The sequence below is a fragment of the Paracoccus sp. J39 genome (genome assembly GCF_000518925.1).
Lineage (GTDB): Bacteria > Pseudomonadota > Alphaproteobacteria > Rhodobacterales > Rhodobacteraceae > Paracoccus.
On sequence record NZ_JAEN01000001.1, the window covers coordinates 277,602 to 332,033 of the forward strand.

General features: G+C 67.8%; 57 protein-coding genes and 1 tRNA gene (2 of these 58 running past the window's edge). 36 read left to right on the top strand and 22 right to left on the bottom strand.

The features are described from left to right. On the bottom strand, positions 1 to 886 hold the 5' portion of the coding sequence (locus L632_RS0101380; protein ID WP_028716211.1) for a GMC family oxidoreductase. The gene continues 728 nt to the left of window position 1, outside the view; the window shows 886 of its 1,614 coding nt (coding positions 1–886); the start codon lies at positions 884 to 886; its stop codon lies off the left edge, out of view. Positions 887 to 1,322: 436 nt separating this feature from the next. On the opposite strand from L632_RS0101380, the gene rpoN reads away from it, so the two are divergent. From rpoN to L632_RS0101395, 3 genes are all read left to right on the top strand, one after another. After that, entirely contained in the window at positions 1,323 to 2,711 is a 1,389-nt protein-coding gene (rpoN, locus tag L632_RS0101385) for an RNA polymerase factor sigma-54 (protein ID WP_028716212.1), read from the top strand. Between the two features lie 196 nt (positions 2,712 to 2,907). Next, entirely contained in the window at positions 2,908 to 3,306 is a 399-nt protein-coding gene (locus tag L632_RS0101390; protein WP_028716213.1) for a Zn-ribbon domain-containing OB-fold protein, read from the top strand. A gap of 40 nt (positions 3,307 to 3,346) precedes the next feature. Further along, positions 3,347 to 3,811 carry a MaoC/PaaZ C-terminal domain-containing protein gene (locus L632_RS0101395; protein ID WP_028716214.1) on the top strand — a complete coding sequence of 155 codons (465 nt, stop codon included), beginning with the start codon at positions 3,347 to 3,349 and terminating at the stop codon, positions 3,809 to 3,811. Positions 3,812 to 4,007: 196 nt separating this feature from the next. Here L632_RS0101395 and L632_RS0101400 read toward each other — a convergent pair whose 3' ends face one another. Genes L632_RS0101400 through L632_RS0101415 form a run of 4 tightly spaced genes read right to left on the bottom strand, consistent with a single transcriptional unit; the run spans position 4,008 to position 7,712 of the window. Continuing rightward, complete coding sequence (locus L632_RS0101400; protein ID WP_028716215.1) at positions 4,008 to 4,778, bottom strand: SDR family NAD(P)-dependent oxidoreductase; 771 nt, start codon at positions 4,776 to 4,778, stop codon at positions 4,008 to 4,010. 22 nt (positions 4,779 to 4,800) lie between these two features. Further along, positions 4,801 to 5,259 carry a MaoC/PaaZ C-terminal domain-containing protein gene (locus L632_RS23390; protein ID WP_051476344.1) on the bottom strand — a complete coding sequence of 153 codons (459 nt, stop codon included), beginning with the start codon at positions 5,257 to 5,259 and terminating at the stop codon, positions 4,801 to 4,803. Positions 5,260 to 5,267: 8 nt separating this feature from the next. Beyond that, positions 5,268 to 6,449: an acyl-CoA dehydrogenase family protein gene (locus L632_RS0101410; protein ID WP_051476345.1), complete on the bottom strand. Its 1,182-nt coding sequence runs from the start codon at positions 6,447 to 6,449 to the stop codon at positions 5,268 to 5,270. Between the two features lie 27 nt (positions 6,450 to 6,476). After that, positions 6,477 to 7,712 carry a CaiB/BaiF CoA-transferase family protein gene (locus tag L632_RS0101415; protein WP_028716217.1) on the bottom strand — a complete coding sequence of 412 codons (1,236 nt, stop codon included), beginning with the start codon at positions 7,710 to 7,712 and terminating at the stop codon, positions 6,477 to 6,479. Between the two features lie 384 nt (positions 7,713 to 8,096). Here L632_RS0101415 and L632_RS21845 point away from each other — a divergent pair, with 384 nt between their 5' ends. From L632_RS21845 to L632_RS0101455, 8 genes are all read left to right on the top strand, one after another. Further along, on the top strand, positions 8,097 to 9,731 hold the full coding sequence (locus tag L632_RS21845) for a sigma-54-dependent Fis family transcriptional regulator (protein ID WP_051476346.1): 1,635 nt from the start codon (positions 8,097 to 8,099) through the stop codon (positions 9,729 to 9,731). Positions 9,732 to 9,853: 122 nt separating this feature from the next. After that, positions 9,854 to 11,080, top strand: a complete 1,227-nt coding sequence (locus tag L632_RS21850) for a CaiB/BaiF CoA-transferase family protein (protein WP_198021786.1) — start codon at positions 9,854 to 9,856, stop codon at positions 11,078 to 11,080. Between the two features lie 31 nt (positions 11,081 to 11,111). Beyond that, positions 11,112 to 11,891: an enoyl-CoA hydratase-related protein gene (locus L632_RS0101430; protein WP_028716218.1), complete on the top strand. Its 780-nt coding sequence runs from the start codon at positions 11,112 to 11,114 to the stop codon at positions 11,889 to 11,891. A gap of 13 nt (positions 11,892 to 11,904) precedes the next feature. Next, complete coding sequence (locus L632_RS0101435; RefSeq protein WP_028716219.1) at positions 11,905 to 13,530, top strand: class I adenylate-forming enzyme family protein; 1,626 nt, start codon at positions 11,905 to 11,907, stop codon at positions 13,528 to 13,530. Further along, on the top strand, positions 13,527 to 14,297 hold the full coding sequence (locus L632_RS0101440; protein WP_028716220.1) for an enoyl-CoA hydratase/isomerase family protein: 771 nt from the start codon (positions 13,527 to 13,529) through the stop codon (positions 14,295 to 14,297). Before L632_RS0101435 ends, L632_RS0101440 begins: the two co-directional genes overlap by 4 nt. Next, positions 14,290 to 14,994: an SDR family NAD(P)-dependent oxidoreductase gene (locus L632_RS0101445; RefSeq protein WP_028716221.1), complete on the top strand. Its 705-nt coding sequence runs from the start codon at positions 14,290 to 14,292 to the stop codon at positions 14,992 to 14,994. The genes L632_RS0101440 and L632_RS0101445 overlap by 8 nt, the downstream gene beginning before the upstream one ends. 32 nt (positions 14,995 to 15,026) lie before the next feature. Further along, positions 15,027 to 16,454: a 3-hydroxyacyl-CoA dehydrogenase NAD-binding domain-containing protein gene (locus L632_RS0101450; RefSeq protein ID WP_028716222.1), complete on the top strand. Its 1,428-nt coding sequence runs from the start codon at positions 15,027 to 15,029 to the stop codon at positions 16,452 to 16,454. Positions 16,455 to 16,518: 64 nt separating this feature from the next. Next, entirely contained in the window at positions 16,519 to 17,445 is a 927-nt protein-coding gene (locus L632_RS0101455) for a LysR substrate-binding domain-containing protein (protein ID WP_028716223.1), read from the top strand. Positions 17,446 to 17,615: 170 nt separating this feature from the next. On the opposite strand, the gene L632_RS0101460 is transcribed toward L632_RS0101455, so the two are convergent. From L632_RS0101460 to L632_RS21855, 3 genes are all read right to left on the bottom strand, one after another. Continuing rightward, positions 17,616 to 19,262: an electron transfer flavoprotein-ubiquinone oxidoreductase gene (locus L632_RS0101460; protein ID WP_028716224.1), complete on the bottom strand. Its 1,647-nt coding sequence runs from the start codon at positions 19,260 to 19,262 to the stop codon at positions 17,616 to 17,618. Positions 19,263 to 19,362: 100 nt separating this feature from the next. Beyond that, positions 19,363 to 20,292, bottom strand: coding sequence for an electron transfer flavoprotein subunit alpha/FixB family protein (locus tag L632_RS0101465; RefSeq protein WP_028716225.1), 930 nt, complete (start codon positions 20,290 to 20,292; stop codon positions 19,363 to 19,365). Further along, positions 20,292 to 21,905: an electron transfer flavoprotein-ubiquinone oxidoreductase gene (locus L632_RS21855; protein WP_051476348.1), complete on the bottom strand. Its 1,614-nt coding sequence runs from the start codon at positions 21,903 to 21,905 to the stop codon at positions 20,292 to 20,294. The genes L632_RS0101465 and L632_RS21855 overlap by 1 nt, the downstream gene beginning before the upstream one ends. A 274-nt stretch (positions 21,906 to 22,179) precedes the next feature. Here L632_RS21855 and greA point away from each other — a divergent pair, with 274 nt between their 5' ends. Together greA and L632_RS0101480 are read left to right on the top strand one after the other, a co-directional pair. Continuing rightward, positions 22,180 to 22,650, top strand: a complete 471-nt coding sequence (gene greA / locus L632_RS0101475; RefSeq protein ID WP_024845767.1) for a transcription elongation factor GreA — start codon at positions 22,180 to 22,182, stop codon at positions 22,648 to 22,650. 17 nt (positions 22,651 to 22,667) lie between these two features. Further along, the gene (locus L632_RS0101480) at positions 22,668 to 23,615 is read left to right on the top strand and encodes a hypothetical protein (protein ID WP_028713351.1); all 948 of its coding nucleotides are present in this window, start codon (positions 22,668 to 22,670) and stop codon (positions 23,613 to 23,615) included. A 48-nt stretch (positions 23,616 to 23,663) separates the two neighbouring features. On the opposite strand, the gene L632_RS0101485 is transcribed toward L632_RS0101480, so the two are convergent. Continuing rightward, positions 23,664 to 24,251, bottom strand: a complete 588-nt coding sequence (locus L632_RS0101485) for an N-acetyltransferase (protein WP_028713352.1) — start codon at positions 24,249 to 24,251, stop codon at positions 23,664 to 23,666. A gap of 98 nt (positions 24,252 to 24,349) precedes the next feature. On the opposite strand from L632_RS0101485, the gene L632_RS0101490 reads away from it, so the two are divergent. After that, positions 24,350 to 25,126 carry an AzlC family ABC transporter permease gene (locus L632_RS0101490; RefSeq protein ID WP_156929476.1) on the top strand — a complete coding sequence of 259 codons (777 nt, stop codon included), beginning with the start codon at positions 24,350 to 24,352 and terminating at the stop codon, positions 25,124 to 25,126. After that, complete coding sequence (locus L632_RS0101495; RefSeq protein WP_028713354.1) at positions 25,123 to 25,455, top strand: AzlD domain-containing protein; 333 nt, start codon at positions 25,123 to 25,125, stop codon at positions 25,453 to 25,455. The genes L632_RS0101490 and L632_RS0101495 overlap by 4 nt, the downstream gene beginning before the upstream one ends. Here L632_RS0101495 and L632_RS0101500 read toward each other — a convergent pair. The 4 genes from L632_RS0101500 to L632_RS0101515 are packed head-to-tail and all read right to left on the bottom strand — an operon-like array spanning position 25,440 to position 29,034. Continuing rightward, positions 25,440 to 26,087: a hypothetical protein gene (locus tag L632_RS0101500; protein ID WP_028713355.1), complete on the bottom strand. Its 648-nt coding sequence runs from the start codon at positions 26,085 to 26,087 to the stop codon at positions 25,440 to 25,442. The two genes, L632_RS0101495 and L632_RS0101500, sit on opposite strands and share 16 nt — an antisense overlap. A 23-nt stretch (positions 26,088 to 26,110) precedes the next feature. Beyond that, positions 26,111 to 26,263, bottom strand: coding sequence for an aa3-type cytochrome c oxidase subunit IV (locus L632_RS0101505; protein WP_028713356.1), 153 nt, complete (start codon positions 26,261 to 26,263; stop codon positions 26,111 to 26,113). A 60-nt stretch (positions 26,264 to 26,323) separates the two neighbouring features. Beyond that, positions 26,324 to 27,346 carry an MBL fold metallo-hydrolase gene (locus L632_RS0101510; RefSeq protein ID WP_028713357.1) on the bottom strand — a complete coding sequence of 341 codons (1,023 nt, stop codon included), beginning with the start codon at positions 27,344 to 27,346 and terminating at the stop codon, positions 26,324 to 26,326. After that, positions 27,343 to 29,034, bottom strand: a complete 1,692-nt coding sequence (locus tag L632_RS0101515; protein ID WP_028713358.1) for an acyl-CoA dehydrogenase — start codon at positions 29,032 to 29,034, stop codon at positions 27,343 to 27,345. The genes L632_RS0101510 and L632_RS0101515 overlap by 4 nt, the downstream gene beginning before the upstream one ends. 113 nt (positions 29,035 to 29,147) lie before the next feature. Between L632_RS0101515 and L632_RS0101520 the strand changes: the two genes are divergently transcribed. Next, positions 29,148 to 30,098, top strand: a complete 951-nt coding sequence (locus tag L632_RS0101520; RefSeq protein ID WP_028716226.1) for an L-threonylcarbamoyladenylate synthase — start codon at positions 29,148 to 29,150, stop codon at positions 30,096 to 30,098. A gap of 3 nt (positions 30,099 to 30,101) precedes the next feature. On the opposite strand, the gene L632_RS0101525 is transcribed toward L632_RS0101520, so the two are convergent. After that, on the bottom strand, positions 30,102 to 30,674 hold the full coding sequence (locus L632_RS0101525; RefSeq protein WP_028713360.1) for a YqgE/AlgH family protein: 573 nt from the start codon (positions 30,672 to 30,674) through the stop codon (positions 30,102 to 30,104). 108 nt (positions 30,675 to 30,782) lie between these two features. Between L632_RS0101525 and L632_RS0101530 the strand changes: the two genes are divergently transcribed. Further along, a complete protein-coding gene (locus L632_RS0101530; RefSeq protein WP_028716227.1) occupies positions 30,783 to 31,565 on the top strand; it encodes a protein-disulfide reductase DsbD domain-containing protein in 783 nt (260 codons plus the stop codon). Here L632_RS0101530 and L632_RS0101535 read toward each other — a convergent pair. Beyond that, on the bottom strand, positions 31,562 to 32,371 hold the full coding sequence (locus tag L632_RS0101535; RefSeq protein ID WP_051476349.1) for a uracil-DNA glycosylase family protein: 810 nt from the start codon (positions 32,369 to 32,371) through the stop codon (positions 31,562 to 31,564). The genes L632_RS0101530 and L632_RS0101535 overlap by 4 nt on opposite strands. A gap of 69 nt (positions 32,372 to 32,440) precedes the next feature. After that, positions 32,441 to 32,842 carry a hypothetical protein gene (locus L632_RS0101540; RefSeq protein WP_028713363.1) on the bottom strand — a complete coding sequence of 134 codons (402 nt, stop codon included), beginning with the start codon at positions 32,840 to 32,842 and terminating at the stop codon, positions 32,441 to 32,443. Positions 32,843 to 32,996: 154 nt separating this feature from the next. On the opposite strand from L632_RS0101540, the gene leuB reads away from it, so the two are divergent. The 13 genes from leuB (at position 32,997) to L632_RS0101610 (ending at position 45,005) form a co-directional block, all read left to right on the top strand. Beyond that, positions 32,997 to 34,115 (top strand): 3-isopropylmalate dehydrogenase, encoded by a 1,119-nt coding sequence (leuB, locus tag L632_RS0101545; RefSeq protein ID WP_028713364.1) that lies wholly within the window; start codon positions 32,997 to 32,999, stop codon positions 34,113 to 34,115. Between the two features lie 60 nt (positions 34,116 to 34,175). Continuing rightward, a complete protein-coding gene (locus tag L632_RS0101550; RefSeq protein WP_028713365.1) occupies positions 34,176 to 35,129 on the top strand; it encodes a DMT family transporter in 954 nt (317 codons plus the stop codon). Positions 35,130 to 35,205: 76 nt separating this feature from the next. Then, positions 35,206 to 35,282: transfer RNA gene (locus tag L632_RS0101555), tRNA-Pro, on the top strand. Positions 35,283 to 36,026: 744 nt separating this feature from the next. Next, positions 36,027 to 36,767: an N-formylglutamate amidohydrolase gene (locus tag L632_RS0101565; RefSeq protein ID WP_028713366.1), complete on the top strand. Its 741-nt coding sequence runs from the start codon at positions 36,027 to 36,029 to the stop codon at positions 36,765 to 36,767. Between the two features lie 232 nt (positions 36,768 to 36,999). Beyond that, positions 37,000 to 38,445 (top strand): pyruvate kinase, encoded by a 1,446-nt coding sequence (gene pyk, locus L632_RS0101570; RefSeq protein ID WP_028713367.1) that lies wholly within the window; start codon positions 37,000 to 37,002, stop codon positions 38,443 to 38,445. Between the two features lie 40 nt (positions 38,446 to 38,485). Beyond that, positions 38,486 to 38,986, top strand: coding sequence for a hypothetical protein (locus L632_RS0101575; protein WP_028713368.1), 501 nt, complete (start codon positions 38,486 to 38,488; stop codon positions 38,984 to 38,986). Between the two features lie 108 nt (positions 38,987 to 39,094). Further along, positions 39,095 to 39,295, top strand: a complete 201-nt coding sequence (gene rpmI / locus L632_RS0101580; protein WP_028713369.1) for a 50S ribosomal protein L35 — start codon at positions 39,095 to 39,097, stop codon at positions 39,293 to 39,295. Positions 39,296 to 39,307: 12 nt separating this feature from the next. Beyond that, complete coding sequence (rplT, locus tag L632_RS0101585) at positions 39,308 to 39,667, top strand: 50S ribosomal protein L20 (RefSeq protein ID WP_011748559.1); 360 nt, start codon at positions 39,308 to 39,310, stop codon at positions 39,665 to 39,667. 211 nt (positions 39,668 to 39,878) lie between these two features. Next, complete coding sequence (locus L632_RS21860; RefSeq protein ID WP_232220942.1) at positions 39,879 to 41,300, top strand: cytochrome P450; 1,422 nt, start codon at positions 39,879 to 39,881, stop codon at positions 41,298 to 41,300. Further along, the gene (locus L632_RS0101595) at positions 41,297 to 42,706 is read left to right on the top strand and encodes a sodium:alanine symporter family protein (RefSeq protein ID WP_028713370.1); all 1,410 of its coding nucleotides are present in this window, start codon (positions 41,297 to 41,299) and stop codon (positions 42,704 to 42,706) included. Before L632_RS21860 ends, L632_RS0101595 begins: the two co-directional genes overlap by 4 nt. A 3-nt stretch (positions 42,707 to 42,709) precedes the next feature. Continuing rightward, positions 42,710 to 43,054 (top strand): arsenate reductase family protein, encoded by a 345-nt coding sequence (locus tag L632_RS0101600; protein ID WP_028713371.1) that lies wholly within the window; start codon positions 42,710 to 42,712, stop codon positions 43,052 to 43,054. A gap of 71 nt (positions 43,055 to 43,125) precedes the next feature. After that, the gene (gene pheS, locus L632_RS0101605) at positions 43,126 to 44,217 is read left to right on the top strand and encodes a phenylalanine--tRNA ligase subunit alpha (RefSeq protein ID WP_028713372.1); all 1,092 of its coding nucleotides are present in this window, start codon (positions 43,126 to 43,128) and stop codon (positions 44,215 to 44,217) included. 305 nt (positions 44,218 to 44,522) lie between these two features. Further along, complete coding sequence (locus tag L632_RS0101610) at positions 44,523 to 45,005, top strand: hypothetical protein (RefSeq protein WP_028713373.1); 483 nt, start codon at positions 44,523 to 44,525, stop codon at positions 45,003 to 45,005. A 4-nt stretch (positions 45,006 to 45,009) separates the two neighbouring features. Here the strand turns inward: L632_RS0101610 and L632_RS0101615 are convergent, their stop codons facing one another. Beyond that, positions 45,010 to 45,321, bottom strand: a complete 312-nt coding sequence (locus tag L632_RS0101615; RefSeq protein WP_028713374.1) for a TM2 domain-containing protein — start codon at positions 45,319 to 45,321, stop codon at positions 45,010 to 45,012. A gap of 202 nt (positions 45,322 to 45,523) precedes the next feature. Here L632_RS0101615 and pheT point away from each other — a divergent pair, with 202 nt between their 5' ends. Next, positions 45,524 to 47,911, top strand: a complete 2,388-nt coding sequence (gene pheT / locus L632_RS0101620; protein WP_028713375.1) for a phenylalanine--tRNA ligase subunit beta — start codon at positions 45,524 to 45,526, stop codon at positions 47,909 to 47,911. 62 nt (positions 47,912 to 47,973) lie between these two features. Here pheT and L632_RS24165 read toward each other — a convergent pair whose 3' ends face one another. Both L632_RS24165 and L632_RS0101630 read right to left on the bottom strand, forming a co-directional pair. Further along, positions 47,974 to 48,282, bottom strand: a complete 309-nt coding sequence (locus L632_RS24165; protein WP_156933614.1) for a hypothetical protein — start codon at positions 48,280 to 48,282, stop codon at positions 47,974 to 47,976. 130 nt (positions 48,283 to 48,412) lie between these two features. Then, the gene (locus L632_RS0101630; RefSeq protein ID WP_028716229.1) at positions 48,413 to 49,114 is read right to left on the bottom strand and encodes a glutathione S-transferase C-terminal domain-containing protein; all 702 of its coding nucleotides are present in this window, start codon (positions 49,112 to 49,114) and stop codon (positions 48,413 to 48,415) included. A gap of 91 nt (positions 49,115 to 49,205) precedes the next feature. Here L632_RS0101630 and mscL point away from each other — a divergent pair, with 91 nt between their 5' ends. Further along, a complete protein-coding gene (gene mscL, locus L632_RS0101635) occupies positions 49,206 to 49,640 on the top strand; it encodes a large conductance mechanosensitive channel protein MscL (RefSeq protein WP_028713378.1) in 435 nt (144 codons plus the stop codon). Positions 49,641 to 49,796: 156 nt separating this feature from the next. After that, complete coding sequence (locus L632_RS0101640; protein WP_028713379.1) at positions 49,797 to 50,255, top strand: Lrp/AsnC family transcriptional regulator; 459 nt, start codon at positions 49,797 to 49,799, stop codon at positions 50,253 to 50,255. A 57-nt stretch (positions 50,256 to 50,312) separates the two neighbouring features. Here the strand turns inward: L632_RS0101640 and rpsU are convergent, their stop codons facing one another. Continuing rightward, on the bottom strand, positions 50,313 to 50,519 hold the full coding sequence (gene rpsU, locus L632_RS0101645) for a 30S ribosomal protein S21 (RefSeq protein ID WP_011748553.1): 207 nt from the start codon (positions 50,517 to 50,519) through the stop codon (positions 50,313 to 50,315). Positions 50,520 to 50,643: 124 nt separating this feature from the next. Here rpsU and L632_RS0101650 point away from each other — a divergent pair, with 124 nt between their 5' ends. Continuing rightward, positions 50,644 to 51,330, top strand: coding sequence for a COQ9 family protein (locus L632_RS0101650; protein ID WP_028716230.1), 687 nt, complete (start codon positions 50,644 to 50,646; stop codon positions 51,328 to 51,330). Positions 51,331 to 51,341: 11 nt separating this feature from the next. Beyond that, positions 51,342 to 52,319 carry an NAD(P)H-quinone oxidoreductase gene (locus L632_RS0101655; protein WP_036696982.1) on the top strand — a complete coding sequence of 326 codons (978 nt, stop codon included), beginning with the start codon at positions 51,342 to 51,344 and terminating at the stop codon, positions 52,317 to 52,319. A gap of 230 nt (positions 52,320 to 52,549) precedes the next feature. Here L632_RS0101655 and L632_RS0101660 read toward each other — a convergent pair whose 3' ends face one another. After that, positions 52,550 to 53,179, bottom strand: coding sequence for a ribonuclease T2 (locus tag L632_RS0101660; RefSeq protein WP_028716232.1), 630 nt, complete (start codon positions 53,177 to 53,179; stop codon positions 52,550 to 52,552). 160 nt (positions 53,180 to 53,339) lie between these two features. Here L632_RS0101660 and L632_RS0101665 point away from each other — a divergent pair, with 160 nt between their 5' ends. Then, complete coding sequence (locus tag L632_RS0101665; protein WP_028713383.1) at positions 53,340 to 54,092, top strand: DUF1013 domain-containing protein; 753 nt, start codon at positions 53,340 to 53,342, stop codon at positions 54,090 to 54,092. Between the two features lie 45 nt (positions 54,093 to 54,137). Here L632_RS0101665 and L632_RS0101670 read toward each other — a convergent pair whose 3' ends face one another. Continuing rightward, on the bottom strand, positions 54,138 to 54,432 hold the final stretch of the coding sequence (locus L632_RS0101670) for an NAD-dependent succinate-semialdehyde dehydrogenase (RefSeq protein ID WP_028713384.1). It continues 1,178 nt past the right edge of the window; the window shows 295 of its 1,473 coding nt (coding positions 1,179–1,473); the start codon falls outside the window, past its right edge; it ends in the stop codon at positions 54,138 to 54,140.

Genomic DNA, 54,432 nt, shown 5'->3' on the forward strand with positions numbered 1-54,432 from the left:
GGTCGCGCAGGTTCTCGCCCACGCCGGGCAGGTCGTGGATCGGCTTGATGCCATGCTGGCGCAGGATCTCGGGATTGCCGATGCCGGACAGTTCCAGCAGCTTCGGGGAATTGGCCGCGCCGCAGGAGACGATCACTTCGCGACGGGCCCGCACGGTTTCCACCTTGCCGTTGCGGCGGTATTTGACGCCCACGCAGCGCTTGCCCTCCATGACCAGCGACATGGCCTCGGCGCCGGTCAGGATGGTCATGTTCGGCCGCTTCCTGGCCGGGACCAGGAATTGCGTCGCCGTGCTTTCGCGGCGGCCGCCATGGATGCAATGCTGCGCCATGGCGACGCCGAATTGCCTTTCGCCGCTATAATCGGGGTTCGACGGGATGCCGGTGGCGTTGGCGGACTGGATGAACAGGTCGTAGAAGGGCGAAAGCTTGGACGCCTGCCCGATCTTCATCGGACCCGAGCGGCCATGATAGCGGTCCTCGCCGAAGCTGGCATTTTCCAGCTTCTTCATGAAGGGCAGCATATCCTCATAGCCCCAGCCATGGCAGCCCAGTTGCGCCCAGGTGTCGTAGTCGATGCGCTGGCCGCGGTTGTAGACCATGCCGTTAAGCGAACTGGAGCCGCCCAGCATCTTGCCGCGCGGCACATAGATCGGGCGGTTGCCGTGGCTTTCATGCGGTTCCGAGCGGTAGCACCAGTTGACCGCCGGATTGGCGACCATGAAGACGTTACCGGAGGGCGGGATCGACCAGATGTAGTCGGGGCCCTTGATTCCGGCCTCAAGACACAGGACCTTGTATTTCCCGTTCTCCGTCAACCGTCCGGCGATCACGCCGCCGGCCGAGCCCGATCCGACGACGATGTAGTCGTAACTGGATGCGTTCATCTGCAATCCTCCCCTGTTTCCCCTCGCAGTGGCTTGTCCTGCATTGCCTTGGGCGATCGACCCTCCCAAGGCAGCACATGCGCTGGCACGCCCCGACCCGAGCAAGTTTCATGCCAGCCTTTGGGGGGACGCGGGCCCGGCATGCCTGCCCGTCCTTGGGACGAGTGGCGCCGCCGCGTACATCGGCGACGGGCAAGCGGCAGGACTGTCCGCGACAAGGACGGCCGGCAGCCGGTGACGCTACAACCTGGGAATTCTAACCGGTCGGTTGCTTGATTTTGGCACGGCTCCGGGAAAAGATGAGGGCAGGGAGAATCTCATCATTTTCGAAGGGCTGCGGGCCCAGCCAGGGATCGGATGCAACGCCGTTGCCCAGCCGTTTCATGTGCGCTGATGCGTGCCGTGCGGAACGGGATGGCGAACCGGGGGAGGGGAAATGAAACTCGAACCGAATATCGGTGCGTATCAGAAACAGGCGATCGTCGTTTCGGCGCAGGCTCTCCAGTCGCTCAGCGTGCTGCAATTCAGCCAGGACGAGTTGCAGGACTATCTGCGCGAGCAGGCCGAAAGGAACCCGTTCATCGAATTGTCCGAGCCTTTACCGGCCACGCCCGAGGCTGCGCAAGCGCGGTCCGGCGCCCTTGGCCCGTCGCCCCGCGATGCAGGTTCTGCCGGTGGCGGGTCTGCGCGCGGCGGCATGGACATCGACAGCGTCGCCCTGCTGCGCGAGGCGCAGATCTCGCTGCGCGACCATTTGCGGGCCCAGGCCGGGATGACCTTCCGAGACCCGAAGGACATGGCCGTCGCCATCGAGATCGTGGAATCCCTGGACGCCGACGGCTATTTCCGCCGCGACCCGGACGAGATCGCCGAGATGCTGGGCGCCAGCCAGGCGCGGATCGAGGCTGTGCTGTGCGCCGTCCAGCGCTTCGACCCCGCCGGTATCGCCGCCCGCGATCTTGCCGAATGCCTGCGGTTGCAGCTCGAGGACAAGGGGCGGCCTGGCCCCGCGATGCGGCGGCTGCTCGACAACCTGCCGCTGCTGGCCGAGTTCAACTATGCCCGGTTGGCCCGGCTTTGCGGCGTGAACCTTGACGAGATCAGCGTCCTGGTCAGAGAGATCCGCGACCTTGATCCGCGCCCCGGCCGCCGGATGGAGGCCGAGCCGACATTGCCGGCGCTGCCCGACATCGTGGTCAACCGGCAAGAGGACGGTTCCTTCGCCATCGAGCTCAGCAACCAGTTCCTGCCGCGGGTGCTGGTGAACCGCGAATATTACGCCGAGGTCAAGGCCAGAAGCCGGGACAAGGATGAAAAGCGTTTCGTCATGGACTGCATGCAGAATGCCGGCTGGCTGGTGAAGAACCTCGACCAGCGGGCGCAGACCATCCTGCGCGTCGCCGCCGAGATCGTGGCGCGGCAGGAGCAGTTCCTGCTGCATGGCGTGGAGCATCTGCGGCCGCTGAACCTCAGGGACGTGGCCGATGCGGTGGGGATCCATGAATCGACGGTCAGCCGCGCCATCGCCAACAAGTTCATGATGACCAGCCGCGGCATGTTCGAGCTGAAATATTTCTTCGCAAATTCCATCTCGGCAAGCGAGGGCGGCGAGGACTTCTCGGCCGAGACTGTCCGGCACCGCATCCGGCAGATCGTCGACGCCGAGACGGCGGCCGCGGTGCTGTCCGATGACGCCATCGTGGACGCGTTGCGCGCCGCGGGCATCGACATCGCCCGGCGCACCGTGGCGAAATATCGCGAGATGATGCGCATCCCCTCGTCCCTGCAGCGCCGCAAGATGAAGCTGGCAGCTCAGCTTATCTGACGCCTTGGCACGCATCTTGCTTGGTCTGGGCCAAGGAGGATGCAGGCGATGGACCATCGGCATGACGACAGGATCTGTAAGCGCGGCGGATGCGCGCCGGCTGTCGGAAGCCGCCTTGCGCAGCATCCCGGAAACGAACCGCAGCAAGGCCCGACCGCCTTTCTGGAAAAGCGCGATGCTTCAAGGAGATGACCGAATGACTGAAATGTCCCGCCACGCCAATGGCGATTCCGATCCCTATTGGGAAGGCGCCCGCCAGCGCCGCCTGCTGTTCCAGAAATGCAAGGGCTGCGGCTCGGTCCAGTTCCCGCCGCGCCATCACTGCGCCGCCTGCTGGGAGGCCGACCTGGACTGGAGCGAAAGCAGCGGCAAGGGCGTGGTCGAAAGCTTCACCATCGTCCACCGCGCGCCGCTGGCCGAGTTCCGCGACCGCGTGCCCTATGTCGTCGCCTCGGTGATCGTCGAGGAAGGGCCGCGCATGCTGACCAATATCGTCGGCGAGGGCGCGCTTGAGGTCCAGGTCGGCGCCAGGGTCAAGGCGAGCTTCGTCAGCGGTGCGGATGGCGAGACCCTGCCGCAATTCGTGCTGGCCTGAGGCCGGCGAAGCAAACTTTCAAGACGTCAAGGAGAACGACATGAACGCACAGGTGCGTGGCAAATACTGGGACGATTTCGAGGTTGGCGAGGTGATCGTGACGCCGAAGCGGACGGTGACCTCGACCGACATCGTGAACTTCGCCTGCCTGTCGGGCGATTTCAACGAGGTCCATACCAACTGGGAATATTGCAAGCAGACCCAGTTCGGCGAGCCGATCGCCCATGGCCCGCTGGTCTATTCCATCGTCGGCGGTCTGCAATACGCCGCGGGGATCAACGACGGCACGCTGATCGCGCTGTTGCAGATCGACGGCTGGCGGATGCTGAAGCCGGTCTTCCACGGCGACACCATCCATGCCGAGATGACCGTGCTGGACAAGACCGAGACCAGCAAGGGCGACAAGGGCGTCGTGCAGATGAAGCGCGAGTTCAAGAACCAGAAGGGCGAGACCGTGCAGGAGATGATGGTCAAGATGCTCTACAAGCGCCGTCCGGCCGCCTGAACAGCGGCCGTCAGACCGCGCGAGCCTCCGGGATGGAATACGCGGCAAGGGGGAATGGGCGGCTCGTCAGGGGCCGCCCATTTTCCATGGCGCCTTCGGCAAGCGGCAGGCGGCACGAAAAAGCCCCGCCGCGGGATCGCCGCAGGCGGGGCCAGGCTGCGCCGAGAGGCGCGAGGGAGGTGTTTAGGGCGGCCGTTCAGCCCAGCCCGCCGGTGGCGCTGATCGTGGCGCCGGTGACGAAACCCGACTCGTCCGAGACCAGGAAAGCGGCGACATTGGCCACGTCCTCGGGATGGGCGATGCCGAAGGGCGCCTTGGCGGTGATCTTGCTGAACATCTTCTGCCGTTGCTCGGTCATCTCGCCGCCCGAGAACCGCTCCCAGGTGGGCGTATCCTCGACGATGGTCACGCAGAGCGTATTCACCCTGATGCGATGTCGAGAGAATTCCTTGGCCAGCACGCGCGCGGCATGGATCAGGCCGCCTGAATGCAGCGCCACAGTGGTCTGGCCGGAGGTGGGGAAGCGTCCACCTTCGGAGGTGACGAACAGGATCGAGCCTGATCCGCGTTCGGTCATGTGCGGCAGGCAGGACTGCACCGGATTCAGCTTGACCTGGATGGTGCGGCTGACCTGCAAGCCGGCCTCCGCCACCTCGAAGGTTCCGAAGAAGCCCTGTGCGGCAGGGTGCAGTCCGGCGCTGGCCACGACGATGTCGATCCCGCCAAACCGCTCCACGGCCGCTAGGGCCAGTGCGTCCGTATCGGTTGGGTTCTCCAGATCGGTAGGCACGAAGATCGCCTCGCCGCCAGCAGCGGTGATCGCCTCGACTACCTCGCGCCCGGCTTCCGGATCGCGGCCCGAGGCGACGATGCTGACGCCGCGCTGGCCCAGTTCAAGCGCGATGGCCCGGCCCAAGCCGCGGGTGGCGCCGGTGACGACCGCGACCTTGGTCTCGTTCTTTTCCATAGGGTCAATTCTTTCGCTGAGGTCAATCCGCCTCGACGTAGGCGCTCGTGCGGATCATCCGCGTCGAAAGGTAACGGATCGCCACCTCGCCTTTCTGTGTCTTCACCTCGTGGCTGGTGATGACCACGCCGCGGTCGGGCTTGCTGGTCAGCCGCTTGGAATGCAGCCTAACGGAATTGGTGATCGTGTCGCCGGCAAAGACGGGTTTCAGGAATTTCGGCGCCAGCTCCATCAGGAAGATGCCGCGCCGGCGGGTCAGGCCGGCATTCAGCACCTGGCCCTCGGCCAGCGACAGGACGAAAAGCCCGGGCGACATGCGCCCGGAATAGTTCTTGTTGACATAGGCCTTGTCGGTAAAGGTCGGCGAGGTGAACTTGCAGAGATCGACGTAGGCGCCGATCATCTCGTCGGTGACCTCCAGCCCTTCGCTGACGAAGGACCAGTCCTCGGTGTATTCCTCGAAGTAAAGCCCTTCGTTCATGATCGGCCTCAGTAGGAACGCGGCATGCCGAGAACGTGCTGACCGATGTAGTTCAGCACCATGTTGGTCGAGATCGGGGCGATCTGGAACACGCGGTTCTCGCGCACCTTGCGCTCGATGTCGTATTCGACCGCCAGGCCGAAGCCGCCATGCGTCTGCTGGCAGTGAAAGCCCAGATCCCAGGCGGCTTCCGAGGCCAGCATCTTGGCCATGTTGGCGTTGGCTCCGGTGGCGCTGGCATCTGCGCCGGTGTCGAACTGCTCGGCCGCCTTCCAGCGCAGCGCGTCGGCCGCCATCAGGTTGGCATAGCCGCGTGCGATCGGGAACTGCACGCCCTGGTTCTGGCCGATGGGCCGGCCGAAGATCACCCGCTCGTTGGCGTAGTTCACCGCCTTTTCGATGAACCACTTGCCATCGCCGATGCATTCGGCGGCGATCATCACCCGCTCGGCATTCAGCCCGTCCAGCAGGTAGTAGAAACCCTTGCCCTCTTCGCCGATCAGCGAATCCTCGGGAATCTCCATGTCATCATACCAGACCTCATAGGTATGGTGGTTGAACATGGCGGGGATCTTGCGGGTTGTCAGCTGCTTGGGATCGATCTCGCGCTTGTCCACCAGGAAGCAGGAGAGGCCACGGAACGGCTTGCCTTCCGGGGCTTCGCTGGTGCGGGCGAAGACGATGAAGAAGTCCGTATGGTCCATGCGCGAGGTCCAGACCTTCTGCCCCTTGATAATCCAGCCCTTGCCGCCGCGCCGGGCGCGGGTCTGGATCTTGGACGTGTCGGTGCCGGCGTTCGGCTCGGTGACCGAGAAGGATTGCAGGCGGATGCTGCCATCGGCCACCTTGGGCAGGATGTTGCGCTTCTGCTCTTCCGAGCCGTGGCGCGCCAGGATGCCCATCATGAACAGCTGGCCGTGGATCATCGAGCCGGTGCCGCCCGAGCGGTGGATCTCTTCCACCACGACCGAGGCTTCGCGCGCTCCAAGGCCCATGCCGCCATATTCGGCCGGCACCATCACCGCGCCAAGGCCGGCTTCCATCGCCGCTTTGATGAATTCATGCGGGTAGCCGTCGGTGCGGTCCAGCTCGCGGTAATATTCCTCGGGGAAGCGCTTGGTGACGTTCTTGGTCGCCTGCAGGACGTCGGCAAGGGTGCCCTCGAGGGGCGGATCGAGTGCGGGATGCATTTTGGTCTCCAGTTGTGTTTTTAGGGGTCAGGCGGTTGCGACATCCGGCGCCCCGAAGGCGCCTTCCTCGGCCAGGCGGGCCATCTCGGCCTCGCCATAGCCGTATTGCCGAAGGATTTCCTCGCGGTGCTGGTCCAGCCGCGGCAGGACCGGGCGGGTGTCTGGGTCGTAGAAATGCGTCGGGTCGATCGGCAGCTTCAGCTCGCCCCCCAGCCCGTCATCGACCATGCGGAAGGACTTGCGCAGCGCGAAATAGTCGTTGTCTAGCGCCTCCTGGATGCTGAGGATCGGCGCGACCGGGATGTCGGCCTGCTCGAAGATCCGGGTCAGCTCCGCGCGTGTGTGGGCCGTGGTGAAATCCTCGGTGATCTTCAGCACCTCGGCCATGTTGGCGGCGCGGTCCATGTAGAGCGCATAGCGCGGATCGTCGCCCAGTTCCGGCCGGCCGATGGCCTCGCAGAACTGCCGCCACATCTTGTCGTTGTTCACGCCCAGGTTGATGTAGCCATCCTTGGCCCGGAACGAACCATAGGGCACGCCGTGATAGTTGTTCGGCCCGGCCGCCTTCTTCGCGTCCTCGTCGGCGATCTGCACGCGGGCCATGGCCGAGATGACCATGGGCAGCATGCTTTCGGCCAGCGTCACGTCGATGACCTTGCCCTTGCCGGTCCGCTCCTGCTGGCGCAGCGCAAGCAGGATGGCGGCATGCGCCGTCATGCCCGCCGCCACGTCGCCCAGGGCGAAGCCGCACCAGACCGGGTTGCCCTGATGGTCGCGGGTCAGGCTGGTCGAGCCCGACAGCGCCTCGCCGATCATCGCAAGCCCGGCGCGACCTTCGTATTCGCCGGCATTCCTGTAGCCGAAGCCGGTGATGATCACGACGATCAGATGGGGGAATTCCTGGTGCAGCGTGTCGGGATGCAGGCCCAGACGCGCCAGAGCGCCGGGGCGCACATTGGTGATAAAGGCATTGGCCTCGGACAAGAGCTTGCGCATCACCTCGCGCCCGCCCTCGGCCTTGAGGTTCAGCGCGATGCTGCGCTTGCCCCGGTTATGGCCGCCGAAATGGCCGGAGACGCGATGCGGCCCCAGCTTGCGGGTGGGTTCGCGCGACCGTGCCAGCTCGCCTTGCGGCGGCTCGACCTTGATCACCTCGGCCCCTTCGTCGGCCATCAGCATCCCGGCATAGGGCGCCGCGATCAGATGCGACAGCTCCACCACCTTGATACCTTCGAGAGGCAGCGCCTCGGACGGCTGCGGCATGTCATTCCTCCCATGCAATATCATTCGGACCAGCAAATCCTGTGCCACGGCCCTCTCAGACGGCCCGGATCGATCGTTTCCCGGGGGCTGCTCCTCCGCTTTAATGTGTGGCCGCCAGTGTTAATGTAAAGTAATATAATCTGCCCAGTTGTTCAGATATTCTTACCAAGCAAGGGCGGGTTTCTCTTTGGTAGTCTCGTCTATGCGGCAACAGATTGCCGTACCGATTCGATCTTGGTGCGGCACACAATCAGGGCGGCAGATTGTGTTAGAAAAACTGACGCTAGGGTTCATTGACCTTATGTCCGCGCTGGCGACATTATCGCGGAAAGTGACCGACTGGCAGACACCAGCGCACTTCAAAGCCGAAAATAGAGGATAGCCATGACGGATGGATCCGCATTGAAGGGGCTCGCGATCGCGGACCCCAAGGGGAAGCTGATTTTCAAATCCGGCCTCGACGAGGACAAGCGTCTCGCGCTTCTGCTCGGTGATCCTGACTGGCTGACCGAGGCGGCGCAAGCACGGCTGAAACCGATCCTATTCACCGATGCGCGCTATACCGCGCTGGTGACGCGGATCGAGGCCGGCACGCTGGTGCTGCTGTTCAAGGGCGTGTCGGACACCGTCCTGACCTTCTTCACCAATGTCGATTTCGCCTTTGACATTATCGAGCATATCCTGACTGATCCCTTCGATGCCATGGCGGTGGTGGATGCGCGCGACCGGCTGGTCTATATCTCGCCCGTCCACGAGAAATTTTTCGGCCTGCGTCCGGGCGAGGGCACCGGGCGGCCGGTCAAGCAGGTGATCGAGAACACCCGCCTGCCGCATGTCATCCGCTCGGGCGTGGCCGAGATTGGGCAGATCCAGCGGATGGGCGAGAGGGAGCGCGTGGTCTCGCGCCATCCGATCCGCCATGACGGCAAGGTCGTCGGCGCCATCGGCCGGGTGATGTTCAAGGGGCCGCAGCAGGTCGAGGCCCTGTCCAAGCGCATCAACGTGCTGGAAAAGCAGATCGCCAGCTACAAGTCCGAAAGCGACGAGCAGCGCAAGGGCGAGACGTTCCTCAGTGCTATCATCGGCAAGAGCGCCGCCATCGAACGGGTCCGCGACCTGATCCGCAAGGTCGCGCCGCTGGACGTGCCAGTGCTGGTGCAGGGCGAAAGCGGCACCGGCAAGGAATTGGTGGCGCAGGCGCTGCACATGCTCAGCCCGCGCCACAAGTCCCGGCTGGTCACGGTGAACGCGGCGGCGCTGCCTCTTACCCTGGTCGAGGCCGAGTTGTTCGGCTATGCGGCGGGCTCGTTCACCGGCGCCGATCGCAATGGCCGCGCCGGCAAGTTCGAGCAGGCCGACAAGGGCACGATCTTCCTGGACGAGATCGGCGATATGCCGCTGGAGGTGCAGTCGAAACTGCTGCGCGTGCTGCAGGACCGCGTGGTCGAGCGCGTCGGCGGCGACAAGCCCAGCCAGGTGGATTTCCGGCTGGTCAGCGCCACCAACCGCGACCTCGAGGACTTCGTCGAACGGGACCGTTTCCGGCTGGACCTCTATTACCGGATCAGCCCGATCTGCATCCCGATGCCGAGCCTGTCCGAACGGCTCGAGGACATTCCGCTGCTGGTCGAGCATTTCCTGACCGACCTGTCCGCGCGCTACCAGCGGCCGAAACCCGAGGCGGACGAGGTGCTGTTCGATTTCCTGATGGATCGCCCCTGGCCGGGCAACATCCGCGAATTGCGGCACATGATCGAACGCGCCTTCGTCTTCTGCGAGGGGGACAGGCTGCGACCCGACGATTTCCGCGGCCTGCCGGTCCAGCAATCCCCCGCGTCCCCCGTGTCGTCCCCCGAGCCGGGGGCGCAAAGGGGTATGGGCACGCTGCGCGACACGCTGGAGCAGGTCGAGCGCAACCTGATCGCGGAAACGCTGAACCTTTTCGGCGGCAACAAGAAGCGCGCGGCGGAACATCTCGGCATCTCGCGCTCCTATCTCTACAAGAAGATCGAAGCCTGACCGCCGAAAATCCACGTCCTTCCCGCAAGCGGCCTCTTCGGAGGCCGCTTTTTCCGTGTGCCGACCGGTTTGGCACGGGGCTTGCGATGTTTTCCCCGAAACCACGGATGAAGGAGGAAGCGGTGGACAGACCCAGTTCCGAGGCGGATGGCCGTCGTGACAGCTTGCCATGTGATCGCTTGCCTCTGGTTCAGGCCGGGTGGGGCTTTCGTCACCTCGAAGGCATTCGCGTCGTCGATCTGACGGGTTCCATTGCCGGGCCCTATGCAACCATGCTGCTGGCCGATTTCGGCGCCGAGGTGATTAAGGTCGAGCGTCCGCAGGGCGACGACGCGCGCCATTGGGGCCCCCCCTTCCTGAACGGCGAGGCGCTGTGGTTCGCGGCGGTCAATCGCAACAAGAAAAGCGTGGTCCTGGACCTGAGCCGCCCGGACGCACGCGCCGATCTGGATGCGCTGATCCGCACCGCGGATGTCGTGGTGACGAATCAGACACCGGACGTGCAGGCCAAGCTGGGCATGGATTACCAGACGCTGCGGCAATTGCGCGAGGATCTAGTCTTTGTCTCGATCACCGGCTTCGGGTTGACCGGCGAACGCGCCGACCTGACCTGCTACGACCTGATCGCTGAGGGCTATTCCGGCATCATGGACATCACCGGCCCCACCGGCGCCGAGCCGCAGAAGATCGGCGCCCCGGCCGCCGACATGCTGGCCGGGCAGGACGCCGCCATGGCCACCATGGCCGTGCTGTTCGAGCGGCAAAAGACCGGCCAGGGCGCGCAGATCGACATCAGCCTGGTCGAAAGCATGACGCGGTTTCTGGCCTGCCGCATCTCGTCCTATCTGGGTTCGGGCGAGGTGCCGGTGCGCAGTGGCGGCACGGACAGCGTGATCGCGATCTACCAGCCCTTCGAGACCGCGGACCTGCCGCTGAACCTGGGCCTGGGCTCGGACGCGATCTGGCGGCGGTTCTGGACCGCCCTCGGCGACCCCGATTTCGCAGCGCGGCCGGAATACGGCAGCAACATCCTGCGCCGCGAAAAGCGGGCCGAGATCGTCGAGCGCATCCAGCAGATCCTGCGCCAGCAGCCGCGGGCGCGTTGGCTGGCGCTGTTCGCCTCGGCGCGCATTCCGGCCGGGCCGATCAACCGCGTGGACGAGGTCGCCATGGATGCCGCGCTGCATGACCGCGGCCTGTTCTTCGCCCTGCAGGACGGGCCGGGGCGAATCGTGCCGCAGATCGGCCTGGGCATCCGCATCGACGACCGGCCGGCCACGCCGCGCGCCGCGCCGCCGCTGCTGGGCCAGCATACCGACGACATTCTCGCAGAAATCGGCCGCCGCTGACGGCGCCGTCCAGATCAAGGAAGACCAGACCATGAGCTTCAGCGAAATCATCTACGAAGAAGACGGCCCCATCGGGACCATCACCCTGAACCGTCCCGACAATGGCAACATGTTCACCGAGACCATGTGCCACGAGATCCGCGACTGCATCGAGGCCATCCGGCGCGAGACCCGGACCCGCGTCATCGTGCTGACCGGTGCGGGGGACAAGTTCTTCTGCATCGGCGGGCAAAAGGACGGGATGCCGGACACCCATCTCTATGCCGGCGTGCTGCCGACGCTGGAGATGTACGAGGCCATCGACCGCCTGCAAAAGCCGGTGATCGCCAGCGTCAACGGTTTCGCGGTCGGAGGCGGCAACGTGCTGCAGATGGTCTGCGACGTCACCATCGCCAAGGAAAGCGCGACCTTCCGCCAGGTCGGACCGATGGTGGGCTCGTTCGACGCCGGCTATGGCACCTGGTATCTGGAGGATCTGGTCGGCAAGAAGCGGGCCAAGGAAATCTGGTATGCCAATCCGCGGATGACCGCCGCCTATGCCAAGGAGATCGGGCTGATCAACCGCGTGGTGCCGGACGACCAGTTGAAGGAAAAGACCCGAGAGTTCGCACTGGAAATCGCCGATCGCGGCGCTTTCGCCCTGGCCTCGATCAAGGGCGCGTTCAACGCCCGTCATGGCGGCGTCAGCGGGTTGTCGCGGGTGACGCATGACCTGCTGTTGCGCCCCTATCTCGAGACCGACGAACATCACGAGCTGGCCGCGAGCTTCAACGAGCGCCGCAAGCCCGATCCCTCCAAGTTCGGCCATTGAGGGAGGGGTTGAAATGCGGCCCTACCTGACCCTGCACGACCCCGGCACGGCGCGCGGCTATTACGACAGCGGGCTATGGACCGAGGACACCTTCTATTCCCTGTTGGCCCGAAACGCCCGCCGGTCACCCGACGCCTCCGCCTTGCGCGACGGCCGCGAGGTGCTGGACTGGCGCAAGCTCAAGGCGCGGGTCGATGCCTTTGCCGACAACCTGGTCGATCATGGCATCGGGGCGGGGGATCGCGTCTCGATCTGGATGTCGAACCGCGCCGAAGCGATCATCGCCTTCCTGGCCTGCGCCCGCGAAGGCGTCGCCTGCAACCCCTCGCTGCATCGCAGCTATACCTGCGCCGAGATCGTCGATCTGCTGACCGAGTTGCAGGCCAGCGCGCTGGTGACCGAGCCGGGATGGGGCGCGGATCGCGCGGTGCGGGATTTCGACGCCATGCTGGCGCGGCTGCCCTTCCTGAAAAAGGTCTATACGCCGGCCAATTTTCCCATGCACATCACCCAGATCGCGCATGAGCCCCATGCCAATCCCGACAGCGTGGTCTATCTGGCCTTCACCTCGGGGACGACGGGGCGGCCGAAATGCGTGATGCATTCCTCGAACACGCTTCTGGCCAATGCCCGCGATCTGGTCCGCGACTGGAAGCTGACGGCCGAGGACCGCATCCTGACCCTCTCGCCGCTGTCGCATCACATCGCCTGGGTGGCGGTCGGGGAATGGCTGATCTGCGGCGGCCAGCTGATCACCGACGACGCGCCGGCCGGGCAATCCAAGCTCGACTGGATCATCGAGACCGGCGCGACCTATGTGATGGGCGTGCCGACCCATGCCATGGACATCCTGGCCGAGCAGAAGGCGCGGGGCCTGCCGCGCATCGGCAATGTGCGGATCTTCTACATGGCCGGTGCGCCGATCCCCGATGTCGTGGCGCGCGATTTCGTCGATCAGGGCATTGCGCCGCAGAATGTCTACGGCATGACGGAATGTTCCTCGCATCAATACACCCATCCCGACGATCCGAAGGATGTCTGGATCTCGACCTGCGGGCGCGGCGGCCGGGCCTATGAGGTGCGGATCTGGGACCCCGAGAACCCCGACCGGGAACTGCCGCAGGGCCAGACCGGCGAGATCGGCGGGCGCGGGGCCTGCATGATGCTGGGCTATTACGCCAACCAGGCCGCGAACGACAAGACCTTCAACCGACACGGTTATCTGATGTCGGGCGACCTGGGCTCGATCGACGCGCAGGGCAATCTGCGCATCGAGGGGCGGGCCAAGGACCTGATCATCCGCGGTGGTCACAACATCTATCCCTCGCGGATCGAGGCGCTGGCCATGACCCACAAGGCGGTGGCCAAGGCCGCGGCCTTCCCGATCCCGGACGAGCGGCTGGGCGAGAAGGTCTGCCTTGGCGTGATCGGCGAGATCGGCGCCGAGGAGATGCTGGCGCATCTGGCTGCCGAGGGGCTGTCGAAATTCGACATGCCGGAATGGTTCCTGACGGTGGAATCCTTCCCGCTGACCCCCAGCGGCAAGATCCTCAAGCGCGAGCTGACCGAGATGGTCAAGGCGGGGGCGCTGGCCCCGGACCCCGTCCGCTACGTCCCCCGCAAGGAGAAGATTGCATGACCGTCTCGCTGACCCGCAAGGACGAATTCGCGCTGCTGACCCTGAACCGGCCCGAGGCGCTGAACGCGCTGTCCTTCGACATCCTGCGCCGGATCGGTGCGGCCTTCGACGAGGTGGCAAGCTGGCGCGACGTGCGCGGCTTGCTGATCACCGGCGCCGGCGACAAGGCGTTTTGCGCCGGCGCCGACATCAAGGAGCTGCGGCAGCGCGAACTGATGAACCAGAAGCGCGGCGCGGAACTGGGCCAGGCGGTCTTCGCCCGGCTCGACCGGTTGCGGGTGCCCTCGCTGGCGCTGGTCAACGGCTATGCCTTTGGCGGCGGGGCCGAGTTGGCGCTGGCCTGCACCTTCCGGCTGGCGTCGCCGAACGCGGTCTTCGGCCTGCCCGAAATCAAGCTGGGCCTGATTCCCGGTTACGGCGGCACGCAGCGCCTGCCGCGCCTGATCGGCGAGGGCAGGGCGCTGGAGATGATCCTGACCGCCCGCAGCGTCAAGGCAGAAGAGGCCGAGCGTATCGGCTTGGTCAACGCCGTGGCCGAGGGCGACCTGCTGGAGGCCGGGCTGGCCTTTGCCCGCCGGTTCTCGGGCTACAGCCTGCCGGCGCTGGAATTTGCCCGCCGCGCCGTGCAGCGGGCCGGCGACACCACGCTGGTCGAGGGGCTTCAGGTCGAGGCCGACCTGTCCACCCTGGCCTATCGCACCCGCGATGCCGAGGAAGGCATGGCGGCCTTCGAGGAAAGGCGCAAACCGGAGTTCACCGATGGCTGAAGGGCAAGTGATCGTCACCGGCGGCTCGAAGGGCATCGGCGCCGAAATCGCCGGCGAGCTGGAGCGGCGGGGCTTCACCCCGGTCTGCCTGTCGCGCTCGGGCCAGGGCGATGTCGGCCAGCAGGTGGTCTGCGACATGACCGACGAGGCCGATGTGAAGCGGGTCTTCGCCGAGATCGCCGCGCGCGGCCCGGTCGAGGGGCTGGTGAACAATGCCGGCGTCCATATCCTCGGCTCGGCCTCGACGCTGGACACCGCGGATTTCGAGCGCACCATGCGGCTGAACGCCACCGCCGTCATGGTGGCGGCGCGCGAGATCCATCCGCATCTACGCGCGGCTGGCGGCACCATCGTCAATATCGGCTCGTTCTTCGACAAGCTGGGCGTGCCGGACAACCTGGCCTATTGCGCCTCGAAGGCGGCGGTGGCGGCAATGACGCGCTGCATGGCGGTCGAATGGGCGCGCGAGGGCATCCGGGTGCTGAACGTCGCGCCGGGCTATATCGAGACCGACCTGAACCGCGACTATCTGGCGCGCGAAAAGGTCCGCGCCTGGATGAAAAGCCGCATCCCGGTCGGCGCCCCCGGCAGCGCCGCCGAGGTCGCGCGGCTGGTCGGCGCGATCTTTGCCGAGAAGATCGGCTTCCTGACCGGCGAGACCATCTATATCGACGGCGGGCAGGGGATGAACCACTGACCTTGGCCCGGAAATCGAAAGGAAACAGGATCATGGCAGGATTGGCCAAGGATCGCACCGTCGCCGTGATCGGCGCGGGCACGATGGGGGCAGGGATCGCGCAGGTGGCCGCCGCCGCCGGGCACCCCGTCCTGCTTTACGACGCCGCCGCGGGCGCTGCCGCGGCCGGTCGCGAAAGATTGGCGCGCGGGCTGGCGGGGCTGGTCGCCAAGGGCAAGATACCGGCCGAGGCCGCCGATGCGCTGATCGGCCGGATCGGGGTCGCGGCTGCGCTGGCGGATCTGGCCCCGGCGGCGCTGGTGATCGAGGCGATCGTCGAGCGGCTGGACATCAAGCAGGGGCTGTTCTCGCAGTTGGAAGACATCGTCGCGGCGGATGCGGTTCTGGCAACGAATACCTCGTCGCTGTCGATCACGGCGATTGCCGCGCCCTTGCAGCATCCGGGCCGGATGGTCGGAATGCATTTCTTCAACCCCGCGCCGGTGATGAAACTGGTCGAGGTCGTCTCGGGCCTGGCGACGGCGCCCGAGGTGGCGGCGTTGGTGTCGGCGACCGCGACGGATTGGGGCAAGGTCGCGGTGCCGACGCGCTCGACCCCCGGCTTCATCGTCAACCGCGTCGCCCGCGCCTATTACGGCGAGGCCCTGCGGCTGGCCGAGGAGGGCGTCGCCGATCCCGCGACGCTGGATGCGCTGCTGACCCACGGCGGTGGCTTCCGCATGGGGCCTTTCGCACTCATGGACCTGATCGGCCATGACGTGAACTATGCCGTCAGCCAGTCGGTGTTCAAGGCCTATCATTACGAGCCGCGCTTCCGGCCCTCGATCCTGCAAAGGGAACTGGTCGATGCTGGACGGCTGGGCCGGAAAACCGGGCGCGGCTTCTTCGACTATGCCGAGGGGGCAGCCATGCCCGAGCCGGCGACGGTGGCGGCGGGCGACACGGCGCCGCTCGATCCGCCCCCCACCCTTGCCGGCGAGGATCGGCGGCCGGGCCTGCTGATCGCGCTGACCGATGGCCGGCTGGCGGCCGAGCGCGCGCGCGAAGCCGGACAGCCGGTCATCCTGCATGACCTGCTGGAAGACGGGGCCGGCCGGAAGCGGCTCGGCTTCACTGCCTCGCCGGGCGTTTCGGCTGCGCAGAAGGACGGCTTCGTCGCCGCATTGGCCGCGCAGGACATCGCCGCGACCGAGCTGCCCGACTGGCCGGGCCTGGTGGTGATGCGCACCATCGCCGCCATCGCCAACGAAGGGTTCGAGGCGGTGCTGCAACAGGTCGCGGACGAGCCCGGCGTGGACGATGCCATGCGCTACGGCGTCAACTATCCCAAGGGGCCGATGGCTTGGGCGCGGCAGATCGGCCTGGCGCGCATCCTGTCGGTGCTGGAGGCGCTGCAGCATCAGACCGGAGACATGCGCTACCGGCCCTCCTTCGGCCTGCGGCGCGCGGCGGCATCCTGACCTTTGACAGGTTCCGCCCGGCGGGGCTATCACAAGCCTACTCCATGTCACGGCGAGGCTCAGGATGGAACTCCGGCATCTGCGTTACTTCCAGGCGGCGGCCGAGGTCCAGCATTTCGGCCGCGCCGCCGACATCCTCTGCGTGACGCGGCCCGCCGTCTCGCAGACCATCGCCGATCTTGAGGCGGAACTCGGCGTCCAGCTGTTCATGCGCCATGCGCAGAAGGTGACGCTGACCGCCGCCGGCACCGCCCTGCTGCGCCATTCCAAGACCGTGATCGACGATCTGAACCAGGCCGTCGCGCTGGCCCGGCGGATCGGGCAGGGCAAGGAGGGGCCGCTGGTGGTCGGCTACGGCACGCTCAGCCTGCTGCATCCGCAGTTCCGCGCCGCCGTGAAACAGCTGCGCAACGATTTCCCGGCCATCGAGCTAACGCTGACCGAGATGCCCTCGAGCCTGCAGGTGCAGGCGGTGCGGGCGGGCAAGCTGGACGCGGGGTTCATCTATACCGCGCAGCCCTCCTTCGGCCACGGGCTTAACCCGCCTGAACCCGCCGGCCTGGGCGACATGAATTCGATCACCATCCAGACGGCGAGCCTGGCGGTGGCGATGCCCCACGATCATCCGCTGGCCGGCCGCAAGGAGCTGGAACTGCCCGACCTTGCGGGCGAATCCTTCATCTCGATCCGGAAATCCGTGGTCGACCTTTCGGCTGTGCAGTCGAGCCGGCGTCCGGATTATCATTTCGAACCGAAATTCGTCCAAGAAGTCGCGAATATCGCGACGCAGCTCAACCTGATTTCGGTCGGCCTGGGCATCGGGTTGATCGGTTCCTCGCCCGAGCTGAAATATCCCGATGGCGTTAAGGTGGTGCCGCTGTCGGACGTGGATTACCCAAGCCGCTTCATGCTGATCTGGAAGCGCGGCGAAATCGAGCCGATCCTGCAGAATTTCATTAAGATCGTTCGCCAGATCGTCCAGAAAAACTGACCCTTGCCTGTTCAGGCCAGACGGCGAATTTCGGATAATTGAGACGGCGCCATGGGGATCAGTCTTGTGGTCACGGCTTGGGCCCATGTCTCGGCGATTTGCGCAGGCGACCCTAGCCGCCGCCGGGCCGATAGGCAACGGCGGGGCGGCGGCGGCGGGCGTCCTGGCGATCACATATTCGGGTAGTTCGGCCCGTCTCCGCCCTGTGGGGTTGTCCAGTTGATGTTCTGGGCGGGGTCCTTGATGTCGCAGGTCTTGCAGTGCACGCAGTTCTGGAAGTTGATCTGGAACTTCGGCCCCTCCGGCCCCTCGAGCACCTCGTAGACCCCGGCCGGGCAGTAGCGCTGCGCGGGCTCGGCATAGAGCGGCAGGTTCACCGCGATCGGGATCGCGGGGTCCTTCAGCTTCAGGTGGCAGGGCTGGCTTTCCTCGTGATTGGTGAAGCTGAACGCCACGTTGGTGAGGCGATCGAACGAGAGCTTGCCGTCCGGCCTGGGATAGTCGATGGGCTGGAAATCGGCGGCCTTGCCGGTGGCCTCGGCGTCGGTCTTGCCGTGCTTCCAGGTGCCCAAGGGGTTCCAGCCGGTGAGGTTCGCCACCCACATGTCGAAGCCGCCGAGCGCCAGCGACGGCCACAGCCCCAGCTTCGACCACAGCGGCTTGACGTTGCGGACCGGCTTCAGGTCGCGGGCGATGGGGCCCGAGCGCAGGTCGGCCTCGTAATCGGCCAGCTCGTCGCCCGCGCGGCCGGCGGCGATGGCGGCGGCTGCCGCCTCGGCCGCGGCGATGCCCGAGAGCATGGCGTTGTGGTTGCCCTTGATCCGCGGCACGTTCACCAGCCCGGCCGAGCAGCCCAAGAGCGCCGCGCCGGGCACCGCCAGCTTCGGGATCGATTGCCAGCCGCCCTCGGAGATGGCGCGGGCGCCGTAAGCCACGCGCTTGCCGCCCTCCAGGAGCTCCGCGACTAGCGGGTGGTGCTTGAAGCGCTGGAACTCCATGTAGGGATAGAGCCAGGGGTTGGCGTAGTTCAGGTGGACGACGAAGCCGACCAGGACCTGGTTGCCCTCGAGGTGATAGATGAACGACCCGCCGCCGGCGTTCTTGCCCAAGGGCCAGCCCATGGTGTGGGTCACCGTGCCCGGTTTCGCCTTGGCGGGGTCGATCTCCCAGATCTCCTTCATGCCGAGGCCGAATTTCTGCGGCTCATGGCCGGCGGAGAGGTCGTATTTGCCGATGAGTTCTTTCGCCAGCGAGCCCCTCACGCCTTCGGCGATCAGCACGTATTTGCCGCGCAGCTCCATGCCGGGCTCGTAGGCCGGGCCGGGGGTGCCGTCGGCATTCAGCCCCATCTCGCCGGCGACGACGCCGGCGACGCGGCTGCCCTCGTAGACCAGCTGCGAGCAGGCCATGCCGGGGAAGATCTCCACCTCCAGCGCCTCGGCCTGTTCGGCGAGCCAGCGGCAGACATTGCCCATCGAGACGATGTACTTGCCGTGGTTCGACATCAGGGGCGGCATCGGCCAGTTCGGGACGCGGACCTGGCCCTGCGGGCCGAGGATGTAGAAATTGTCCTGGGTGACTTCGGTGCTGACGGGCGCGCCCTTGTCCTTCCAGTCCGGGATCAGCTTGTCGAGGCCAGAAGTGTCGAGCACGGCGCCCGAGAGGATATGCGCGCCGATCTCCGAGCCCTTCTCCAAGAGCACCACGGAAAGCTCGGGGTTCACCTGCTTGAGCCGGATCGCCGCCGACAGACCCGCGGGACCGCCGCCCACGATCACCACGTCGTATTCCATCGACTCGCGAATGATATCAGTCATGTTCGATTCTCCTGGACGGAACCCCGGGGAGGTAAGTGACGGGGTTCCGTCCTTCCCGACTGACGGAAGATGTCGTCGGGGACACGAATATCGGTGACGCTCAGAGCTTCCCGGTCAGTTCCGGCACCACGGAGAACAGGTCGCCGACCAGGCCGTAATCGGCGATCTGGAAGATCGGCGCCTCCTCGTCCTTGTTGATCGCCACGATCACCTTCGAATCCTTCATCCCCGCCAGGTGCTGGATCGCCCCCGAGATGCCCACCGCGACATAGAGCTCGGGGGCGACGACCTTGCCGGTCTGCCCGACCTGCCAGTCGTTCGGCGCATAGCCACTGTCCACCGCCGCCCGCGAGGCACCCACCGCGGCGCCGAGCTTGTCGGCCAGCTGCTCAATGATGGCGAAGCTCTCCTTCGAGCCGAGGCCGCGGCCGCCCGAGACCACCCGTTTCGCCGAGGTCAGCTCGGGACGGTCGCTCTCGGCCACCTCGTCGGCCACCCAGGAGGACAGGCCCGGATCGGCGGCGGCGGCGGCGGTCTCGGCAACGGCGGCCGAACCGCCTTCGGGGGCGGCGTCGAAGCTGGCGGTGCGGATGGTGAAGACCTTCTTCGCGTCCTTCGACTTCACCACCTGGATGGCGTTGCCGGCATAGATCGGCCGCTCGAAGGTCTCGGCGTCGAGGATGGCCGAGACATCCGACAGCACCATCACGTCGAGCAGCGCCGCGACGCGGGGCATGACGTTCTTGGCATCCGTGGTCGCCGGCGCGGCGATATGGCTGTAATCGCCGGCCAGGCCCACGATCAGCGCCGCGGTCGGCTCGGCCAGGCGGTGACCGTAGAGCGGGGCTTCCGCCACCAGCACCTTCGCGACGCCGGCGATCTTCGCGGCCTCCTCGGCCGCCGCTTTCGCCGAGGCGCCGGCGCAGAGCACCGTCACATCGCCAAGCGCCTTGACCGCCTGCACCGCCTTCGCCGTCGCGTCGCGGTTCAGCTCGCCATTCGTGACTTCGCCAAGCAGCAGAACAGCCATCAGATCACCCCCGCTTCTTTCAGCTTGCCCACCAGNTTGATGTCGCAGGTCTTGCAATGGACGCAGTTCTGGAAGTTGATCTGGAAGCGCGGGCCATCGTCGCCCTCCAGCACCTCATAGACCCCGGCCGGGCAATAGCGTGTCGCCGGCTCGGCATAGACCGGCAGGTTCACCTGGATCGGGATCGCGGGATCCTTCAGCTTCAGGTGGCAGGGCTGGCTTTCCTCGTGGTTGGTGAAGGAAAACGCCACGTTGGTCAGCCGGTCGAAGGACAGCTTGCCGTCGGGCTTCGGATAGTCGATCGGCTGGAAATCCGCGGCCTTGCCGGTGGCCTGCGCATCCGTCTTGCCGTGCTTCCAGGTGCCGAGCGGGTTCCAGCCGGTGAGGTTCGCCACCCACATGTCGAAGCCGCCGAGCGCCAGGCTGGCCCAGAGCCCCAGCTTCGACCAGAGTGGCTTGACGTTCCGGACCGGCTTCAGGTCGCGGGCGATGGGGCCCGAGCGCAGGTCGGCCTCGTATTCGGCCAGCTCGTCACCCGCGCGCCCCGCCGCGATGGCCGCCGCCGCCGCCTCGGCCGCGGCGATGCCGGACAGCATGGCGTTGTGGTTGCCCTTGATGCGCGGCACGTTCACCAGCCCGGCCGAGCAGCCCAGCAGCGCCGCCCCCGGCACGGTCAGCTTCGGGATCGACTGCCAGCCGCCCTCGGAGATCGCCCTTGCGCCATAGGCGACGCGCTTGCCGCCCTCCAGCAGCTCCGCGACCAGCGGATGGTGCTTGAAGCGCTGGAACTCCATATAGGGATAGAGATAGGGGTTGGCATAGTTCAGGTGCACGACGAAGCCGACCAGCACCTGGTTGCCCTCAAGGTGATAGATGAAGCTGCCGCCGCCGGCGTTCTTGCCCAAGGGCCAGCCCATCGTATGCGTCACCGTGCCGGGCCTGGCCTTGGCCGGGTCGATCTCCCAGATCTCCTTCATGCCGAGGCCGAATTTCTGCGGCTCATGGCCGGCCGAGAGGTCGTATTTGCCGATCAGCTCCTTCGCCAGCGACCCGCGCACGCCCTCGGCGATCAGCACGTATTTGCCGCGCAGTTCCATGCCGGGCTCATAGGCCGGGCCGGGGGTGCCGTCGGCGTTGAGCCCCATCTCGCCGGCGACGACGCCGACGACGCGGTCGCCCTCGTAGACCAGCTGCGAGCAGGCCATGCCGGGGAAGATCTCGACCTCCAGCGCCTCGGCCTGCTCGGCGAGCCAGCGGCAGACATTGCCCATCGAGACGATGTATTTGCCGTGATTGTTCATGAGGGGAGGCATCGGCCAGTTCGGCACCCGGACCTGGCCATGCGGGCCGAGGATGTAGAAGTTGTCCTCCTTCACCTCGGTGGTGACCGGGGCGCCCTTCTCCTTCCAGTCCGGGATCAGCTTGTCGAGGCCGGCGGTGTCCAGCACCGCGCCCGAGAGGATATGCGCGCCGATCTCCGAGCCCTTCTCCAGCAGCACCACGGAAAGTTCGGGGTTGAGCTGCTTGAGCCGGATCGCCGCCGACAGGCCCGCAGGCCCGCCGCCAACGATCACGACGTCGTAATCCATCGACTCGCGGACGATCTCAGACATGGCTCGGCCTCCAATCCCCTGGCTCTTGACTCTGCGCCGAACACCTAACGCGTAACATTCTTGCGGGCAATCGGAACGCGACGAACAATTGCAATTCTGCGACCTTTCTGCGCGAGGTCTCGCGGATGGCCTTTGCCGGGGCTTGAAACAGGGCCCGGAACCGGCCACGATGCCTTTCGGATTTCAGCGGACGCCCCCGGCCCAAGGTCGGGGGCGTTCCAACACCTTGTTTCGCGTTGACTGGCGTCGCACCGTTGCGACCGGAAGGACTGGAATGGAAAAGATACCGATGACCCGCGCGGGCTATGACCAGCTGGACGAGGAATTGCGCGAGCTGCGCTCGGTCCAGCGTCCGGCGGTGATCCGCGCCATCGCCGAGGCGCGCGAGCACGGCGACCTGTCGGAAAACGCCGAATACCACGCCGCGCGCGAGAAGCAGAGCTTCGTCGAAGGCCGCATCAAGGAGCTGGAGATGATTCTGTCCCGCGCCGAGGTCATCGACCCGAGCCGGCTGAACGGCTCGATCAAGTTCGGCGCCACCGTCACCCTGCTCGACGAGGACAGCGAAGAAGAGCGCACCTATCAGATCGTCGGGGAGGCCGAGGCGGATCTGGAGCGCGGGCTGCTGAACATCCGCTCGCCCCTGGCCCGCGCCCTGATCGGCAAGGACGAGGGCGACAGCGTCGAGGTCGTCACCCCGGGCGGCGGGAAATCCTATGAGATCATCTCGATCCGCTATGTCTGAAGGATGGGGCCGGGCGCATGAACTCGCTTGATCCGCTGCGCAGGCTGGCCATCGAACAGGCGCGCGGCCGCGTGCTGGCCGTCGGCGCGGCGTCCAGCCTGGCCTGGCTGGCGCTGGCCGGGCTGTTCGCGCTTTTCGGTCCCGAGTCGGAAGGGACCGGGGCGGCGGGCTGGCTGCTCTGGCTGGTCGGCCTGTTCCTGCCGCTGGCGCTGATCTGGCTGGCGGTCTGGGCGGCGCGCAGCCTGCTGGCGCTGCGGCAGGAGGCCGAGGAACTGCGCGCCATGCTGGCCCGGATGCAGGACGAGGACGCTGCGGCCGAGCCCATGGCCGAGCCGCGCCCCGTCGCAGCCGCGCCCGCACCCGCCGCGGCGGCGCGGCGCAATGCCATTCCCGCGCCGCCGCGGCCGGCGGCGGACACGCGCCAGGCCACGCTGGAGCTTGATTCGCCGGCGGCGGCCGAGCTGACCCCGACCGAGCTGTTCTATGCGCTGAACTTCCCCGACGGTCCCGAGGATCGCGAGGCGATTCGCTGCCTGCGCCTAGCGCTGGCCGATCCGGGCATGGCCCGGCTGATCCGGGCGGCGCAGGACGTGGTCACGCTGCTGGCCGGGCAGGGGGTCTATATGGACGAGCTGGCGCTGGCCGAGGCCGATCCCGCACTGTGGCGCCGCTTCGCCGAGGGCGCGCGCGGCGAGGCCGTGGCGGCGCTGGCGGTGATCCGCGACGAGGCCGCGCTGGCCACCGCCGGGACGATGCTGCGCGCAGACGAGGTCTTCCGCGACGTGGCCCATCATTTCCTGCGCCATTTCGACCGGCTGCTGAGCCGCAAGGCGCAGGACGGCGATCCGCAATTGCTGGCCGTGCTGGCCGAGACGCGCTCGGGCCGGGCCTTCACCTTGCTGGCGCAGGTGACCGGCATGCTGGGCCAGGCCGGAGCAGAGGCCGAGGCGGCGGAGGGGTCCTGAAGCCGAGGGTGCGCGCGGGTCGCCTTGCGCCCCAGGCGGGCGGCGTGGCTAAAGCGGCAGCCGCAGCACATGGGCCGGCGCCGACCAGGGCCAGCCCAGCCTTTGCCGCGCCAGCGGGCGGAAGCCCATCGCCTGCCATGCCGCCAGCCCCTCACGGTTGCCCGCCTGCACCTCGGCGCGCAGGGCCGGATGGCCCAGTGCGCTTGCATGGGCGGCGGCGCACCGGATCAGGGCGCGGGCGATGCCCTGCCGCCGCCATTGCGGCAGCACGGCGATGCCGTCCAGCACCAGATCCGCGGTCGCCGCACCGGGACGGTAGAGCCCCGCCGCCAGATGCCGCAGCCGCCCGCGCGCCGGGCCCCAGACCGCGACGAAGCCCTCGGCGCTGGGGTCGAGAAAGCCGCCGCCCGCCCCGCGCAGCCCGACGATCCCGACCAGCCGCCCCGAGGGCGCCAGCGCCACCAGCGCCCGCTCGGCCCGCATGGCGGCGCGGATCAGCGCCACCCCCTGCCGCGCCGCCACCGGCAGCGGCAGGACCTGCGCGCCGAAATGGCGCCAGTAAAGCGCCGCCGCCGCGCCCTGCAGCTCGGGCGGGATGCCGCGCAGGATGCGGGGCGGGATCTGCGGTCCGGGCATGGCGGTCCCTTCAGGTTCTTGTATGGAGGTTCTTGTATCGGGCCGCGGTTTTAGCCAATGTGCCGCCAGCCATATCCCGAACATGAGCCGTTTTCACCATGTCCGCGCAAGCCGATCTTGCGGCCCCTTCCCGCCTGACCCCCGAGCAGAGCCGCGCCCTGCAGCGCAGCCCGGCGCAATGCCTGCGCCATGGCTTCCTGCAGGCGCTGCCCTTCATCCTTGTGCTTCTGCCCTTCGGCATGCTGTTCGGCGTGGTCGCCAGCGATGCGGGGCTGGACCTGCCGCAGATCCTGGGCTTCACCGTGCTGGTGCTGGCCGGGGCCTCGCAATTCACCGCGGTGCAGCTGATGACCGATCACGCGCCGGCGCTGGTGGTCATCGTCTCGGCCATCGCGGTCAATTTGCGCATGGCGATGTATTCGGCCTCGCTGGTGCCCTGGCTGGGCGGGGCAAGGCCGCGCGACCGGGCCTGGATCGCCTATGTGCTGATCGACCAGAGCTATGCGCTGGCGATCCAGCATTATGAAAAGCATCCCCGGCTGAGCCTTGAGCAGCGCATCGGCTATTTCCTGGGCGCGGTGCTGGCGACCTGTCCGTTCTGGCTGCTGGCCACGCTGCTGGGCGTCTGGCTGGGCAAGGCCATCCCCGAGGACTGGGCGCTGGATTTCGCCATGCCGATCACCTTCCTGGCGCTGATCGCGCCGATGCTGCGCAGCCCGGCCCATGTCGCGGCGGCGCTGGTCGCGGTGCTGGGCTCGCTGGTCTTCGCCTTCCTGCCCTCGGGGCTGGGGCTGTTCGTGGCCGCGCCGCTGGCCATGCTGACCGGCGCAGGGGTCGAGGCGCTGATGGAACGCAGAAACGGAGCCCGCCCGTGACCGGCTACAGCAATGCCACCATCTGGCTGATCATCCTTGTCCTGGCGCTGGGGACCTATGGCTTGCGCTGGTCCTTCCTGGGCGTGCTCGGCGGCCGGCCGATGCCGCTCTGGGCGCAGCGGTTGCTGCGCTATACCGCTGTCGGGGTGCTGCCGGCCATCGTGGCGCCGCTGGTGGTCTGGCCGGCGGCGACGCATGGCGCGCCCGATCCGGCGCGGATGATCGCGGCGGTCGTCGCCGTGGCGGTGGGGGTCGCGACGCGCAACGTGCTGGCGGCCATCCTGTCCGGGATGGCCACGCTTTACACGGCGCTTTATCTCATCACGTGAAGGCGGCCGTCGGCGCCATAGCCGGCGATGGTGCCGCTTTTCTGGCGCAGGAGCACGTCATGGTTGTTGGCGGGATCGCCGTCCATGTGCTTCTTGGAGGTCACGCCCGGCAGGGTCAGGAACCAGTCGCGCAGCTTGAGCACCGAGAAGCCGGTCGGCGCGGCCTCGAAGCCCGGCACGCGGCTCAGCGCCTTGCCGGTGTTGACGGCGCAGAAGCTCTTGTTCGAGGCGCCCTGCCGCTCGACCGAGCGGATCGCGGCATCGGCGACGGCCAGCGGCACGCGGACCGTGTCCTCGGCCACCCAATAGGTCGAGCGCGCGTGATAATCGATGTAGAAGTTCTTGAAGTTCGGCGTGATGCCGTAAAGCACGTCGTGCCGTTCCGGGATCGCCGGATGTTCCCAGCTGCCGGCGGGGTCGTAGATCACCCGCTGGCTGCCGTTGATCATCAGCGCGGAATGCCCGCCCTCGCCGCGCGGGATGCCGATGACGCTGAACAGCGTGATCGAGGGCGGCTCGTCCGAGACATAGCGCGCGCGCCGGATGGCCTCGTCGCTGGCCCATTTGTTGTCTGCCCCGCAAGCCGCAAGCGCGGCCGGCAGCGCCAGCGCAAGGAAGGCACGCCTTTGCATTTCTGGTCTTTCCCCGGTCAGGATCAGGCGTTGGTCAGCGCCAGGAACACCAGCACGGCGATGGCAAGGATGCTGACCCAGGTCGCAGCCTTGATGAAGCCGGCAAAGGTCGCCTGCTGGGCGCGGATGTCCATTTCGCCATGCTTGTGTTCGGTGATTTCGTGATGCGAGGCCATGATCCTGTCCGTAACGATGCGATGCGTCGGGCGCAGGGATAGCGCAAGGCGGCGGCCGTGTCACGCCCCCCAAAGCACCGCGCCGGACCCGGTCTTGCCCATGGGCCACACCCGGCCGGTCGCGCGCAGGTGGTTGATATGCCCGACCGCCTCGGCCAGCGCCAGGCCGAATTCGGGCTTGGCGATCTGCCGGCGATAGAGCAGCGGGAAGCAGTCCACCACGCTGTGCGGTTGCTGGCGCAGCCCGTCCAGCAGGCGGTCCAGCGCCGCGCGCTGGTTCTCGGCCAGTTGCCGCAGCCGGGTCGGCAGGCCGCGATAGGGCAGCTTGTGACCGGGCAGCACCAGCTGCTCGGGCCGGGCGAATTCCGCCAGCCGCGCGCAGCTTTCCAGCCAGTCGCCGACGGTATCGGCCTCGGGCTCGGTCGGATAGACGCCGAGATTGGGCGAGATCGTCGCCAGCATCTGGTCGCCGCCGATCACCAGATCGTCGTCCAGAGACCACAGCGTCACATGTTCCGGCGCATGGCCATGGCCCATGCGCACGATCCAGCGCCGCTCGCCGAATGTGACCTGCTGCCCTTCCCACAGCCGGCGATAGCCGGGCGGCAGCGGGGCGCAGACATCGGCGCTGTTGAAGGGACGCTCGTGGCTGCGTTCCTCGATCAGCTCGGGCGGCATGCCGGCCTCGCGCCAGAAGGCGATCGCCTGCGGGGTCGGGCGTTCCTGCACGTCGAGGATGCCCATCCGCGCCGTGAGCCAGGCCGAGCGCGAGGTCCAGAGTTCGGCCCCCTGTGCCTGAAACCAGCCGGCAAGGCCCATGTGGTCGATATGGTGATGGGTGGCGATCAGCCGGCTGACCGGCGCCCCGGCCAGCGGACCCTGCAGGATGCCCTGCCAGATGCCGCGGGTGCGGCGGGTGTCCAGCCCGCTGTCCACCAGGGTCCAGCCATCCGCGTCGCGAAGGGCGTAGACATTGACCGTATCGGGCTTGAACGGCAGCGGAAGCTGGAACCAGAACACGCCGGGGGCGATCTCATGCGCCTCGCCCTCGGCCGGCGGGTTATGGGTCTCGCTGCGTATCACCCAGCCATTTGACCCAGCAGCGCGGCATCGTCAAGCGCCGCCAGATCGGCCAGCCCGGCCCGCGCGGCCGCCAGATCGGCGGCGAAATGCGGCAGGATGCGGGTGATGTAGATCCGCGCCAGCGCCTTGCTGCCGCCGCCGGTCGCGGCGCGCAGGTGGTAATGCGCCCCCAGCACCCGGGCAAAGGCCGAAAGATAGGGCACCGCGCCGGCGAAACGGTCCTCCATGCCCAGCTCCAGCAACTCATGCGTGGCCTCGCGCAGGGTCTCGGCGGCTTGCCAGAGCTGGTTGGCCAGCTCGGGCTCGGCCGATTGCGCGGCCTTGGCGCCGTCGAGGATCTCGTCCAGCAGCGCCATGGCCGCCGCGCCGCCGTCCGAGAGCTTGCGCCCGACCAGGTCCATGGCCTGGATGCCGTTCGTCCCCTCGTAGATCGCGGTGATGCGCACGTCGCGCAGATACTGGGCGGCGCCGGTTTCCTCGATATAGCCCATGCCGCCATGCACCTGCACGGCGGTATCGGCGACGCGGATGCCGATATCGGTGCCATGCGCCTTGGCGATCGGGGTCAGGAAGGCTGCGCGCGCGGCCCATTCGTCCGAACCGGTGGCCCGCGCCATGTCCAGCGCCACCGCGCAGCCCAGGCAGATGGCGCGCGCCGCAAAGACCTCGGCCCGCGATTCCGCCAGCATCCGGCGCACGTCGGGATGGCGGATGATCGGGCCCATCTGCACCCGCTCGGCGGCATAGGCCACGGCCTGCTGCAGCGCCGCCTCGGCCTGGGCCACGCCCTGCACGCCGACGCCCAGCCGGGCGCAGTTCATCATGGTGAACATGGCGGCCATGCCCTTGTGCTCTTCGCCGACGATCCAGCCCTTCGCGCCCTCGAAGCTCATGACGCAGGTCGGGCTGCCGTGGATGCCCAGCTTGTGCTCCAGGCTGACGACGCGAAGGTCGTTGGCGAGGCCGGGCTTGCCCGCCTCGTCGGGGATGAACTTGGGCACCATGAACAGGCTGATGCCGCGGGTGCCCGCGGCCCCGTCGGGCAGGCGCGCCAGCACCAGATGGCAGACGTTTTCCGTCACGTCGCTGTCGCCCCAGGTGATGAAGATCTTCTGCCCGGTGATGCGATAGCTGCCGTCCCCGGCCCGCTCGGCCCTGGTGGTCAGCGCGCCCACGTCCGAGCCCGCCTGCGGTTCGGTCAGGTTCATGGTGCCCGACCATTCGCCCGAGATCAGCTTGGGCAGATACAGCGCCTTGAGCTCGTCGCTGCCGTGATGCTCCAGCGCCTCGATCTGGCCCTGGGTCAGTAGCGGATTCAGCTGCAGCGCCAGGCAGCCCGAGGCGATCATCTCGTTCACCGCCATGTTCAGCGCCTGGGGCAGGCCCATGCCGCCATGTTCGGGGTCGGCGGCAAGCCCGATCCAGCCGCCCTCGGCCAAGGCGCGGAAGGCCTCGGCATAGCCGGGGGATGAGCGCAGCTTGCCGTTCTCCAGCCGCGCGGGGGTCAGGTCGCCGGCGCGGTTCACCGGCGCGACGACTTCGGTCGCCAGCTTGCCGGCCTCGGTCAGGATGGCGGACATGGTCTCGGCCGTCGCCTCGGCGAAGCGGTCGGTGCCGGACAGGTCCGGAAACGACACGACCCGGTTCAGGATGAACGCGATCTGATCGACGGGGGCTTGATAGGCCATCCGCACTCTCTCCCTCTGGCGCCTTGGCAAATCCGGCTGCGGCGCGTAACTGATGCCTTGGTTTCGATCATATTTGCCGCCCCGCGTCCATCAACCACAACCCGACGTAACGAATGCAGACCCTGATCCTAGGCCGCGATTCCCGGGGCGTGCGCGCCGCCGCCGACCTGCTGGCGCAGGGCGAGCTGGTCGCCATCCCGACCGAGACGGTCTACGGCCTGGCCGGCGACGCGCGCGACGCCCGCGCCGTCGCGCGCATCTACGAGGCCAAGGGCCGGCCCAGCTTCAACCCGCTGATCGTGCATCTGCCGGACCTTGCCGCGGCCGAGCGCATCGCGGTCTTCGACAATGCGGCGCTGGCGCTGGCGCGGGCCTTCTGGCCCGGCGCGCTGACGCTGGTGCTGCCGCTGCGGCCGGGGGCCGGCATCGCCTCGCTGGTGACGGCGGGGCTGGACACGGTGGCGATCCGCGTGCCGGCGCATCCGGCGGCGCAGGAGGTGCTGCGCGCCTTCGGCGGGCCGCTGGCGGCGCCCTCGGCCAATCCCTCGGGGCGGATCAGCCCGACCTCGGCCGCCCATGTCGCGGATCCCGAGACCGGGCTGGGGGGGCGCATCGCGGCGGTGCTGGATGCCGGCGCCTGTCCGGTCGGGGTGGAATCCACCATCGTCGGCTGGGTCGGGGGCCAGCCCGCGCTGCTGCGCCCCGGCGGCGTCGCGGCGGAAGAGATCGAGGCGGTTCTGGGCCGGTCGCTGGCCCGGCCCGAGGCCGATCCCGACGCGCCCACCGCGCCGGGGCAGCTGACCAGCCATTATGCGCCGCGCGCCAGCCTGCGGCTGGATGCCGGGGCCGCGCGGCCGGGCGAGGTGCTGATCGGCTTCGGCCCGGTGGCGGGCGAGATGACGCTGAGCGAAACGGGCGATCTGACCGAGGCTGCGGCGCGGCTGTTCGACCTGCTGCGCCGCGCCGACGAGCTGGGGCGGCCCATCGCCGTGGCGCCGGTGCCGGAACGGGGGCTGGGCGCCGCGATCAATGACCGGCTGCGCCGCGCCGCCGCGCCGCGCTAGGCGTCAGGCATGGCCGGCGCTGGGCGACAGCATCAAGGGGTCGATGCCCAGCGATTTCAGCGCCGCGCGCCATTTTCCGGAATTGTCGGGGCCGAAGATGATCTCGTCGCCGCGGTCCGAGGTCAGCCAGCCGTTGTCGCGGATTTCCGAATCAAGCTGACCCGGCCCCCAGCCGGCATAGCCGAGCGCCAGCATCGCCGGCTGCGGCCCGTGGCCATGCGCGTAATCCTCGAGGATGTCGCGGGTGGTGGACATGGCGAGGTCGTCGGCGATGCGCATCCGGTTTTCGTCAAGCTGGATGTCGCGGGGCACGCGATGCAGCACGAAGCCGCGCCCCGGCTCGACCGGGCCGCCGAAGCGCACGGGAATGTCCAGCGCATTCGCGTCCGCATGGATGCCAAGCTGCGCCAGCAGGTCGGAAAAGCCGATCTCGGGCAGCGGCCGGTTGACCACCAGCCCCATGGCGCCGTCCTCGGAATGGGCGCAGACCAGGATCACCGACTGTTCGAAGCGCGGGTCGCGCATGCCCGGCATGGCGATCAGCATCTTGCCGGTCAGGTTGCTCGACTGGTCCATGATCTGCTCCGTCCTTTTCCCTAAAGATCGGTCCTGCCGGCTGTTTTCGCAAGGGATTGTCGCTATTGTGACTTCACGCCGGGGGCGGGGGGCGACTAGAACGGCGCCATGAAGACCCTTGCCCTGCTATTCCTGACCGCCGCGCCGGCTTTGGCGCAGGACCTGCCGCCCGGGCTGGTCTCGGCCGAGCTTCTGCCCGGCTGGATCACCGCCGAGGGCGAGCGCATGACCGCGCTGCACCTGCGGCTGGAGCCGGGCTGGAAGACCTATTGGCGCAGCCCCGGCGATGCCGGCGTGCCGCCGCGCTTCGACTGGGGCGCCTCGCGGAACCTGGGCGAGGTGCGGCTGCTCTGGCCGCGCCCCGAGGTGATCGAATCGGGCGGCGAGCGCACGCTGGGCTATCACGAGGAACTGGTCCTGCCGATCGAGATCGCCCCCGCCCGCCCCGGCGCGCCGGTCGAGCCGAGGGCCGTGGTCGATTTCGGCATCTGCCTGGACATCTGCGTGCCGGTGCAGGTGGCCTTGCAGGCCGGACCGCCCGGCCCAACGCCCGATCCGCGGATCGAGGCGGCCATCGCCCGCCAGCCCGAAGCCTCGGACCGGCAGCCGGAATGCCGCATCGCCCGGATCAAGGACGGCATGCAGGTCACCGCCACCCTGCCCGCGGCGGAAAGCGCCCGCGGCGACGAGGTGGCGATGGAGCTGGCCGATGACGAGATCTGGGTCTCGGCGCCGGAAACCCGCGAGGCGGGCGGGCGGCTGATGGCGCAGGCGGATTTCGTCGCCGCCTCGGGCAAGCCGTTTCCGCTGGACCCGGAGGCGCTGCGGGTGACCCTGATCGGCCCCGACGACGCGGTCGAGTTCGAGGGCTGCCGCGAGGTGGCCGACTAGCCGTCGAGCCGGGCTGCCAGCGACAGCAGGTCGGCCCAGGCATCGCGCTTGGCCAGCGGCGTGCGCAGCAGATAGGCCGGATGCGCCATCGGCAGCGCCGGCAGGCCGAAGGCCGCGGTCCATTTGCCGCGCAGCTTCAGGATGCCCTGCTGGTTCAGCGCCGCGATGCAGGGCGTGTTGCCCATCAGCACCAGCAGCTGGGGCTGGACCAGTTCCACATGACGGCGCAGGAAGGGCAGCATCATGGCGATCTCGGCCGGCTCGGGGCGGCGGTTGCCCGGCGGGCGCCAGGTCAGCACATTGGTGATATAGAGCGCGCGTTCCGCATCCACCGCCTTGCGCGACAGGCCGATGGCGTCGAACATCATATCCAGAAGCTGGCCCGCGCGGCCGACGAAGGGGCGGCCCTGGCGGTCCTCCTCCTCGCCCGGGGCCTCGCCGATGATCATGACGCGCGCTGCCGGATTGCCGTCGCAGAAGCAGAAATTCCGCGCGCCCTTCTTCAGCTCGATCCCGTCGAAGGCTTCCTGCGCGGCGGCAAGCGCGTCCAGGGACCTCGCGGCGGCCGCCATGGCCTCGGCGCGGGCGATCAGGTCCTCGGCCGCGTCCCTGGCCTCGTCGCGCGGTGCCGGGGCGGCGGCCGGCGGCGGGGCGGGGGGCGGCTCGGCGCGCTCGGGCATGACATAGCGGTCGAGCGGCGCGTCGAGGCAGGGCTCGTCCGCGCCCAGCTCGGCCTGCCATTGCAGAAGCGCCAGCGCCGTCTCGGCATCCAGCGCGAATCCTCTGAAGGTCGGATCGGCGGTCATGGCCGCAGGCTAGGCCGCGGCGTGGGCGCGGGCAAGGTGCGACGCGCGATTGCGCGGCGGCGCGAGGCTTTATTGCGATTGCGTCAGCGGCGTCGTGCCGCCGCCCATGCCGACCAGCCGCTGGATCAGCGGCTTCGCCGTCGGCCCGATGCGGTCGCAGGCGCCCGGATCGTCCAGAAGCTTGAAGGCCGGCCCGTAATAGGTCCGGTCATAGGCCGAGGCGTCCAGACCCAGTTTCGCCGCCAGCAGGTCGCCCGTGCCGGTGATCAGCGTCCATTCCCCGTCCGTGATCGGGTAATCCGGGCAGTTCGAGGTGATGACGTTCACATTCGCCAGGTCCGCGATCAGCGACTTCGCCTCGGCCTCGGACAGGCCCGAGACATCGGGAAGCCTGACGGTGATGCCGCCGTCCGCCAGCGCCGCGCCTGACACCAGGACCAGCGTGCCGGCCAGAGCCGCGAGTGCCTTCATGGATTGCTCCCTTGCTTGTTCTGGGCGTTCGGTTTGCCCGCCCATCCCGCCCGATCCGCCCAGCCGGCGCAACCCAATTCGCCGTGAACTTGACGCAGCGGGGCCGCAAGGCTAGGCGGGTCGCCAAGTGCCAGAAGCATAGAGGATGCCTGCGATGACGACCTATTCCCTGCTGATCCTGCCCGGCGACGGCATCGGCCCCGAGGTCATGGCCGAGGTGCGCAAGGTCATCGGCTGGTTCGAGAAGAACCGTGCCCTGTCCTTCGACGTCAGCGAGGATCTGGTCGGCGGCGCAGCCTATGACAAGCACGGCAAGCCCCTGGCGGACGAGACCATGGCAAAGGCGCAGGCGGTCGATGCGGTGCTGCTGGGTGCCGTTGGCGGGCCGAAATACGACGACCTCGACTTCTCGGTGAAGCCCGAGCGCGGCCTGCTGCGCCTGCGCAAGGAGATGGACCTGTTCGCCAACCTGCGCCCGGCGCAATGCTTCGACGCGCTGGCCGATTTCAGCTCGCTCAAGCGCGAGGTGGTGGCCGGGCTCGACATCCTGATCGTGCGCGAGCTGACCTCTGGCGTCTATTTCGGCGAGCCACGCGGCATTTCCGACGACGACACCCCTGGCAACGAGGGCGGCCGCGTCGGCGTGAACACTCAGCGTTACACCAGCGGAGAGATCCGCCGCGTCGCGCGCTCGGCCTTCGAACTGGCCCGCAAGCGCGCGGGCCGCGTCTGCTCGATGGAAAAGGCCAATGTGATGGAATCCGGCATCCTCTGGCGCGAGGAGGTGCAATGGGTCCATGACAACGAATATCCCGATGTCGAGCTGTCGCACATGTATGCCGACAACGGCGCCATGCAGCTGGTGCGCAACCCGCGCCAGTTCGACGTGATCGTGACCGACAACCTGTTCGGCGACATCCTGTCGGATGCGGCGGCGATGCTGACCGGCAGCCTGGGCATGCTGCCCTCGGCCAGCCTTGGCGCGCCGATGGCGAACGGCCGGCCCAAGGCGCTTTACGAGCCGGTGCACGGTTCGGCCCCCGACATCGCCGGGCAGGGCAAGGCCAACCCGATCGCCTGCATCCTGAGCTTTGCCATGTGCCTGCGCTATTCCTTCGATCTGGGCGCCGAGGCCGACCTGCTGGAAAAGGCCGTCGAGAAGGTGCTGGCCGATGGCGTGCGCACCGGCGACCTGATGGGTGCCGAGGGCGGCAAGCCGGTCTCGACCGCCGAGATGGGCGACCACATCGTCGCGGCGCTTTCGGCGCTGTAATCGGCCGGCCGCGCCTGTCCCGGGCAGGCGCGGCCCCATCGCGGAGCGTCGGAGGGGCGCATGACGGCGGGCAATATCAAGGGCGCGCTGCTCGCCCTTCTGTCCATGGGGCTCTATTCCACCCATGACGTGATCATCAAGCTGCTGGGCGAGAGCTACCCGGCGCTGCAGATCCTGTTCTTCTCGGCGCTGCTGTCCTTTCCGCCGCTGGCGGTGCTGCTGCTGCGCGACCCGACGCATGGCACATTGCGGCCGCGCAACCCGTTCTGGGTCGGGCTGCGTTCGCTTTGCATCGTCGCCTCCGGGGTCGGCGGCTTCTACGCCTTTTCCGTGCTGCCCCTGGCGCAGGTCTATTCCATCCTCTTCGCCGCGCCGCTGATCGTCACCGTGCTGTCGGTGCCGCTTCTGGGCGAAAAGGTCGGGCTGCACCGCTGGCTGGCGGTCTGCGCCGGGCTTTGCGGGGTGCTGATCGTGCTGCGCCCCGGCGCGACCTCCCTGGGCCTCGGCCATCTGGCGGCCTTGATGGGGGCGACGGCGACGGCGCTTTCCGCCATCGCCGTGCGCAAGCTGGGCCGGTCCGAGCGGACGGTGATCCTGCTGCTTTGGCCGATGATCGGGAATTTCCTGCTCACCGGCGCCTCGCTGGGCTTCGCCTATCGCCCGATGGAGCTGGGGGACCTGGCGCTGACCGGGGTGATCGCGGCCCTGGGCCTTGCGGCGGGTTTCCTGCTGATCCTGGCCTATCAGGCCGGCGAGGCGGCCAATGTCGCGCCGATGCAATATTCGCAGATGCTCTGGGCGGTGGCCTATGGCTGGTTCCTGTTCGGAGAGCGCCCGGACGGGCCGACGGTGCTGGGGGCGGGGCTGATCATGGGCTCGGGCCTCTACATCCTGATGCGCGAGCGGCTGGGCGCGTCGCGGCTGCGCCCGGCGACGCGGGCGCGCTTTGGCAGCGATGCGGTGACCGCGCCGCGCTGGAGCCTGCTGCAGCGCCTGCTGCGCGAGCGGGGCTGAGGCGGTTTTTCTGGGGCTGAACCGCAAGATTCCCCCTTGCATTCCGCCGTCCCAGGGGCTACCTGCCCCACACGGTCGGAGCGTAGCGCAGCCTGGTAGCGCACCTGCTTCGGGAGCAGGGGGTCGGAGGTTCGAATCCTCTCGCTCCGACCAGTTTTCGCTTGGTGTGGCGTTTCAGAGAGTCCTGCCTTTTTTTTTTCATGAGGTGGTCATTCTGCCTCTCGTCTTACGCCCCATGAAAGTCATGTCTCCATGCACCGGTGACGGACCATGGCTACCAACAAAGCTTGGCACCCGGCGCCGTCGCTCCCGGCCTTTTGCAGATCTACGACGCTCTCAAAAGCTGCGCCGGGGCATTCCTTAAAGCTGTTTCCTTGACGGTGGCGGCAAGGCCGCACATGCCCCGCTCAAAGGCGGTGACGCTGCCAGAACTGTCCCGCGGCGCCGGCAGAGCCGTAACGATGTGAACGGAGCGGCGGTTTGCCGGTGATGCCGAGCAGCACGCTGCCGGTTTCGTGCGGCAGGCGTTCTGCGCGCAATGCCGCGATCTGCCCGGCAAGGCCCTCATCTTAGGTTACAGTCCAGCTGCCGAGCGCGATTTTCCGGGCCGGCAGTGCCGTCGCTTCCGTCAGGCTGACGCTGTGATCGTCAGCGAGGGTCGAGGACAAGCGCATCCGGGGCATGGACCAGAAGACCCCGAAGGCCCACATCCGGGCGACCAGGGATTTGCAGCGTTTCCGGATCCTCTGTCATAGCGTGCGGCGCCGGATCGCAACCCGCTGCGACAGGCGGAAAGGTCTTCCTGTCCGCCATCCTCCTTGCTGCAGCCGTCTTGTTCTGGCTGTGAAACTCCATGAGTCTGGAACCCGAAGCTTGCTGCGGAAAGGCGATGGACGGATGACGGCACAGCCCTATTCAACGATCGGAGAGGACCGGCCCTCGCGCTGGTTGATCACCTGCGATCATGCGACGAACCGCGTGCCGGACTGGATCGCGGGCGGCGATCTGGGCATCGCGCCAGAGGACATGGCGCGCCACATCGCCTATGACGTCGGCGCCGCCGGGCTGACGCGCGCGCTGGCCGAGCGCCTGGACGCGCCGGCGATCCTGTCGGATTTCTCTCGGCTGGTGATCGACCCGAACCGCGGCGAGGACGATCCGACCCTGCTGATGCGCATCTATGACGGCACGGTGATTCCCGCGAATCGCCGCATGGACGCGGCCGAGCGCGAGCGGCGGCTCGAGCGGCTCTACCGTCCCTATCACGCCGCCTATGCGCGGCTGGCGGCCGGGCGGCCGGACCGGGCGATCTGCGCCATCCACAGCTTTACCCGCCAGCTGCGCGGCCGGCCGCGCCGGCCCTGGGCGGTGGGGGTGCTCTATTCGCATCGCGACAAGCGGCTGGGCCCGGCCCTGGTGCGCGAATGCCGCGACCTGGGCTGGATCACCGGCGAGAACGAACCTTATTCCGGCCATCTGGATGGGGATTCCATCGACCGCCACGCCCTGGCGCATGGCCGTCCGAACGTGCTGATCGAGGTCAGGAACGACCTGATCGCGGACGAGGCTGGCCAGCAGCTCTGGGCCGACCGCCTGGCCTCGGTGCTGGCGGGTTTCCTGGCGCGGCACCGGGTCTGAGGTTGCCGCCGCGGTCCCTCCGATGCATCGGCCATCTTCAAGGCGTGAATGGTCGGCTGTCGGGCGAACGCGAAAGGGGTGGTGGCCTGAGCCTCTTCGCCCGATGATGGAGGGGCCGACCGGCAATGAGTTCGGGCCCAAAGCCAATCGCAAGGCCAAGCATAGTTGCCGCAGACCGGCCAATAGGCCATAAACGCAGCGACGATAGCGCAAACATCCGCGGGAGGAACGCATGAGACGGCATCGCAAGGTCAAGATCGTGGCAACGCTTGGGCCGGCCTCCAGCGATTTCGCCACCATCCGCGCCCTTTTCGAGGCCGGCGCGGACGTGTTCCGCCTGAACATGAGCCACGGCACGCATGAGGAGCAGCGCGCCCGCTACGACATCATCCGCAAGGTCGAGGCCGAATCGGGCCGGCCCATCGCGGTGCTGGCCGACCTGCAGGGCCCGAAGCTGCGCGTCGGCACCTTCGCCGAGGGGCCGCATGATCTGCAGGACGGGCAGGTCTTCCGCTTCGACCTCGATCCGGCGCCGGGCACCGCCAACCGCGTGCAGCTGCCGCATCCCGAGATCTTCGCGGCGCTGGAACCCGGCGCCGAGCTGCTGGTCAACGACGGCAAGATCCGCCTGCGGGTCGAGGCCTGCGGCTCGGATTTCGCCGATTGCGTGGTGACGGCGGGGGGCGCGATCTCGAACCGCAAGGGCGTGAACGTGCCCGACGTGGTGCTGCCGCTGGCGGCGCTGTCGGACAAGGACCGCGACGACCTGGAATTCGCCTGCGGGCTGGGCGTGGACTGGCTGGCGCTGTCCTTCGTGCAGCGCCCCGAGGACGTGATCGAGGCGCGCGAACTGGCCAAGGGCCGCGCCGCCATCCTGTCCAAGATCGAGAAACCCGCCGCCGTGCGCGCGTTTTCCGAGATCCTGAAGGTCTCGGACGGGATCATGGTGGCGCGGGGCGACCTGGGGGTGGAACTGCCGGTGCATTCGGTGCCGCCGATCCAGAAGCGGCTGGTGCGCGCCTGCCGCGCGGCGGCCAAGCCGGTGATCGTGGCGACCCAGATGCTGGAATCGATGATCGAAAGCCCGATGCCGACCCGCGCCGAGGTCTCGGACGTGGCCACCGCCATCTACGAGGGCGCCGATGCGGTGATGCTCTCGGCCGAAAGCGCGGCCGGCGCCTATCCGGTCGAGGCGGTGGCGACCATGGACAATGTCGCGCGCTCGGTCGAAAGCGACCCGACCTATCGCGACATCATCGAAAGCTCGCGCAGCGCCAGGCGCCAGACCGTGGCCGATGCCATCGTCGCCGCGGCGCGCGAGATCGCCGAGACCACCGACATTTCCTGCATCTGCGCCTTTACCCAATCCGGCACCACCGCCAGCCTGACGGCGCGCGAGCGGCCGCGGGTGCCGATCGTCGCCATGTCCTCGGAACAGGGCACGCTGCGCCGGCTGTGCCTGACCTGGGGCACGCATTGCGTCAAGACCCCCTCGCTGGAACGCTTCAAGCAGGCGGTGGTGAACGCGGCCAAGGCGGCGCGGGATTTCGGCTTTGCCGACGAGTCGAACCAGATCGTCGTCATGGCCGGCGTGCCCTTCAACGTGCCGGGCACCACCAACATCCTGCGCATCGCGCCCTGCGACGAACGCTTGATCTACCGCACCGATCCGGAATAAGCCGCGGGTTCAAAGAGATCCGCAACGGAAAGGTGATCCGATGATCGACATCCTGCTGCTGGCCGGCGTGGCGCTTTGCGCCCTCTCGGTCCTTCTGGCCATCCTGTCGGTGGCGCGCACGCAGGCCCCCCGAGGTGCCGCGATCCTGCTGGTGCTGGGCATCGTGCTGCTGCTGGCGGGCGGCTGGCTCGATCAGCGGCCCTTCGGCATCCAGTCGCTGCAGGAAAGCTGGCAGCGGCTGGTGAACGGCGAGGTGACGACCGGCACCGACCCGGTCACGGCGCCCGCGCCCGAGGCCCCGGCCGAGGAAGCCCCGGCCGGCGAGGCCGCGCCCGAGACCCCGGCGTTGGAAGCCCCCGCGGAGACGCCTGCCGCCGAGAACCCCCCGGCTGATTCCGCGCCGGAAGCCCCCGCGCCGGAAGCCCCCGCCGCGGAGGAGCCTGCCGCCGATCCCGTTGTCGAGGATCCCGCCGCCGACACCCCGGCTGCGGATGCGCCGGCGGCAGAGGACGGGGCCGAGGCTCCGGCCCAGGGCCAATAACCCTTGCCAATCCGTGCGTGCCCGCTTATAGGGCACGCTTCCACCCGCGCGGCCGGCCGAGATGGCATTGCCGAGTCGCGCGTTCACTCTGACCGCAAGGAGAGTAAAATGCCGAAGATGAAGACCAAATCGGCCGCCAAGAAGCGGTTCTCGATGACGGCCACCGGCAAGGTCAAGGCCGGCCCGGCCGGCAAGCGCCACGGCATGATCAAGCGCTCGACGAAATTCATCCGCGACGTGACCGGGACCATGGTCCTGTCCGATGCGGACGCGAAGATCGTCAAGAAATACATGCCCTACAACCGCTAAGGAGAACCGGACATGGCACGAGTCAAATCGGGTAAGATCACCCACGCCCGCCACAAGAAGGTTCTTGACGCGGCGAAAGGCTATTACGGCAACCGGTCGCGCAACTTCCGCACCGCGACCCAGGCCGTCGACAAGGCCAACCAATACGCGACCCGCGACCGCAAGACGCGCAAGCGCAATTTCCGCGCGCTGTGGATCCAGCGCATCAACGCCGCCGTGCGCGCCGTCGATGCCGAGATGACCTATTCGCGCTTCATCGCCGCGCTGGCGAAAGCCGGGATCGAGGTGGACCGCAAGGTCCTGGCCGACCTGGCCGTCCACGAGCCCGAGGCCTTTGCCGCCGTGGTCGCGCAGGCGAAAGCCGCCGCCTGATTCCGGGCCAAGGCTGAAACGGACAGGACCCGCGCCGCGAGGCGCGGGTTTTTTCGTTGCCGGCGGCGCGCGGGTCCGGGGGCTCTGCCCCCACGCCGCACCGGCCCCTTGGCGGGGCCGGTGCGGCGTTCCCCCGGGATATTTGGGCAAGAAAGAAGCTTTCGGCATCGGCCGCCGGGAACCTCGGTCGCCTTGGCGGGTTTGGCCGCTGATGTCTCTGGACCCGTCGCCCGACCGCTACCCCGCCCGCGTGCCCCTGCATCGCCAGCCGATGGGGGTGCTGGCCAGCGCCATGACCGCGCGGCGCAACGTGCTGGAGCTGATCCCCGAGATCGCCGTGCGCCAGCCCATGGTCTCGGGCAAGACCGGCAAGCGCTGGCACATGGTCATGGACCCCGAGGCGCTGCGCCGGGTGCTCAAGGACCGGGTCGAGGATTATCCGAAATCGCTGGTCACCCGGCTGATCCTGGAGCCTGCCATCGGCAATTCCATGTTCGTGGCCGAGGGCGCGCATTGGCGCTGGCAGCGCCTGGCCGCCGCCCCGGCCTTCGCCCAGCGCCATGTCGAGGCGCTGGCGCCGGTGATGACCGCCGCCGCCGAGGCCAGCGCCCGGCGGCTGGCGGCGGCGCAGGGCCCGGTCGATGTCTTTGCCGAGACCGTGGCCGCGACCTTCGAGGTGATCTCGGACGTGACCTTTTCCGGCGACGAGGGCTTCGACCGCAACGCGGTGCATCAGGCCATCGACGCCTATATCGCCGGCGCGGCCCGCATCTCGGTCCTGGACATCCTGGGCCTGCCGGGCTGGATTCCGCGGCCCGGGCGGCTGGTCTCCGGCGGCGATCTGCGGCGGATGAAGCGCGTCGCCGACGAGGCGATCCGCGCCCGGGCGCGCTCGGGTCCGCGCCCGGTGCCGGACCTTCTGGACCTGCTGCGCGCCGGCGAGGACCCCGAGACGCATCGCCGCATGACCCCGGCCGAGCTGCGCGACAACCTGCTGACCTTCATCGTCGCCGGGCACGAGACCACGGCCTTGACGCTGGCCTGGGCGCTTTACCTGCTGGCCTTCGACCCCGAGGTGCAGGACCGCGCCGCGCGCGAGGCCCGGGCTGCGCTGGCCGGCCGGGCCGCCACCGCCGACGACCTGCCGCGCCTGACCTATATCCGCCAGGTGGTCGAGGAGGCGCTGCGGCTTTACCCGCCCGCCGCCTTCCTGTCGCGCACCGCCCGCATCCACGACAGCCTCGGCGGGCGCGAGGTGCGGCCGGGCGACACGATCATGCTGCCGATCTATGCGCTGCATCGCCACCGGATGCTCTGGGACGATCCTGACCGGTTCGACCCCGGGCGTTTCGCCCCCGGCGTGACCCGCGACCGCTTCGCCTTCCTGCCCTTCGGCGCCGGGCCGCGCATCTGCATCGGCGCCAGCTTCGCCCTGCAAGAGGCGGTGATCATCCTTGCCACGCTGGTCTCGCGCTTCCGCTTTGCCCTGACGGCGCGCCGGCCGCAGCCGCGCATGATCCTGACCCTGCGCCCGCATGGCGGGGTTTGGCTGCAGGTCGCGCCGCGGCAGGCGGGTTGCGATGCTCACGCATCCGTTACACAATCCCCCGGCGAACGGGGGACACGACCATGACCGGCATCATCGACTTCCTGAACACGATCTTCTGGGGCTACGTCCTGATCTATGGCCTGCTGGCGGTGGGGATCTTCTTCACCATCCGGCTGGGCTTCATCCAGATCCGGCATTTCGGCGAGATGTTCCGCTGCGTGCTTGGCTCGCGGACGGCCGACAAGGACGGCATCTCGCCCTTCCAGGCGCTGACCGTCAGCCTGGCCAGCCGCGTCGGCACCGGCAATATCGCCGGGGTCGCGGTGGCGATCACGCTGGGCGGGCCGGGCGCGGTCTTCTGGATGTGGATGGTGGCGCTGGTCGGCATGGCCACGGCCTATGCCGAATCGACCCTGGCCCAGCTTTACAAGGAGCACGGGCCGAACGGCATGTATCGCGGCGGCCCGGCCTTCTACATCAAGAAGGCCCTGGGGCAGGGCTGGCTGGCGGTCATCTTCGCCGTGGCGCTGATCATCGCCTTCGGGCTGATCTTCAACGCCGTGCAGTCCAATTCCATCGCCGAGGCGGTCGCGGGCGCCTTCGGCATCGACAAATCCGTGGTCGGCATCGCCATCGCGGCGCTGACCGGGGTGATCATCTTCGGCGGCATCCCGCAGATCGCCCGGGTGGCGGAATATGTCGTGCCCTTCATGGCCGGCGCCTATCTGCTGGCGGCGGCCTGGGTGCTGATCGCCAACATCACCCTGGTGCCCGGGGTGATCGGCCAGATCATCGGCTCGGCCTTCGGCCTGCAGGAGGCGGCGGGCGGCGCCGCCGGCGGCATCGCCGCCGCCATGCTGAACGGCGTCAAGCGCGGGCTGTTCTCGAACGAGGCCGGCATGGGCTCGGCCCCGAACATCGCCGCCGTCGCCGTGCCCGATCCGCATCACCCCTCCAGCCAGGGCTTCGTGCAGGCGCTGGGCGTGTTCATCGACACCATCCTGGTCTGCACCGCCACCGCGATCATGATCCTGCTGTCGGGCGCCGTGCCCTCGGCCGAGTTGACCGGCGTCGCCCTGACCCAGGCGGCGCTGGGCGAGCATTTCGGCGGCTTCGGGCATTATTTCGTCGCCATCGCCATCTTCTTCTTCGCCTTCACCTCGATCATCGGCAATTACGCCTATGCCGAGAACGCCATCGTCTTCCTGGGCCATGGCAGCCCGGTGCCGGTGATCGCGCTACGCATCGGCGTCATGGCCATGGTGATCTGGGGGGCGATCCAGACCGTGCAGACCGTCTTCGACTTCGCCGATGCCTCGATGGGGCTGATGGCGACGATCAACCTGATCGCCATCGTGGCGCTTTCCGGCACCATCGCCTATGTCACCCGGGACTATCTGCGCCAGCGTGCCGAGGGGTTGAACCCGACCTTCCGCCTGGCCGATCATCCCACAGTGGCGCCGGGCGCCAGCGCCTCGATCTGGAAATAGGACATGATCACCATCTATCACAAGCCGACCTGCTCGACCTCGCGCAAGGTGCTGCAGATGATCCGCGACGCCGGGCACGAGCCCGAGATCGTCGATTACGCCCGCGACGGCTGGACCCGCGGCCAGCTTCTGGGCCTGTTCGCCGCCGCCGACGTGACCCCGCGCCAGGCCCTGCGCGTCAAGGGCACCGATGCCGAGGCGCGCGGCCTGCCGGAAGCCAGCGACGAGGACATCCTGGCCGCCATGGTCGAGAACCCGCTGCTGGTCGAGCGGCCCTTCGTCTGCGGCCCCGGCGGCGTGCGGCTGTGCCGCCCGGCCGAGCGGGTGGCCGAGACCTTCGCCCGCTAAGGGCCTCCCCCGGGCTTTTCCCTGCGGTCTCCGCGTGCTAATCGGCCCGCGAACCGCAAGGAAACCTGCCCATGTCCGACCAGTCCGACCTGACCGCCCTTCGCCAGTCCTATCTCGACCGCATCGCGACCGCCGCCGACGGCGAGGCGCTGGAACAGGTGCGGCTGGCCGCCCTGGGCAAGAAGGGTGAGATCAGCGGCATGATGAAGGAACTGGGCCGGATGACGCCCGAGCAGCGCCAGACCACCGGCGCGGCGCTCAACCGCCTGAAGGACGAGATCGACGCCGCGCTGCGCGCCCGCAAGCAGGGGCTCGAGGATGCGGCGCTGGACGCGCGGCTGAAGCAGGAATGGCTGGACGTGACGCTGCCCGGCCGGCCGCGGCCGCAGGGCACGATCCACCCGATCAGCCAGGTGACCGAGGAAGTCACCGCGATCTTCGCCGACATGGGTTTCCGCGTCGCCGAGGGCCCGCAGATCGAAAGCGACTGGTTCAATTTCGACGCGTTGAACATCCCGCCCGAGCATCCCGCCCGGCAGGAGCACGACACTTTCTTCATGGCCCGCGCGGCGGACGACCCGCGCCCGCCGCATGTGCTGCGCACCCATACTTCGCCGGTGCAGATCCGCGCCATGCAGGCGACGGGCGCGCCGATCCGGGTGATCTGCCCGGGCCGGGTCTACCGGATGGACATGGACCAGACCCATACGCCGATGTTCCACCAGGTCGAGGGGCTGGCGCTGGGCAAGGGCATCTCGATGGCGAACCTGAAATGGACGCTTGAGGAGTTCTGTCGCGCCTTCTTCGAGGTGGACGAGGTCGAGCTGCGCTTCCGCGCCAGCCATTTCCCCTTCACCGAGCCCTCGGCCGAGGTCGATATCCGCTGCTCGTGGGAGGGCGGCAAGCTGACCATCGGCCAGGGCGAAAGCTGGCTGGAGATCCTGGGCTCGGGCATGGTGCATCCCAAGGTGCTGGCGGCGGGCGGCATCGACCCCGAGGAATGGCAGGGCTTCGCCTTCGGCATGGGCATCGACCGCATCGCCATGCTGAAATACGGCATTCCCGATCTGCGGGCGTTCTTCGAAAGCGACCTGCGCTGGCTGCGGCATTACGGGTTTGCTGCGGGGGATGTGCCCAGCGTGGCGGGCGGTCTGTCGCGCTAAGCCGCTCGGGATTGCTTCACGTCTGAGGCGTTACCGTGAGCGGCTAGGCGTCCGCGCGATATGCGGGCCTTTATCGGCCCTGCCGCGAATCGCGTGCCAGCCGTTGCAGCGCCGCTTGCCGCCACGCCCGGCACAACCGGAACCGTGTCCACTGCGTCCTCCGTTCCCGCCTAGCCGCAACCTGCGACGGCCGGGCTTGGCAGCAAGCCGCAGCCCACGCCCCTGTCAGATGACAGCTCTGCCGCGCGCCGCTATCTTGCGCCCGACCGCGAGTCACCGCACCAAGCCAGCAGCAAAGGGCCAGCATGTCGAACCCCACCACGCTCACCGCCTATGCCTCGGCCTTCATGGCCTCGATCAGCCTGTTCGGCCTTGTCGATGCCGGGCGGGTGACCGAAGGGGCGCCCGTCGCCTCGGCCATCACCCAGGCCTATCTGTTGCCGGTGCTCGGCATTGCTGCGGCAACCTTCCTGGCGGTCACCATCATCACGCTGTCGCGCGGCTACCTGACCCGCCCGCATCGCTGGAACGACGAGCGGACCGAGCGCGCCGTGCTCGAGGTCGGGTTGGCCGCCGCCTGTTATTTCGGGGTGCTGGCGCTGATCGGCTATTTCCTGGCGCTGATGGCGCCGGGCTGGATCTCCGGCGCCGCGCCGGGGCTGGCGCGGCACTGGCCCTGGTTCCTTGCCGCGCCTTGCCTGGGTTTCGGCATCCTCGGCCACCGGCACAAGCCGGCCTGGCTGGCGGCGGCGGCGGTCTTCGTCACCCTGGGCTTGTTTACCGGCTGAAGCCTCAGCGCAGGCCCGAGCCCAGCCGCCGGCGGATCTCGTCCTTGTCCTCCTGGATCATGCCGGGGATCAGGAACAGGTCGACCAGCGCCCACAGGCAGACCAGCCCGACCAGCGGCCAGCCGATCAGGATCGGCGCCGTCAGCCAGCCCAGACCCCACAGCGCCAGCATGATGAGGCCGCTGGCCCAGCGGCCCAGATACATGCGATGCGCCCCGAAGCCCCAAAGCAGGATCGCCAGCAGATAGGCGACCAGCGGCGATTTCGCGTCATTCGCGACCCTCTGTTCGATCAGCAGTTCCCGTTGCGTGTCCATTGGCTCCCATGCCCATGTTAATCCTGTTCACATATAGGTCGCCGCGCAGCCCCGACAAGACCGGGCGGCCGGCGTGCCCTTTCCCGCACGATCTCCGGCAAATGCTGGAAAACCCGCCTCGGGCGGGCAGGGGCGGTGCACGACCCTACCAATCCGCCGCGCCATGCGCTAAGGGACGCCCAAACCGACGGAGCCCTCGCCCATGAAATTCACCCTCTCCTGGCTCAAGGAGCATCTCGACACGACCGCCAGCCTCGACGAGATCACCGAGGCGCTGACCGATCTCGGCCTTGAGGTCGAGGGCGTGACCGATCCGGCCGCGAAGCTGAAGACCTTCACGCTCGCCAAGGTTCTGGAGGCGGTGCAGCACCCCGATGCCGACCGGCTGCGGGTCTGCAAGGTGCTGACCGACGAGGGCGAGAAGCAGATCGTCTGCGGCGCCCCCAATGCCCGCGCCGGCATCACCGTGGTGCTGGCCAAGCCCGGCGACTACGTTCCCGGCATCGACGTGACCCTGGGCGTCGGCAAGATTCGCGGCGTCGAGAGCCATGGCATGATGGCCTCGGAGCGCGAACTGGAGCTTTCCGACGAACACAATGGGATCATTGAACTTCCCTCGGGCGGGGTGGGCGAGAAATTTGTCGACTGGCTGGCCGCGAACCGGCCCGAGGCGGTCGATCCGGTCATCGAGATCAAGATCACCCCGAACCGCCCCGATGCGCTTGGCGTGCATGGCGTCGCCCGCGATCTGGCGGCGCGCGGGCTGGGCCGGCTGAAGCCGGTCGCGGACGTGACCGTGCCCGGCAGCTTCACCTCGCCGATCAGGGTGGTGATCGCGCCGGAAATGGCTGAAAAGGCGCCGTTTTTCAGCGGCAGGCTGATCCGCGGCGTCAGGAACGGCCCCTCGCCGGACTGGCTGCAGAAGCGGCTGACCGCCATCGGGCTGCGGCCGATCAACACGCTGGTGGACATCACCAACCTCTTCACCTTCGACCTGAACCGGCCGCTGCACGTCTTCGACGCCGACAAGGTCAAGGGGGACCTGACCGTGCGCGCCTCGGCCGAGGGCGAGGAACTGCTGGCGCTGGACGGCAAGACCTATGCCTTCGCGCCCGGCACCATGATCATCGCCGACGAGGCAGGGCCGGAAAGCATCGCCGGCATCATGGGCGGCGAGCATAGCGGCTGCTCGGACGGGACGGTGAACGTGTTCCTGGAAAGCGCCTATTGGGACCCGATCGCCATCGCCGCGGCGGGCCGGGCGCTGAAGATCAATTCCGACGCCCGTTACCGCTTCGAGCGCGGCGTGGACCCGGCCTTCACCCGGCCGGGGCTGGAACTGGCGACGCGGATGATCCTGGAGCTTTGCGGGGGCGAGGCCTCCGAGGTGGTGACGGCGGGCACGGTGCCCGACACCCGCCGCAGCTACCGGCTGGAGCCGGCGCGGGTCAGCAGCCTGGTCGGCATGGACATTCCCGAGGACGAGCAGCGCGCCACGCTGACCGCGCTGGGTTTCCGACTGGATGGCGATCAGGCTTTCGTCCCGAGCTGGCGCCCCGATGTGCAGGGCAGCGCCGACCTGGTCGAGGAGGTGGCGCGCATCGCCTCGCTGACCAAGCTGCAAGGCCAGCCGCTGCCGCGCCCGCAGGCAGGGGTGCCGCAGCCGGTGCTGACGCCCTTGCAGCGCCGCGAGCAGGCGGCGCGGCGCATGGCGGCAAGCCTCGGCTATAACGAATGCGTCACCTACAGTTTCATCGACGCACAGGCGGCGGCGCTGTTCGGCGGCGGCTCGGATGCCGTCCGCATCGAGAATCCGATCAGCAGCGAGATGACGCATATGCGCCCCGACCTTCTGCCCGGCCTGCTGGCGGCGGCGGCGCGCAACCAGGCACGCGGCTTTGCCGATCTGGCGCTGTTCGAATGCGGCCCCGTGTTCAGCGGCGGCGAGCCGGGCGAGCAGGACCTGCATCTCTCGGGCATCCTCGTCGGCTCTATCGCGCCGCGCGACCCCTATGCCTCGCGGCGCAAGGTGGATATCTACGACGCCAAGGCCGATGCCGAGGCGGTCTTGCAGGCCATCGGCGCGCCCGCCAAGGCGCAGATCAACCGCAAGCTGGACGGCTGGTGGCATCCGGGCCGGGCGGGGAACATCGCGCTGGGGCCGAATGCGCTTGCGACCTTCGGCGAGATCCATCCGCGCGTGCTGCGGCATTTCGGCATCAAGGGCGCCGCGGTCGGCTTTACCGTGCGCGTGGCCGCCGTGCCGCTGCCCAAGGTCAGGACGCCCTCGCGCCCGGCGCTGGTGCTGTCGGACCTGCAGGCGGTCGAGCGCGACTTTGCCTTTGTCGTGGATGCGCAGGTCGAGGCGCTGACGCTGGTGAATGCGGCGGCCGGCGCCGACAAGGCGCTGATCGAGCGGGTGACAGTCTTCGACCAGTTCACCGGGCTGGAGGGCGGCAAGAAGTCCATCGCCATCACCGCGCGCCTGCAGCCGCGGGAAAAGACCCTGACCGATGCCGAGATCGAGGCGGTCAGCGCGAAGATCGTCGAGAAGGTCGGCAAGGCCACCGGCGGGGTGCTGCGCGGCTAGACCCGGAAGGGCGTCCCCCGGTCAGGATGGATCAGGCCGGGGACGGGCCCCGGCCTTTCCCCTCAATCATCGTCGTCGTCGTCGTCGTCGTCATCGTCGCGGCCATGCCAGCGGCGTCCGCGGCGGTCATCATCGTCGTCGTCTCGGTCCCAATGGCGATGGGCGCGATACCCGCCGCCCTGATCCCGACCAGGATGTCGCCAGCCAGGCTGCAACAGCCGGTCGTCCCATCGGGTCAGGCCGCGGATCAGCAGGTTTTCCAGCGAGGGAGGGTGAGAACGCCATGGTCCGTCATCGTCAGCCTGCGCGATACCGGGCAAGGACATCGCCGAGAACGTGGCGGCGGCAAGAAGTTTGTGCAAGGATTTCATCTGTCCGTCCTCTGAGCTGCAACATCAACCGTTGCGGCAGGTTTACGGACGGCGGGACGGATTATTCCCCGGCCTTCGGGATTTTACGCCCGGCGGTGCGCCCCGCCCGGCTGGCGGGGCGCTTTCGATGTCAAGCAGCGCCGACCTCGACCCCCCTTTGCACCGCCGGTCGGGCCAGGAAGCGGTCCAGATAGGCCTGGACATTGGCAAAGCCGTCCATCCCCGTTTCCTTCTCGGCCTCGTAATTCACCCGCACCGTGCGCAGCCAGGGACCGACCGCCATGTCGGCGATGGAATAGTCGCCGGTGATCCAGTCGCGGCCCTGCAATTGCCGGTCGAGCACGCCCAGAAGCCGCCGCGCCTCGTTGTAATAACGGGTGCGCGGGCGGGGGTCCTCGATCTCGCTGCCCTTGTAGCGGTGGAAATAGCCGACCTGGCCGAACATCGGCCCGACGCCGCCCATCTGCCACATTAGCCACTGGATGGTATGATAGCGCGCCGCGCCCGAGGCGGGCAGGAACCGGCCGGTCTTGTCGCCCAGATAGATCAGCATGGCGCCGGTCTCGAACAGGCCGATGGGCCGGCCGTCGGGCCCGTTCGGGTCGATCATCGCCGGGATCTTGTTGTTGGGGTTCAGCGACAGGAATTCGGGGGTGAACTGATCCTCGGGGTCGCCGATGCTGATGCGGTGGGCGTCATAGTCCAGCCCGCATTCCTCGAGCATGACCGAGGTCTTGATGCCGTTCGGCGTGTTCAGCGTATAGAGCTGGATCACCTCGGGGCGCCGGGGCGGCCAGCGGCGGGTGATCGGGAAATCGGAAAGTGCCGTCATGTCGTTTCCTGTGCTGACTATGTTGCAAGGGGCAATCGTGATATGGCAGCCTGTGCCGGAACGCGCGCAACAGGCTGGAAAAGGTAAGCCCATGTTCAAGGAATTCAAGGAATTCATCGCCCGTGGCAATGTCATCGATCTGGCCGTCGGCATCATCATCGGTGCAGCCTTCACGGCCATCGTGAATTCGCTGGTGGCCGACCTGATCAACCCGATCATCGGCCTGTTGACCGGCGGGACCGATTTCAGCGGGCATTACCTCGTGCTCAAGGGCGAGGTTCCGCCGGGCGCCAGCCTGCAGGTGGCGCGCGATTCCGGCGCCTCGGTCTTTGCCTATGGCGCCTTCCTCTCGGCGGTCATCAATTTCCTGATCATCGCCTGGGCGGTGTTCCTGCTGGTCAAGGCGGTGAACAGGGTGCAAAGCGCCGCGGTCCGCAAGAAAGAGGACGAGGCGGCGCCCGCCGGCCCGACGCAGGAAGAGCTGCTGATGCAGATCCGCGACGAGCTGCGCGCCAACCGCGCCTGAGATCGCCCCTTCGGGATCGTGCGGCGGCGCGGCCTGCGGGTCGCGCCCTCGTCGTTTCAGGCCTTGGCGATTTTCGCTTATGCGGGCGGCCGTGGCGCGCTATTGTCGAAGAAACCGGCGCCGCAGGGCGTCCGCGAGACAGGGATCGCCCCGATGATCGAGCTTGACGCAACGGATCGCCGCATTCTGTCGGTCCTGCAGCGCGACGGACGCATGACCAATGCCGACCTGGCCTCCGAGGTCGGGCTCTCGGCCAGCGCCTGCCACCGCCGCGTGCAGCGGCTGGAGGAACTGGGGGTGATCCGCGGCTATGTCGCGCTGCTCGACGCGCGCAAGCTCGAGCGCCCGACCACGGTCTTTGTCGAGATCACCCTTTCGGGCCAGGCCGATGAACTGCTCGAGGCTTTCGAGCGCGCCGTGCGCACCATTCCGGATGTGCTGGAATGCCACCTGATGGCGGGGTCGGCGGATTACCTGCTGAAGGTGGTGGCGCAGGATACCGACGATTTCGCCCGCATCCACCGCCAGCGGCTGGCGAAACTGCCGGGGGTCCAGCAGATGCATTCCTCGTTCTCGCTGCGCACGGTGGCGCAGACCACGGCGCTGCCGGTGTGAATAGAAAACCCCCGCGCCGGGCACGGGGGTTTTCCTGAAACGAACGTGTCGCTCGTCTTACAGCGCGCCTTCGCGTTGCGCTTTCTTGCGCGCCAGCTTGCGGGCGCGGCGGACGGCCTCGGCCTTTTCACGGGCCTTCTTGACCGAGGGTTTCTCGAAATGCTGCTTGAGCTTCATTTCACGAAACACCCCCTCGCGCTGAAGTTTCTTCTTCAGAGCACGAAGCGCCTGTTCGACGTTGTTGTCGCGAACACTTACCTGCATGTGGTTGTCACCACCTTCCTAGGTTAGAGTTGATCTGATTGCAGGACGCGGCCTTCTAGCAAGGCGAATCGGCTTTGTCCAGATTTTCCGGGCCGGGTCCGCGTGATGGAGGAAGGAGAGCGCCATGACGGATGAACGCGAGCGGCTGGTCGAGGCCGCGCTGTCGCATGTCATCTTCGAAGGCATGGGCGAAAAGGCCATTGCCGAGGGCGCCCGCGACATCGGCATGAACCCGGCGCTGGCGCGGGTCTATCTGCCGCGCGGCGGCGCGGATCTGGCCGCCGCCTATCACCGCAGGGGCGATGCCGCGCTGCGCGACTGGCTGGCCGCGCATCCGCCCGAGGGGCGGTTCCGCGACAGGGTCTCGGCGGCGGTGATGCATCGCCTGTCGCTCAGCAACCGCGAGCTGGCGCGGGCCGGGGCGGCGATCCTGGCGCTGCCGCAGAACGCGGCCCTGGGCGCACGGCTGGTCTGGGAGACGGCGGATGCGATCTGGGACGGGCTGGGCGACCGGTCCGAGGACGTGAACTGGTATTCCAAGCGCGCGACGCTGTCGGCGGTCTACGGCGCGACGGTGCTCTACTGGCTCGGCGACGATTCGCCCGAGGCCGAAGAGACGCGCAGGTTCCTCGACCGCCGCATCGAGGGCGCGATGCGATTCGAGACCCTCAAGGACCGTCTCGGCGCGCTGCCCGGGGTTTCGGCGCTGGCCGGGCTTGCAACGGGCTGGATCAGGCGGCCGGAAAATCGCAATCTGCCCGGAGAGTTGCGCGCAGGCCCGCGCGCCCGGACAGAAGGAGGCGATGGGTGATTCCCGATGTGATGCAGGCGGTCGAGATCTCGTCTCCGGGCGGGGCGGAGGTGCTGCGGCCGGTGACCCGGCCGGTGCCGGTGGCCGGACATGGCCAGATCCTGATCCGCGTCGCCTGGGCCGGGGTGAACCGCCCCGATCTGCTGCAGCGCGCCGGCTCCTATGCGCCGCCGCCCGGCGCCTCGGACCTGCCGGGGCTGGAATGCGCCGGGGAGGTGGCGGCCGTCGGCCCGGGGGTGACGCGCTGGAAGCCGGGCGACCGCGTCTGCGCATTGCTGCCGGGCGGCGGCTATGCGGAATACGCCACCTGCCCGGCCGAGCACGCCCTGCCGATCCCCCAGGGCCTGTCGTTGCGCGCCGCCGCTGCGCTGCCGGAAACCGCCTTCACGGTCTGGTCCAATGTGGTCATGCGCGGCGGGTTGCAGCCGGGTGAGCGGTTCCTGGTCCATGGCGGCTCCTCGGGCATCGGGACCATGGCGATCCAGACCGCCCGGGCGCTGGGGGCACGGGTCTGGGCGACGGCGGGCTCGGCCGGGAAATGCGCGGCCTGCGAGAGGCTGGGCGCCGCGGCGATCAACTATCGCGAGGAAGATTTCGTCGCCGTGCTGCGCAAGGCCGGCGGCGCCGACCTGATCCTGGACATGGTGGGCGGCGACTACATCGCCCGCAACATCCGGTGCCTGGCCGATGACGGCCGGCTGGCGATGATCGCCTTCCTCGCCGGACCCAAGGCCGAGATCAACTTCGCGCAGATCATGGCGCGGCGCCTGACCGTGACCGGCTCGACGCTGCGCCCGCAATCGGACCTCGCCAAGGCGCGGATCGCCCGGGAATTGCAGGAGCGGCTCTGGCCGCTGATCGAGGCGGGAGCGGTGCGTCCGCTGATCGATAGCGCCTTTCCCTTGCGCGAGGCGGTCGAGGCGCATCGCCATATGGAGAGCAGCAACCATATCGGCAAGATCCTGTTGCAGGTCTCGGCCGAGGACTGAGCCCTTCGGTGCCAACGGCGCGGCCCGAGGCCTCCGGCGGGGATATTTGAACAAGAAAGAAGCGCACACACCCCGCCCGCCGCAGCAAAGGTCGGGGTGTGGCTTCTCTCTTGACGGTCATCGGCGTCCCCGCCTGTACCGTGAAGCCAGACTGACAGGAAATCCTTGCGATTCGGTTAACGGCTTCTTTCTTGTTCAAATATCCCCGCCGGAGGCCCGCCGCCGCGCCATCACCGCGGCGCCGGGATCAGGAAACTGCCCGGGCAATCGCGCCGGATGTCCGGGGCGCAGGCCCGGGGCTCGAGTTCGCGGGTCAGGCAGATGCGGACCTCCTGCAGGGCGCGGCTGCGGCAGGTGACGGTGATTCCGTCGCGGGCAAGACCGGGGTTCGCCTCGATGAAGGCGTCCTCGACGACCGTCGCGGGCAGGGTGGCGTCGCGGTCGAGCCGGCGCAGCGGCTCGGGAATCGCGATCGCGTCGGCGGCCTTGCGGGTCAGCGCGAAATAGTCTCCCGCCGGCAGGCCCGAGCAGCGGCCGTGCTTTTTCCATTGATACCAAGCCAGTCCGCCCGAGCCCATCACATCCGCCATGGCCCGGGTCTCGCGCCGCGTGGGGTCGCGGGCATCGGTCGGGCAATCCTCGGGCCAGCCGCGCTCGTATTGCGGCCAGAGGCCATGGACGATGAAACCGGTGCGCCGTCCGCTCTCGCATTGATCGGCGCCTTCCGCATCGCCTTCCGCCCGGCACCAGCTGGGCGACCAGCTCAGCGACAGGACGTAATAGTCGAAATGTCCGGCGGCGTCCTGGGCCAGGGCGGCGGGGGCAATCAGCAGCGCGGCAATCAGGGGAAGGGCTTTCATGCTCGCGAACCTAGCGCCCGGCCCGGCGGCGTGCCATGAAATTCAGGCTTTATTTTGACCTTTTCTGGCCCTATATAGCCCGTCAATCCCCCGAAAATGGAATGGCAGCCGCCGAAAGCCGTTTTCCCCGGCCGGAAGAGATATTGTTAAGGAGAAGGTCATGAACAAGCCGCTGATGGCCAAGGCCACCGCCGTCTGGCTGGTCGACAACACGACGCTGAGCTTCAAGCAGATCGCCGATTTCTGCGGCATGCACGAGCTCGAGGTGCAGGGCATCGCCGATGGCGACGTGGCCGCCGGCGTCAAGGGTTTCGACCCGGTCGCCTCGAACCAGCTCGACGCCGCCGAGATCGAGAAGGGCCAGAAGAACCCGCTCTACAAGCTGAAGCTCAAGCACAACCCCGCCGCCGAGGGCGAGGAGAAGCGCCGCGGCCCGCGCTACACCCCGCTTTCCAAGCGCCAGGACCGGCCCGCCGCCATCCTGTGGCTGGTCAAGTTCCACCCCGAGCTGGCCGATGCGCAGATCGCCAAGCTGGTCGGCACCACCAAGCCGACCATCGCCTCGATCCGCGACCGGACGCATTGGAACATCCAGAACATCCAGCCCATCGACCCGGTGGCGCTGGGACTGTGCCGGCAGTCCGAACTGGACGCCGCCGTGCAGAAGGCCGCCAAGCGCAAGGCCGCCGAGGGCGGGGCGATGACCGACGACGAGCGCCGCAAGCTGCTCTCGACCGAGACCTCGCTGGCCATGTCGGACGAACCGCGCCTGCCCAGCTCGATCGCCGGGCTGGAGAATTTCAGCCTCAGCAAGAACGACGACAAGCCCGAGCAGGACGACAATCTGGATGCGGACAGCTTCTTCAACCTGCCCGAGGCGGATGACGATGAGGACGAGGACGACCGCCGCTGATCGCGAAAACCCCGGAGCCAGGCTCCGGGGTTTCTTCCTGGCCGGTCAGATCGACAGGCAGATGTATTTCATCTCAAGGTAGTCCTCGATGCCGTGGCGCGAGCCCTCGCGGCCGAGGCCGGATTGCTTGACGCCGCCGAAGGGCGCCACCTCGGTCGAGATGATGCCGGTGTTCACCCCGACGATGCCGTATTCCAGCGCCTCCTGCACGCGGGTGATCCGGCCGATGTCGCGGGCATAGAAATACGAGGCGAGGCCGAAGATCGTCGCATTGGCGCGCTCGACGGCCTCTTCCTCGGTCTCGAACTTGAACAGCGGCGCCAGCGGGCCGAAGGTCTCC

Excerpts from the sequence above, each read along its gene's own strand:
- rpoN (WP_028716212.1), top strand. The coding sequence starts at position 1,323 with ATGAAACTCGAACCGAATATCGGTGCGTATCAGAAACAGGCGATCGTC.
- L632_RS0101390 (WP_028716213.1), top strand. The coding sequence starts at position 2,908 with ATGACTGAAATGTCCCGCCACGCCAATGGCGATTCCGATCCCTATTGG.
- L632_RS0101395 (WP_028716214.1), top strand. The coding sequence starts at position 3,347 with ATGAACGCACAGGTGCGTGGCAAATACTGGGACGATTTCGAGGTTGGC.
- L632_RS0101400 (WP_028716215.1), bottom strand. The coding sequence starts at position 4,778 with ATGGAAAAGAACGAGACCAAGGTCGCGGTCGTCACCGGCGCCACCCGC.
- L632_RS23390 (WP_051476344.1), bottom strand. The coding sequence starts at position 5,259 with ATGAACGAAGGGCTTTACTTCGAGGAATACACCGAGGACTGGTCCTTC.
- L632_RS0101410 (WP_051476345.1), bottom strand. The coding sequence starts at position 6,449 with ATGCATCCCGCACTCGATCCGCCCCTCGAGGGCACCCTTGCCGACGTC.
- L632_RS0101415 (WP_028716217.1), bottom strand. The coding sequence starts at position 7,712 with ATGCCGCAGCCGTCCGAGGCGCTGCCTCTCGAAGGTATCAAGGTGGTG.
- L632_RS21845 (WP_051476346.1), top strand. The coding sequence starts at position 8,097 with ATGACGGATGGATCCGCATTGAAGGGGCTCGCGATCGCGGACCCCAAG.
- L632_RS0101430 (WP_028716218.1), top strand. The coding sequence starts at position 11,112 with ATGAGCTTCAGCGAAATCATCTACGAAGAAGACGGCCCCATCGGGACC.
- L632_RS0101435 (WP_028716219.1), top strand. The coding sequence starts at position 11,905 with ATGCGGCCCTACCTGACCCTGCACGACCCCGGCACGGCGCGCGGCTAT.
- L632_RS0101440 (WP_028716220.1), top strand. The coding sequence starts at position 13,527 with ATGACCGTCTCGCTGACCCGCAAGGACGAATTCGCGCTGCTGACCCTG.
- L632_RS0101445 (WP_028716221.1), top strand. The coding sequence starts at position 14,290 with ATGGCTGAAGGGCAAGTGATCGTCACCGGCGGCTCGAAGGGCATCGGC.
- L632_RS0101450 (WP_028716222.1), top strand. The coding sequence starts at position 15,027 with ATGGCAGGATTGGCCAAGGATCGCACCGTCGCCGTGATCGGCGCGGGC.
- L632_RS0101455 (WP_028716223.1), top strand. The coding sequence starts at position 16,519 with ATGGAACTCCGGCATCTGCGTTACTTCCAGGCGGCGGCCGAGGTCCAG.
- L632_RS0101460 (WP_028716224.1), bottom strand. The coding sequence starts at position 19,262 with ATGACTGATATCATTCGCGAGTCGATGGAATACGACGTGGTGATCGTG.
- L632_RS0101465 (WP_028716225.1), bottom strand. The coding sequence starts at position 20,292 with ATGGCTGTTCTGCTGCTTGGCGAAGTCACGAATGGCGAGCTGAACCGC.
- greA (WP_024845767.1), top strand. The coding sequence starts at position 22,180 with ATGGAAAAGATACCGATGACCCGCGCGGGCTATGACCAGCTGGACGAG.
- L632_RS0101480 (WP_028713351.1), top strand. The coding sequence starts at position 22,668 with ATGAACTCGCTTGATCCGCTGCGCAGGCTGGCCATCGAACAGGCGCGC.
- L632_RS0101485 (WP_028713352.1), bottom strand. The coding sequence starts at position 24,251 with ATGCCCGGACCGCAGATCCCGCCCCGCATCCTGCGCGGCATCCCGCCC.
- L632_RS0101490 (WP_156929476.1), top strand. The coding sequence starts at position 24,350 with ATGTCCGCGCAAGCCGATCTTGCGGCCCCTTCCCGCCTGACCCCCGAG.
- L632_RS0101500 (WP_028713355.1), bottom strand. The coding sequence starts at position 26,087 with ATGCAAAGGCGTGCCTTCCTTGCGCTGGCGCTGCCGGCCGCGCTTGCG.
- L632_RS0101505 (WP_028713356.1), bottom strand. The coding sequence starts at position 26,263 with ATGGCCTCGCATCACGAAATCACCGAACACAAGCATGGCGAAATGGAC.
- L632_RS0101515 (WP_028713358.1), bottom strand. The coding sequence starts at position 29,034 with ATGGCCTATCAAGCCCCCGTCGATCAGATCGCGTTCATCCTGAACCGG.
- L632_RS0101520 (WP_028716226.1), top strand. The coding sequence starts at position 29,148 with ATGCAGACCCTGATCCTAGGCCGCGATTCCCGGGGCGTGCGCGCCGCC.
- L632_RS0101525 (WP_028713360.1), bottom strand. The coding sequence starts at position 30,674 with ATGGACCAGTCGAGCAACCTGACCGGCAAGATGCTGATCGCCATGCCG.
- L632_RS0101530 (WP_028716227.1), top strand. The coding sequence starts at position 30,783 with ATGAAGACCCTTGCCCTGCTATTCCTGACCGCCGCGCCGGCTTTGGCG.
- L632_RS0101535 (WP_051476349.1), bottom strand. The coding sequence starts at position 32,371 with ATGACCGCCGATCCGACCTTCAGAGGATTCGCGCTGGATGCCGAGACG.
- L632_RS0101540 (WP_028713363.1), bottom strand. The coding sequence starts at position 32,842 with ATGAAGGCACTCGCGGCTCTGGCCGGCACGCTGGTCCTGGTGTCAGGC.
- leuB (WP_028713364.1), top strand. The coding sequence starts at position 32,997 with ATGACGACCTATTCCCTGCTGATCCTGCCCGGCGACGGCATCGGCCCC.
- L632_RS0101550 (WP_028713365.1), top strand. The coding sequence starts at position 34,176 with ATGACGGCGGGCAATATCAAGGGCGCGCTGCTCGCCCTTCTGTCCATG.
- L632_RS0101565 (WP_028713366.1), top strand. The coding sequence starts at position 36,027 with ATGACGGCACAGCCCTATTCAACGATCGGAGAGGACCGGCCCTCGCGC.
- pyk (WP_028713367.1), top strand. The coding sequence starts at position 37,000 with ATGAGACGGCATCGCAAGGTCAAGATCGTGGCAACGCTTGGGCCGGCC.
- L632_RS0101575 (WP_028713368.1), top strand. The coding sequence starts at position 38,486 with ATGATCGACATCCTGCTGCTGGCCGGCGTGGCGCTTTGCGCCCTCTCG.
- rpmI (WP_028713369.1), top strand. The coding sequence starts at position 39,095 with ATGCCGAAGATGAAGACCAAATCGGCCGCCAAGAAGCGGTTCTCGATG.
- rplT (WP_011748559.1), top strand. The coding sequence starts at position 39,308 with ATGGCACGAGTCAAATCGGGTAAGATCACCCACGCCCGCCACAAGAAG.
- L632_RS21860 (WP_232220942.1), top strand. The coding sequence starts at position 39,879 with ATGTCTCTGGACCCGTCGCCCGACCGCTACCCCGCCCGCGTGCCCCTG.
- L632_RS0101595 (WP_028713370.1), top strand. The coding sequence starts at position 41,297 with ATGACCGGCATCATCGACTTCCTGAACACGATCTTCTGGGGCTACGTC.
- L632_RS0101600 (WP_028713371.1), top strand. The coding sequence starts at position 42,710 with ATGATCACCATCTATCACAAGCCGACCTGCTCGACCTCGCGCAAGGTG.
- pheS (WP_028713372.1), top strand. The coding sequence starts at position 43,126 with ATGTCCGACCAGTCCGACCTGACCGCCCTTCGCCAGTCCTATCTCGAC.
- L632_RS0101610 (WP_028713373.1), top strand. The coding sequence starts at position 44,523 with ATGTCGAACCCCACCACGCTCACCGCCTATGCCTCGGCCTTCATGGCC.
- L632_RS0101615 (WP_028713374.1), bottom strand. The coding sequence starts at position 45,321 with ATGGACACGCAACGGGAACTGCTGATCGAACAGAGGGTCGCGAATGAC.
- pheT (WP_028713375.1), top strand. The coding sequence starts at position 45,524 with ATGAAATTCACCCTCTCCTGGCTCAAGGAGCATCTCGACACGACCGCC.
- L632_RS24165 (WP_156933614.1), bottom strand. The coding sequence starts at position 48,282 with ATGAAATCCTTGCACAAACTTCTTGCCGCCGCCACGTTCTCGGCGATG.
- L632_RS0101630 (WP_028716229.1), bottom strand. The coding sequence starts at position 49,114 with ATGACGGCACTTTCCGATTTCCCGATCACCCGCCGCTGGCCGCCCCGG.
- mscL (WP_028713378.1), top strand. The coding sequence starts at position 49,206 with ATGTTCAAGGAATTCAAGGAATTCATCGCCCGTGGCAATGTCATCGAT.
- rpsU (WP_011748553.1), bottom strand. The coding sequence starts at position 50,519 with ATGCAGGTAAGTGTTCGCGACAACAACGTCGAACAGGCGCTTCGTGCT.
- L632_RS0101650 (WP_028716230.1), top strand. The coding sequence starts at position 50,644 with ATGACGGATGAACGCGAGCGGCTGGTCGAGGCCGCGCTGTCGCATGTC.
- L632_RS0101655 (WP_036696982.1), top strand. The coding sequence starts at position 51,342 with ATGCAGGCGGTCGAGATCTCGTCTCCGGGCGGGGCGGAGGTGCTGCGG.
- L632_RS0101660 (WP_028716232.1), bottom strand. The coding sequence starts at position 53,179 with ATGAAAGCCCTTCCCCTGATTGCCGCGCTGCTGATTGCCCCCGCCGCC.
- L632_RS0101665 (WP_028713383.1), top strand. The coding sequence starts at position 53,340 with ATGAACAAGCCGCTGATGGCCAAGGCCACCGCCGTCTGGCTGGTCGAC.